54 protein-coding genes (2 of these 54 only partly in view) are annotated in these 56,681 nt (G+C 66.2%); 35 read left to right on the top strand and 19 right to left on the bottom strand.

The window, feature by feature from the left end:
* Nucleotides 1-1,044, top strand: partial view of an efflux transporter outer membrane subunit gene (locus BFF94_RS22175; protein ID WP_219139842.1) — the 3' portion only. It extends 492 nt beyond the left edge of the window; only the last 1,044 of its 1,536 coding nucleotides appear in the window; the start codon falls outside the window, past its left edge; it ends in the stop codon at nt 1,042-1,044.
* 641 nt (nt 1,045-1,685) lie between these two features.
* Here the strand turns inward: BFF94_RS22175 and BFF94_RS22170 are convergent.
* Genes BFF94_RS22170 through gspG form a run of 8 tightly spaced genes read right to left on the bottom strand, consistent with a single transcriptional unit; the run spans nt 1,686 to nt 7,759 of the window.
* On the bottom strand, nt 1,686-2,474 hold the full coding sequence (locus BFF94_RS22170; protein WP_219139841.1) for a type II secretion system protein N: 789 nt from the start codon (nt 2,472-2,474) through the stop codon (nt 1,686-1,688).
* 31 nt (nt 2,475-2,505) lie between these two features.
* Nucleotides 2,506-3,012, bottom strand: a complete 507-nt coding sequence (locus BFF94_RS22165) for a type II secretion system protein M (RefSeq protein WP_128843733.1) — start codon at nt 3,010-3,012, stop codon at nt 2,506-2,508.
* A complete protein-coding gene (gene gspL / locus BFF94_RS22160; RefSeq protein ID WP_219139840.1) occupies nt 3,009-4,379 on the bottom strand; it encodes a type II secretion system protein GspL in 1,371 nt (456 codons plus the stop codon). The genes BFF94_RS22165 and gspL overlap by 4 nt, the downstream gene beginning before the upstream one ends.
* A gap of 26 nt (nt 4,380-4,405) precedes the next feature.
* Nucleotides 4,406-5,542, bottom strand: coding sequence for a type II secretion system minor pseudopilin GspK (gene gspK, locus BFF94_RS22155; RefSeq protein WP_128846663.1), 1,137 nt, complete (start codon nt 5,540-5,542; stop codon nt 4,406-4,408).
* A 2-nt stretch (nt 5,543-5,544) separates the two neighbouring features.
* Entirely contained in the window at nt 5,545-6,234 is a 690-nt protein-coding gene (locus BFF94_RS22150) for a PulJ/GspJ family protein (protein WP_219139839.1), read from the bottom strand.
* Nucleotides 6,212-6,700: a type II secretion system minor pseudopilin GspI gene (gene gspI, locus BFF94_RS22145; RefSeq protein WP_372454266.1), complete on the bottom strand. Its 489-nt coding sequence runs from the start codon at nt 6,698-6,700 to the stop codon at nt 6,212-6,214. Before gspI ends, BFF94_RS22150 begins: the two co-directional genes overlap by 23 nt.
* A complete protein-coding gene (locus tag BFF94_RS22140) occupies nt 6,697-7,266 on the bottom strand; it encodes a GspH/FimT family pseudopilin (protein ID WP_128846672.1) in 570 nt (189 codons plus the stop codon). Before BFF94_RS22140 ends, gspI begins: the two co-directional genes overlap by 4 nt.
* 40 nt (nt 7,267-7,306) lie before the next feature.
* Complete coding sequence (gene gspG / locus BFF94_RS22135; RefSeq protein ID WP_128846675.1) at nt 7,307-7,759, bottom strand: type II secretion system major pseudopilin GspG; 453 nt, start codon at nt 7,757-7,759, stop codon at nt 7,307-7,309.
* A gap of 177 nt (nt 7,760-7,936) precedes the next feature.
* Between gspG and BFF94_RS22130 the strand changes: the two genes are divergently transcribed.
* Entirely contained in the window at nt 7,937-8,347 is a 411-nt protein-coding gene (locus BFF94_RS22130) for a general secretion pathway protein GspC (RefSeq protein WP_128846678.1), read from the top strand.
* A 30-nt stretch (nt 8,348-8,377) separates the two neighbouring features.
* Here the strand turns inward: BFF94_RS22130 and gspF are convergent, their stop codons facing one another.
* From gspF to gspD, 3 genes are read right to left on the bottom strand one after another with little or no spacing between them, the layout of a single operon-like run.
* Nucleotides 8,378-9,595, bottom strand: coding sequence for a type II secretion system inner membrane protein GspF (gene gspF, locus BFF94_RS22125; RefSeq protein ID WP_219139838.1), 1,218 nt, complete (start codon nt 9,593-9,595; stop codon nt 8,378-8,380).
* Between the two features lie 4 nt (nt 9,596-9,599).
* Nucleotides 9,600-11,099, bottom strand: coding sequence for a type II secretion system ATPase GspE (gene gspE / locus BFF94_RS22120; RefSeq protein WP_128850885.1), 1,500 nt, complete (start codon nt 11,097-11,099; stop codon nt 9,600-9,602).
* Complete coding sequence (gene gspD / locus BFF94_RS22115) at nt 11,096-13,399, bottom strand: type II secretion system secretin GspD (protein ID WP_128850883.1); 2,304 nt, start codon at nt 13,397-13,399, stop codon at nt 11,096-11,098. Before gspD ends, gspE begins: the two co-directional genes overlap by 4 nt.
* 383 nt (nt 13,400-13,782) lie before the next feature.
* Here gspD and BFF94_RS22110 point away from each other — a divergent pair, with 383 nt between their 5' ends.
* Complete coding sequence (locus BFF94_RS22110) at nt 13,783-14,232, top strand: lytic transglycosylase domain-containing protein (RefSeq protein ID WP_128850881.1); 450 nt, start codon at nt 13,783-13,785, stop codon at nt 14,230-14,232.
* Nucleotides 14,233-14,390: 158 nt separating this feature from the next.
* Nucleotides 14,391-15,704 (top strand): GTP-binding protein, encoded by a 1,314-nt coding sequence (locus BFF94_RS22105; RefSeq protein WP_128850878.1) that lies wholly within the window; start codon nt 14,391-14,393, stop codon nt 15,702-15,704.
* Between the two features lie 129 nt (nt 15,705-15,833).
* Here BFF94_RS22105 and BFF94_RS22100 read toward each other — a convergent pair whose 3' ends face one another.
* On the bottom strand, nt 15,834-16,112 hold the full coding sequence (locus BFF94_RS22100) for an HU family DNA-binding protein (protein ID WP_074262967.1): 279 nt from the start codon (nt 16,110-16,112) through the stop codon (nt 15,834-15,836).
* Between the two features lie 388 nt (nt 16,113-16,500).
* Between BFF94_RS22100 and mnmC the strand changes: the two genes are divergently transcribed.
* The 7 genes from mnmC (at nt 16,501) to BFF94_RS22065 (ending at nt 25,352) form a co-directional block, all read left to right on the top strand.
* Nucleotides 16,501-18,447, top strand: a complete 1,947-nt coding sequence (gene mnmC / locus BFF94_RS22095) for a bifunctional tRNA (5-methylaminomethyl-2-thiouridine)(34)-methyltransferase MnmC2/FAD-dependent 5-carboxymethylaminomethyl-2-thiouridine(34) oxidoreductase MnmC1 (RefSeq protein WP_219139837.1) — start codon at nt 16,501-16,503, stop codon at nt 18,445-18,447.
* Nucleotides 18,448-19,120: 673 nt separating this feature from the next.
* A complete protein-coding gene (locus tag BFF94_RS22090; protein WP_128850873.1) occupies nt 19,121-20,335 on the top strand; it encodes a cation:proton antiporter in 1,215 nt (404 codons plus the stop codon).
* 14 nt (nt 20,336-20,349) lie between these two features.
* Nucleotides 20,350-21,465, top strand: coding sequence for a YbdK family carboxylate-amine ligase (locus BFF94_RS22085; RefSeq protein WP_219139836.1), 1,116 nt, complete (start codon nt 20,350-20,352; stop codon nt 21,463-21,465).
* A gap of 507 nt (nt 21,466-21,972) precedes the next feature.
* Complete coding sequence (locus BFF94_RS22080; RefSeq protein WP_128850870.1) at nt 21,973-22,611, top strand: MarR family winged helix-turn-helix transcriptional regulator; 639 nt, start codon at nt 21,973-21,975, stop codon at nt 22,609-22,611.
* A gap of 28 nt (nt 22,612-22,639) precedes the next feature.
* Nucleotides 22,640-23,350 carry a glutamine amidotransferase gene (locus BFF94_RS22075; protein ID WP_219139835.1) on the top strand — a complete coding sequence of 237 codons (711 nt, stop codon included), beginning with the start codon at nt 22,640-22,642 and terminating at the stop codon, nt 23,348-23,350.
* Between the two features lie 213 nt (nt 23,351-23,563).
* Complete coding sequence (locus BFF94_RS22070) at nt 23,564-24,676, top strand: NADH:flavin oxidoreductase/NADH oxidase (protein WP_219139834.1); 1,113 nt, start codon at nt 23,564-23,566, stop codon at nt 24,674-24,676.
* A gap of 181 nt (nt 24,677-24,857) precedes the next feature.
* Nucleotides 24,858-25,352 carry an SET domain-containing protein gene (locus BFF94_RS22065; RefSeq protein ID WP_128850867.1) on the top strand — a complete coding sequence of 165 codons (495 nt, stop codon included), beginning with the start codon at nt 24,858-24,860 and terminating at the stop codon, nt 25,350-25,352.
* Between the two features lie 129 nt (nt 25,353-25,481).
* Here the strand turns inward: BFF94_RS22065 and BFF94_RS22060 are convergent, their stop codons facing one another.
* Both BFF94_RS22060 and BFF94_RS22055 read right to left on the bottom strand, forming a co-directional pair.
* Nucleotides 25,482-26,966, bottom strand: a complete 1,485-nt coding sequence (locus BFF94_RS22060) for a sensor histidine kinase (RefSeq protein WP_219139833.1) — start codon at nt 26,964-26,966, stop codon at nt 25,482-25,484.
* Nucleotides 26,967-27,084: 118 nt separating this feature from the next.
* The gene (locus BFF94_RS22055; protein WP_006401494.1) at nt 27,085-27,777 is read right to left on the bottom strand and encodes a response regulator; all 693 of its coding nucleotides are present in this window, start codon (nt 27,775-27,777) and stop codon (nt 27,085-27,087) included.
* A gap of 122 nt (nt 27,778-27,899) precedes the next feature.
* On the opposite strand from BFF94_RS22055, the gene BFF94_RS22050 reads away from it, so the two are divergent.
* On the top strand, nt 27,900-28,130 hold the full coding sequence (locus tag BFF94_RS22050; protein WP_128850864.1) for a DUF3717 domain-containing protein: 231 nt from the start codon (nt 27,900-27,902) through the stop codon (nt 28,128-28,130).
* A gap of 92 nt (nt 28,131-28,222) precedes the next feature.
* Here the strand turns inward: BFF94_RS22050 and BFF94_RS22045 are convergent, their stop codons facing one another.
* On the bottom strand, nt 28,223-28,531 hold the full coding sequence (locus tag BFF94_RS22045; RefSeq protein ID WP_072442639.1) for a 4a-hydroxytetrahydrobiopterin dehydratase: 309 nt from the start codon (nt 28,529-28,531) through the stop codon (nt 28,223-28,225).
* 132 nt (nt 28,532-28,663) lie between these two features.
* A complete protein-coding gene (gene phhA, locus BFF94_RS22040; RefSeq protein ID WP_201260494.1) occupies nt 28,664-29,590 on the bottom strand; it encodes a phenylalanine 4-monooxygenase in 927 nt (308 codons plus the stop codon).
* Between the two features lie 106 nt (nt 29,591-29,696).
* Between phhA and BFF94_RS22035 the strand changes: the two genes are divergently transcribed.
* Nucleotides 29,697-30,182 carry an Lrp/AsnC family transcriptional regulator gene (locus BFF94_RS22035; RefSeq protein WP_006408082.1) on the top strand — a complete coding sequence of 162 codons (486 nt, stop codon included), beginning with the start codon at nt 29,697-29,699 and terminating at the stop codon, nt 30,180-30,182.
* Between the two features lie 32 nt (nt 30,183-30,214).
* Here BFF94_RS22035 and BFF94_RS22030 read toward each other — a convergent pair whose 3' ends face one another.
* Both BFF94_RS22030 and BFF94_RS22025 read right to left on the bottom strand, forming a co-directional pair.
* Nucleotides 30,215-30,748: a class IV adenylate cyclase gene (locus tag BFF94_RS22030; protein ID WP_128850859.1), complete on the bottom strand. Its 534-nt coding sequence runs from the start codon at nt 30,746-30,748 to the stop codon at nt 30,215-30,217.
* A 137-nt stretch (nt 30,749-30,885) separates the two neighbouring features.
* Entirely contained in the window at nt 30,886-31,785 is a 900-nt protein-coding gene (locus BFF94_RS22025) for a LysR family transcriptional regulator (RefSeq protein ID WP_219139832.1), read from the bottom strand.
* 362 nt (nt 31,786-32,147) lie between these two features.
* Here BFF94_RS22025 and BFF94_RS22020 point away from each other — a divergent pair, with 362 nt between their 5' ends.
* From BFF94_RS22020 to BFF94_RS21995, 6 genes are all read left to right on the top strand, one after another.
* Complete coding sequence (locus BFF94_RS22020) at nt 32,148-33,833, top strand: GMC family oxidoreductase (protein ID WP_128846563.1); 1,686 nt, start codon at nt 32,148-32,150, stop codon at nt 33,831-33,833.
* A gap of 448 nt (nt 33,834-34,281) precedes the next feature.
* The gene (locus BFF94_RS22015; RefSeq protein ID WP_021160426.1) at nt 34,282-35,061 is read left to right on the top strand and encodes an ABC transporter ATP-binding protein; all 780 of its coding nucleotides are present in this window, start codon (nt 34,282-34,284) and stop codon (nt 35,059-35,061) included.
* Complete coding sequence (locus tag BFF94_RS22010; protein ID WP_128846561.1) at nt 35,058-35,813, top strand: ABC transporter ATP-binding protein; 756 nt, start codon at nt 35,058-35,060, stop codon at nt 35,811-35,813. The genes BFF94_RS22015 and BFF94_RS22010 overlap by 4 nt, the downstream gene beginning before the upstream one ends.
* Nucleotides 35,814-35,890: 77 nt before the next feature.
* A complete protein-coding gene (locus BFF94_RS22005; RefSeq protein WP_128846558.1) occupies nt 35,891-37,090 on the top strand; it encodes an ABC transporter substrate-binding protein in 1,200 nt (399 codons plus the stop codon).
* Nucleotides 37,091-37,229: 139 nt separating this feature from the next.
* Nucleotides 37,230-38,114 carry a branched-chain amino acid ABC transporter permease gene (locus tag BFF94_RS22000; RefSeq protein ID WP_031397096.1) on the top strand — a complete coding sequence of 295 codons (885 nt, stop codon included), beginning with the start codon at nt 37,230-37,232 and terminating at the stop codon, nt 38,112-38,114.
* A complete protein-coding gene (locus BFF94_RS21995) occupies nt 38,114-39,088 on the top strand; it encodes a branched-chain amino acid ABC transporter permease (protein WP_162285570.1) in 975 nt (324 codons plus the stop codon). The genes BFF94_RS22000 and BFF94_RS21995 overlap by 1 nt, the downstream gene beginning before the upstream one ends.
* A gap of 490 nt (nt 39,089-39,578) precedes the next feature.
* Here the strand turns inward: BFF94_RS21995 and BFF94_RS21990 are convergent, their stop codons facing one another.
* On the bottom strand, nt 39,579-39,965 hold the full coding sequence (locus BFF94_RS21990) for a hypothetical protein (protein ID WP_128846552.1): 387 nt from the start codon (nt 39,963-39,965) through the stop codon (nt 39,579-39,581).
* A gap of 229 nt (nt 39,966-40,194) precedes the next feature.
* Here BFF94_RS21990 and BFF94_RS21985 point away from each other — a divergent pair, with 229 nt between their 5' ends.
* The 16 genes from BFF94_RS21985 to atpG all read left to right on the top strand — a co-directional run.
* Nucleotides 40,195-41,352: an ABC transporter substrate-binding protein gene (locus BFF94_RS21985; protein ID WP_128846549.1), complete on the top strand. Its 1,158-nt coding sequence runs from the start codon at nt 40,195-40,197 to the stop codon at nt 41,350-41,352.
* Between the two features lie 195 nt (nt 41,353-41,547).
* Nucleotides 41,548-42,603, top strand: a complete 1,056-nt coding sequence (locus tag BFF94_RS21980; RefSeq protein WP_219139831.1) for a branched-chain amino acid ABC transporter permease — start codon at nt 41,548-41,550, stop codon at nt 42,601-42,603.
* Between the two features lie 4 nt (nt 42,604-42,607).
* A complete protein-coding gene (locus tag BFF94_RS21975) occupies nt 42,608-44,392 on the top strand; it encodes a branched-chain amino acid ABC transporter ATP-binding protein/permease (RefSeq protein WP_128846547.1) in 1,785 nt (594 codons plus the stop codon).
* Entirely contained in the window at nt 44,392-45,147 is a 756-nt protein-coding gene (locus BFF94_RS21970; RefSeq protein WP_128846544.1) for an ABC transporter ATP-binding protein, read from the top strand. The genes BFF94_RS21975 and BFF94_RS21970 overlap by 1 nt, the downstream gene beginning before the upstream one ends.
* Nucleotides 45,148-45,737: 590 nt before the next feature.
* Complete coding sequence (gene mnmG / locus BFF94_RS21965) at nt 45,738-47,708, top strand: tRNA uridine-5-carboxymethylaminomethyl(34) synthesis enzyme MnmG (RefSeq protein ID WP_128846541.1); 1,971 nt, start codon at nt 45,738-45,740, stop codon at nt 47,706-47,708.
* On the top strand, nt 47,705-48,391 hold the full coding sequence (rsmG, locus tag BFF94_RS21960; RefSeq protein WP_128846538.1) for a 16S rRNA (guanine(527)-N(7))-methyltransferase RsmG: 687 nt from the start codon (nt 47,705-47,707) through the stop codon (nt 48,389-48,391). The genes mnmG and rsmG overlap by 4 nt, the downstream gene beginning before the upstream one ends.
* 50 nt (nt 48,392-48,441) lie before the next feature.
* Entirely contained in the window at nt 48,442-49,221 is a 780-nt protein-coding gene (locus tag BFF94_RS21955; RefSeq protein ID WP_128846535.1) for a ParA family protein, read from the top strand.
* A gap of 31 nt (nt 49,222-49,252) precedes the next feature.
* A complete protein-coding gene (locus BFF94_RS21950; protein WP_128846532.1) occupies nt 49,253-50,146 on the top strand; it encodes a ParB/RepB/Spo0J family partition protein in 894 nt (297 codons plus the stop codon).
* Between the two features lie 13 nt (nt 50,147-50,159).
* Nucleotides 50,160-51,290: an SLC13 family permease gene (locus tag BFF94_RS21945; RefSeq protein ID WP_128846529.1), complete on the top strand. Its 1,131-nt coding sequence runs from the start codon at nt 50,160-50,162 to the stop codon at nt 51,288-51,290.
* 563 nt (nt 51,291-51,853) lie between these two features.
* Complete coding sequence (locus tag BFF94_RS21940; protein ID WP_128846527.1) at nt 51,854-52,390, top strand: ATP synthase subunit I; 537 nt, start codon at nt 51,854-51,856, stop codon at nt 52,388-52,390.
* 112 nt (nt 52,391-52,502) lie between these two features.
* A complete protein-coding gene (atpB, locus tag BFF94_RS21935) occupies nt 52,503-53,354 on the top strand; it encodes a F0F1 ATP synthase subunit A (protein ID WP_128846524.1) in 852 nt (283 codons plus the stop codon).
* 78 nt (nt 53,355-53,432) lie between these two features.
* Nucleotides 53,433-53,702 (top strand): F0F1 ATP synthase subunit C, encoded by a 270-nt coding sequence (gene atpE, locus BFF94_RS21930; RefSeq protein ID WP_025990054.1) that lies wholly within the window; start codon nt 53,433-53,435, stop codon nt 53,700-53,702.
* Between the two features lie 127 nt (nt 53,703-53,829).
* On the top strand, nt 53,830-54,300 hold the full coding sequence (locus BFF94_RS21925; protein ID WP_048247917.1) for a F0F1 ATP synthase subunit B: 471 nt from the start codon (nt 53,830-53,832) through the stop codon (nt 54,298-54,300).
* 2 nt (nt 54,301-54,302) lie between these two features.
* Nucleotides 54,303-54,842, top strand: coding sequence for a F0F1 ATP synthase subunit delta (locus BFF94_RS21920; RefSeq protein WP_128846522.1), 540 nt, complete (start codon nt 54,303-54,305; stop codon nt 54,840-54,842).
* 48 nt (nt 54,843-54,890) lie between these two features.
* Nucleotides 54,891-56,432, top strand: coding sequence for a F0F1 ATP synthase subunit alpha (gene atpA, locus BFF94_RS21915; RefSeq protein ID WP_128846520.1), 1,542 nt, complete (start codon nt 54,891-54,893; stop codon nt 56,430-56,432).
* Nucleotides 56,433-56,503: 71 nt separating this feature from the next.
* Nucleotides 56,504-56,681, top strand: the 5' portion of a protein-coding gene (atpG, locus tag BFF94_RS21910; RefSeq protein ID WP_128846517.1) for a F0F1 ATP synthase subunit gamma. Its footprint extends 698 nt past the window's final position; only the first 178 of its 876 coding nucleotides appear in the window; it begins with the start codon at nt 56,504-56,506; the stop codon falls past the right edge of the window.

Here is a 56,681-nt window from a genome sequence, read left to right as displayed (position 1 = left end):
CGCACCGTCAGCGCGCAGCGCGCCGGCGAAGCGGCGGCCGCGGCCGATCTCGCGAACGCGCGGCTGTCGCAGCAAGCGCTGCTCGCGCAAACCTATTTCCAGCTGCGCACGTCCGATGCGCTGCAAAAGCTGCTCGACGACACCGTGAAGTCGTACGAACGGTCGCTGACGCTCACGCAGAACCAGTACGCGCAGGGCGTCGCCGCGCGCGCGGACGTGATCCAGGCGCAGACGCAACTGCAAAGCGCGCAGGCGGCGTCGATCGACAACGGCGTCGCGCGCGCGCAGTACGAGCATGCGATCGCGACGCTGATCGGCGAACCGGCGTCGACCTTCTCGCTGCCGCCGAACCCGCTCACGGCCGAGCCGCCGATCACGCCGGTCGACGTACCGTCCGCGATACTCGAACGCCGGCCCGACATCGCGGCGGCCGAGCGCCGCGCGGCCGCCGCGAACGAGCAGATCGGCGTCGCGATCGCCGCGTTCTTCCCGACGCTCACGCTGTCGGCCACCGGCGGCGTCCAGAGCTCGGTGTGGTCGCAGCTGTTCACGCTGCCGGCGCGTTTCTGGACGGTCGGCCCGCAGCTCGCGGCCACGCTGTTCGACGCGGGGCTGCGCGCCGCGCAGACCGACGCCGCGCGCGCGACCTACGACCAGGACGTCGCCGCGTATCGCCTCGCGGTGCTCACCGCGTTCCAGGACGTCGAGGACAACCTCGCATCGCAACGCATCCTCGCGCAGGAAATCGACGTGCAGCGGCAGGCCGTGGACAGCGCCGAGCACGCGCTCGCGATCGTCACGAACCAGTACAAGGCCGGCACGGTCGCCTACCTGAACGTGCTGACCGCGCAGACCACCGCATTCACCGCGCAGCAGAAGCTCGCGACGATCGGCGGGCAGCGGATGGTGTCGTCGGTCGGGCTCGTGAAGGCGCTCGGCGGCGGCTGGGATGCGTCGGACATGGCGCGCGAGAACGGCGACATGGCTGCGCCGGCACCGATACCCGCGAGTAGTGCGGTAGCCGCGCCGATCGCGCAGAAGTGAAAATCGCGCGCCACGCGCATGACGCCTTGGTTATCAAATCGGCTGGTTTGCGCTTGAGTGGAATGGCGACGCGGACCGCGAATCCTTTTGCTGAACGACTGCATACCTATGTCGTTCAGCGAAATGGCGGACAGCGAGACATTTAGTTAACGTCCTAAATACGGACATGCGGATTTTGATAAATAACAATATTCAGGTTGATTTTCTATCTCGATTTATTATCTCAATAATAAATCATTGATATTATTAATGATGTGCCTTATAAATTCGCTGCGTCAGCACCATGATGCATATTCCGTCATTAATAAGGAGATACGAAAATGATCGCGCATATCGGAGAAAAATGCCCACAGGGCGGCACGTGGCATCCTGTCGGAAACCCGAATGACACTCGCTCCATCGGTATCGGCAATATCATGCCTCCTACCCCTAACGGCGAAACGCATTGGGTTCTGAAAACGCCAACGGGCGACAGGTAAGTTGCGTGGGGCCGGCTTTGCCGGCCTTTCATTCCATTACCTGACCTCCCGCTCTCAGCGGCGAGGAATTTTTTGGTGCATTGCCTCTCTCCCGGCAATATCAGTCGTCTATCGGAAGAAATTAATTCCACCCGACAGCACGTTTCTCCTGCGACGCGCGCGTCAGCGCTGCGCGTCGCCGAAGATCAGCGAAACCTCGTTGTTCCCGATCGGGTGGCCGAGCAGGTTCAGCAGCCCCGCGAGGTTCGCCTGCTGCTCGGGCGCCGCATGCGCGGTGCCGCGGAACGATCCCTGGCCGGCGCCGAAGTTGCCGTGCCCGTCGAGGAACAGCGGGCCCTGAGTCGTCGACAGGTCGAGATCGGCGCCGGCCCCCTTCGCCTGCAGCACCGCGCGGTAAGAACCGAGCGGCTTCACGCGCGACACGCGCGAACTCATCGAGTCGATCGTCACCGTCAACTGGCCGAACGCGTTGTTGCCGAACAGGCGCCAGTCGCTCCAGCCGAGCCGCACGTCACCCTGCAGGTCGAGCGTGTTGAACGGCGTGCCGAGCCCCGCGAGCAGCGACGCGGGCACGGCCATCGTGCCCGCCGACAGCACCGCGCCGCGCCACGTCGCATCGAGCGTGACGGCATCGGGCATCGCCTCGGTCTGCCGCATGCGCATCTGCACGCGCCCGGTCAAGAGCGGCCAGAAGCGCGTGGCCCATTCGACCCGGCCCGGCAGCAGCGTCGCCGCGCTCTGGTCGGCGCCCGGCGCGAGCATCAGCGTGCCCGAACCGTGCCACAGCGACCCTTCCGGATCGACGAGATTCAGGTGCCCGCCGGTCGCGCGCGCGAACTGCGGCGCGATCCACGCGGCCGGCGCGAGCGCGACGAGCGTCACCGCCGTCGCGAGCCCGCCCGCCAGGACCCACGGCAATACGGTGGCGAGCCGCATCGTCCACGGCCTCATCGGCCGACCGCCACTTGCATCATCCACTGCGTCATTTCTGCGTCGAAGGTTGCATCACGGCCGTCAGGTCGACCTGGCCGTCTTCCTTCAGCGCGGTCGCGTGCGCCTCGCCGACCTGCACCTTGAACTGCCGGCGCGCATCGTCGAGCCACTGCGTCCACGCCGGGAACGACACGTTCTTCATCTGGACCTGCACGCCGTTGCCGACGATCTGCACCTGCGCACCTTGCAGCCCGTGATCGGACAGCGACGCGGTCAGCGCATCCTTCAGCGCCAGGCCGGTCGGCGCGACGCCCTGCGCGGCGGCCGCCAGCGACTTCGCCTCGTTCGCCTGCGCGGTCATCTGCGCGAGCTCGCGACGCAACGTCGGCAGCTCGCGCTGGATCCGCGCACGGCCTTCCTGCGCGGGCGACCACAGCACCGAATACGCGATCACGATCGCCAGCAGGGCGCCCCCCCAGCCGAGCAGCGTCTTCTCGCGCGGCGAGCGCTCACCCCAGAACTGGGCCAGCGCCTGGTTCAGTTGTTCCGTTTTCATGAGCGGCTCCGGATGGTCCATTTGCCCGTGTTGCTGTCGACTTCGCCGGACAGTCCGTTGCGCGCGAGACGCTGCGTGAAATCGGGATCGACCTTGACCTCCGGCTTGAAGCCGACGTCGAGCCGCCGGTCGTGATAGTCGAGCGACGCGATGCCGTTCAGCGGCAGCGCGCCCATCGAACGCGACAGCCCGCTCGCCAGCGCGAGGAAATCGTTCGGCGACAGCTCGCCGGCCGCCAGGCGCAACTGGTCGAGCTGGCGCTGCATCTGCGCGGGCGGATCGAGCACCGTCGTCGTCTTCGGGAACGCGGACAGCAGCGTCTCGGTGACCTGCGCGGACAGCGCATCGCGCTCGCGCGACAGCTTCCACCAGTGCAGGTTCATCCCGATCACCGCGACGCCGAGCGTCACTGCGACGAGTGCGAGCGGCACGCGCAGGCGCTTCACCGTCGCGCGGTCGAAGCGCCACGGCTGCGACTCGAATTCGAACTGGCACAGATCGAACTTCTCGGCCAGCGCGCGCCGCGCGAACGCATCGAACGACAGCGGCGCGGCGCCCGGCAGCAGCGGGCCGTCGGTGCGGCCGACCGATGCGAGCCGCGGCTCCGCGCCCGGTTCGCCGAGTTCGTACAGTTCGACGGCGCCGCCGCCCGCGAGTGCGGCAAGCGTGCCGGCCGCGCGCGACGCGGGCGCCGCGAAGCCTTCGCCGAGCGCACCGCGCGCGACCGCGAGTTCGAGGCGCGGCGCACCGGCCGCGGCCAGCTGCGCGCCGGCTTCGACGAGCACCGGTTCGACCGACGTCGCGAGCCCGAGCACCGCGGCCACCGTCGCCGGGCGGGCGGCCGGCTCGATCGGGTCCGCGGCTAGCGCGGCGGCGTCGATGGTTTCACCGTCGGCAGGGACGGATGCCGCTTCGGCCGACGCGCGCGGCGCCGGCAGGCAGCGGGTCGCGGGCACCGCGCTCAGGTGCCGGTGGCCGGCCGCCGTGAACGCTTCGCAGATCGTGCGGAACCATGCGCGATCGACGACGGCCAGCACGCGGCGCCCGTCGGGCAGCGCGTCCGGATCGAGCGCAATGTGGCAGCCGAGCGGATCCTGGATCAGCTGATCCTCGACGATGTTGGGCAGTGCCTGGCGCAGCTTCGGTCCCTTCAGCGGCGGCACGGTCGCGGCCAGCAGCAGCACGTCGCGCGCGGCGACGATCAGCACCGTCGCATTCGCGCGCGGCAGCAGCGCGAGCGCGGCGCGGCCGGCGCGCTGCACATGGCCGGCCTTGTCGACGAGCGTGAACGGCAGCTCGGGCCACTGCCATTCCTGCAACGGCACGGCAGGCTCGCGCGGCGGCAAAGAAACAATCAACGTGCTCACAAGAGCTCCTCTCCCGAATGGCGTCGTTATAGCTGGTCGCGGATGCGCACGACCCGCGTCGAGTGCGTGGTCGGATCACGATACACGAGCGAGGTGCGGTCGACCTCCGCGCGTTCGTGCTGGATCCGGCCATGCACGATGAAATAGCTCGAATTGACGTCGACAAGGCTCGAGTCGATCGTCACGTTCGGCGGCGCGCCGGCGCCGCGCAGCGCAAGCTGCACGTCGCCGACGTTGCGGAAAAACACGGTCTCGCGGCGCGACACGAGCGCCTGCGCGGACGACACGCCCATCCCCGGCACGAGCGCCGCGATCACCTCGGCCGGCGCCGTGTTCATGTTCACGGGCGTCGTGGTCGGCAGCACGGTGACGAACGGGCGCAGGCGCGCGACCATCTCGGGCGTCACGCCGTCGACGTCGAGCAGGCTGTCGACACTCGTCATCATCAGCGGCGCGGGCCCGCGGTCGCCGTCCGTCATGCCCGAAGCGCCGGCCCCCGGATCGTCCGTGAAGCCGCCGCCGCCCTGCTGATCGGTCGTCACCGGCGCGGTGATCGGCGGCGCCGTGCCGCCGCCCGGCAGTGTCGGCATCTGGAAACGTGTCGCCGAATGCAGCAGGCCCGCGCGCACCTGCAGCGCGATGCGCTTCGCGAACGCGCCGTCGTAGCCGAGCGTCGTCAGCAGGCGCTGGAACGCCTGGAGCTGCGTGACGTTCAGCTGCAGCACGCCGGGCGCCGGCGACGCAACGAGGTTGCGCAGGTTGAACTTCGCCTGCGCGTCCTCGATCGAGCCGGAGATATAGGTGTCTTCGCTGCTCGTGTCGTTGGGCGCGCCGATCCGGCCGAGGAAGTCCGACAGCTTCGTCTTCGCGATCGGCACGCCCCAGATCCCGCCGAGATACGTGATGCCGGGCGCCGTGTCGCCCTCGGAGCGCAGGATCATTCGCGTCCAGTCGAGCGCGCCGCGCGCGACCCACTGCGCCTGCGCGATCACGCGCTGGTTCTCGATGCGGCGGATCTGCACCTGCTGGCGCCACAGCATCCCCGATACGAGGATCGCCGACAGCGCGACGACGAGCAGCGCGGTGATGATCGCGGCACCGCGCTGGCGGCCGCGTGCCTGCGCGCGGGCGGCCGACAATGAGCGGTGAGGGCGCGCGCGCATCGTCATTCCCCGACGAGGAAGATGCGCGTGACCGGCACGCGCAGCGACGTCGCGCCGATGCTGACCTGCAGCCCGGTCACCGCGCGGGCCGGCGGCGCGTTGCCGATCTGCGGCACCTTGAGCGCATCGTTGTTCAGCGCGAGTGCGTCGTTGGCCGTCTGCAGGTTGATGGTCCAGCCCACGCGCGGCACGTACAGCTTCGCGTCGATCGCGCCGACGCCGCCCATCAGCGCGACCCAGCTCCAGCCTTCGACGCTGCTGTCCTTCAGCACGTTGCGCAGCCGGTTCGCGTCGTCGAGCGGCGGCGACGCATAACGCACGACGCGCCCACCGGCGATCCGGTAGCGGACCACCTGCAGCCGCGGCGCGACGCCCGGCACGTCGAGTTCGCGAACGATCTGCAGCGTATTGCCGGCGACGCCGATCGCCGGCTGGCCGGCCTCGTCGTCGGTCGCGGCCAGTCGTGCGTCGATGCGCATCTGGTCGAACATCTGCGCGAAGACGCGCTCGTCTTCCATCGCGGATGCGACCTTGTCGCGGCCGCGCATGATCTGGTCGAGCCCGCGCCACGCGAGGATCGCGACCACCGCGAGGATCGCGATCGCGATCATCAGCTCGATCAGCGTGAAGCCGCGGGCGGGGCGGGCGGGCGGGCGTCGCATCGGCGCGTCAGAGCGGACGGCTGGTTTCATTCGCGACCACCGTCACCATTTGCGCGAGCACGCCGGAACGCCCGGGCATGCTCACCGAAATCCGGACGCGCCGGAACACGGGGTTGGGCGTCGTGCTTACGCGCTGCGTGCAGACGAGCTGCACGTTGCCTTGCGAGCAGTCGAAACTCTGCTCGCCGACCTCCGGCCATGCATGCGTGAGCCGCAACTGCGCGAGCGCGTTGTCGGCGCTCCAGCCGGCGAGCAGCCGGCGATGGAGCTCGGATGCATTGGTCGCCATCGTGCCGACCGCGCGGATCGACGCGGCGAGCGCGACCGCGATGATCGCGAGCGCGACGAGCACCTCGATCATCGTGAAGCCGCGCGCCGCACGAAGTCCCCTTGGGGGGCACGCCCCGACGAGGCCGGCCGCAGGCCGGGCTCCGGAGGAAGTGCTCCTGGAGGGCGATGAAAAAACGGGGAAGGGCAGGCGACGACGCATCGTCATTGCACCTCGTAGCGGCCGTTGCCGGTGCCGACGATCGTCGCGCTGCCGACGGCCGAATGCAGCGTCACGCGCACCGGCGTGTCGATGCTCTCGGTGCCGAACACGACACGGTTCGCATGCGTGTCGGAACCCGGGTAGTCGATGTCGGCGCTCGTGACGCCGCCGTCCCAGTCGCGCGGGCGCAGCAGGTCGTCGCGCAGCGTGCGCCAGCCGTCAGGCGAGCTCACGTCGAAACGGAAGCCGTGCGCGGTCGGTTGCCACGCGATCGGCCGGGCGCGCACCTGCGCTTCGTCGCCGGCGGTCTCGAACAGCAGCGCGACGCGCTGCGCTTCCTCGCGCAGGTCGGTGCGCGGATTGCGCGTCAGCGACAGAGACGCGAGCGACACGAGCAACCCCGCGATCACGAGCACGACCAGCATTTCGAGCAGCGTGAAGCCGCGCGCGCGATGACGCCGCGCACCGTGCTTCATCGGCTCGCCGCCGGCCCGCGCCGGTACGGACGGCGCCGTGCCGCGACGCACGCGGCAATCGCGGCCGCAGCGGGAGGTCGTGCGAATGGCGAGCATGAAGAACGGGGAACGAAGCGTCGGGCCGGTCAGCGACGGCTTACTGCCACGAGCCGATGTCGGAGTCGTTGTTCTCGCCGCCTTCCTTGCCGTCGGCGCCGTAGCTGAATACATCGATCTCGCCGTGCACGCCCGGGTTCAGGTACTTGTACCCGTTGCCCCACGGATCGTTCGGCAGGCGCTCGAGATAGCCGCCGTCCTTCCAGTTGTTCGGGATCGGATCGGTGGACGGCTTCTGGATCAATGCGTTCAGACCCTGCTCCTGGGTCGGATAGCGGCCGTTGTCGAGACGGTACAGCTTGAGGCCCTGCATGATCGTGCCGATATCCTGCTTCGCGGCGATGCGACGCGCCTCGTCCGGGCGGCTCATGATCTTCGGCACGATCAGCGCCGCGAGGATCCCGAGGATCGCGACCACCACCATGATCTCGATCAGCGTGAAACCGCGCTGGCGACGCACGGCCGCGTTGCGGCGAGTGATCCACGTTTGCATGACTGACTACCTCTTTCCAAAAAAATGTCGTTGGTTGAGTGACGCACCCGGCGCACCCGGACGATTGCCTGACGGCAACCTTCCGAACCCGCGGGCGCGGAGCACGCATTGTAAGGCGCGCATTGCCGAGGGCTTTCACCCAACGCAAATTTCATATACATCCGTACAATAGCGCGCATGAACCCGCTCTCGATCCGGATCCTTTCCCTAGCCCTCTTCGCGGGTTTGTGCGCGACGGCCACCTACTGGGTCGTCACGCTGTCGGCCCGCGAAGCGCCGCTGCCCGCCGCCGCCGCGCGGCTGCCGATCCGCACCGAAGACGCCGCGGCGCTCTTCGGCGGTCAGCTCGACAAGAATCCCGTGCAGGACATCCACCTGTTCGGCATCCTCGCGCTCGACCACGGCGCCGCCGCGATCGTCGGCATCGGCGGCGAACCGCCGCGCGCCGTGTCGCTCGGCGCGGACGTCACGCCCGGCGCGAAGCTCGCCGAAGTCCGCCCCCGCTCGATCATCGTCGACCGCAACGGCGCCCGCGCCGAAATCCAGCTCCCGGCGAACACGCCGTCCCCCGCGATCTACATGCGCTGAACGGTAACGGCCTCGCCGACGGTCAGGCCGTTACTGCACCATGTTGTTCAGCTCGATGATCGGCAGCATCACGGCCAGCACGATCACGAGCACGATGCCGCCCATCGCCAGGATCAACAGCGGCTCCAGCAGGCTCGTCAGGAACATCGTGCGACGCTCGAGCTCGCGCGCTTCGCCTTCGGCCGCGCGATCCAGCATCGTCGTCACGTCGCCCGTCGCTTCGCCGGAACGGATCAGGTGCACGAGCACCGGCGGAAACGTCTTCACGTTGTTCAGCGCACGCGACAGCGCGGAGCCTTCGCGCACGCGCACGATCGCGTCGTCGATGTTCGCGCGCATCGCGCGGTTCGACAGCGTCTCGCCGGCCGCCTGCAACGCACGCAGGATCGGCACGCCGGCCGCGGTCAGGATGCCGAGCGTGCTCGCGAAGCGCACCGTGTTGTAGCCGCGCACGAGCTTGCCCGCGAGCGGCGCGGTCAGCACCCAGCGGTCGAACGCGAGCCTGGGCCCGTCGCGCGACAGCGTCGCCTTCACGACCCACACGACGAGCACGACCGCGATCAGGATCGCCCACCACCAGTGCCGCACGAAATCCGACAGCGCCATCATCACGATCGTCAGCACGGGCAACTGTTGCTTCGTACTCGCGAACACGTTGACGACCTGCGGCACGACATAGCTCAGCAGGAACGTGACGATGCCGAACGCGATCAGCGTGACGATCCCCGGATACGTGAACGCCAGCAGGATCTTCTGCTTCAGCGCGTTGCTCTGCTCGATGTAGTCGGCCAGGCGCGACAGCACGAGGCCGAGCTTGCCGGTGTGCTCGCCCGCCGCGACGAGCGCGCGATAGATTTCCGGAAAATCGCGCGGATGCTGGCCCAGCGCATTCGCGAGCGAATGGCCGCCAAGCACCTCGGCGCGGATCGCGGCCATCAGCTCGCGGATGTAGTCGCGTTCGGCCTGCTCGGTCAGCACGCCGAGCGCCTCGTCGAGCGGCAGCCCCGCGATCAGCAGGCTCGCGAGCTGGCGCGTGAGGATCGCCTGCTCGCGCTGCGACAGCTTGCGGCCCAGCGAGAGCCGTTGCGAACGCGCGCCGCGCGTCGCGCTCGCGGCCGGCTCGACGACGAGCGGCGTGAGCCCCTGCGTGCGCAACTGGCCGCGTGCGGCGCGCGCGCTATCGGCGTCGATGACGCCTTTCTGCGCGCGTCCCGCCGAATCGATTGCTTCGAAACGGAATGCCGGCATCGCGCTATGCGCCTCCCGTCACGCGCAGCACTTCCTCGAGCGACGTCGCGCCGGACGCGAGCCAGCGCTCGGCGTCATCGCGCAGCGTGCGCATCCCTTCCGCGCGGCTGGCGGCCAGGATCTCCGCGTCGGCCGCATTGCGGTGGATCAGCGCGCGGATCGACTCGTCGACCAGCAGCAGTTCGTATACGCCGCGCCGGCCCGCGTAGCCCGAATGCCCGCACTTGTCGCAGCCGACCGGATGCCACACGGTGCGGCCGTCCTCGTGCCGCTCTTCCTTGCAGGCGGGGCAGAGCTGCCGCACGAGCCGCTGCGCGAGCACGCCGAGCAGCGACGACGCGAGCAGGTAGGGCTCGACGCCCATGTCGGTCAGACGCGTGACGGCCGATGCCGCGTCGTTGGTGTGCAGCGTCGCGAGCACGAGGTGGCCCGTCAGCGATGCCTGCACCGCGATCTGCGCGGTTTCGAGGTCGCGGATTTCGCCGATCATGATCACGTCCGGATCCTGGCGCAGGATCGAGCGCAGCGCACGGGCAAAGGTCATCCCGATCCGCTCGTTCACCTGCGTCTGGCCGATGCCGCCGAGGTCGTATTCGATCGGGTCCTCGACGGTCATGATGTTGGTCGTCGCGGTTTCGAGCCGCGACATCGACGCATACAGCGTCGTCGTCTTGCCCGACCCCGTCGGGCCCGTGACGAGCACGATGCCGTGCGGGCGCGCGATCAGCTTGTCGAACTGGACGAGCGTGTCGCGGCCCATCCCGAGCGCCTCGAGATTCAGCCGCTGCGCATCCTTTTCCAGCAGACGCAGCACCGCGCGCTCGCCGTGCCCGGTCGGCAGCGTCGACACGCGCACGTCGACCGGCCGGCCGCCGACGCGCAGCGTGATGCGGCCGTCTTGCGGCAGGCGTTTCTCGGCGATGTCGAGCTGCGCCATGATCTTGATCCGCGAGATCAGTGCGCCGTGCAGCGCCTTCTTCGGGCGCACGACGTCGCGCAGCGTGCCGTCGACGCGAAAGCGCACGACCGACGCATTCTCGAACGGCTCGATGTGAATGTCCGACGCCTGTTCGCGCGCCGCTTGCGTGAGCAGCGCGTTGATCATCCGGATGATCGGCGCGTCGTCTTCCGATTCGAGCAGATCCTCGACTTCAGGAATGTCCTGCATCAGCCGCGACAGGTCGACTTCGCCCTCGACCTCGCCGACCACCTGCGCGGCGCTGCCGTCATGACGCGAGTAGGCGTGGTTGATCGCCTGCGCGAGCTCGTCGGCCGGCACGCGGTGCACGGAAATCGAGCCGAAGTTGCGCGCGATTTCCGCGAGCGCGGCATCGCTCGTGCGTTCGCTGATCCACACCTCGAGCGTGTCGTCGAGCTGGTGCGCGATCAGCACCTGGCCGCTCTTCGCGAAACCGTACGGCAACAGGCGCGCGGCGAGCGGCGACGGCGGCTGCCGTTCGTCCGGCGCGCCGTCGTGGGCGGAAGACGCGAGCACGTCACTCACTGCGACGCTCCCGGCGTGGCGGTCAGCGGTTGTTGCGGCACCGTCTGCTGCGGCACGCTCTGCGGCTGCACCGGTGCCGGTTCGACCGGCGGCGCCACCTGACGCTGCATCTGCTGGCGTCGCATCTTGTCGAGGTCGAACAGGTTGCCGGCCGCCGTGCCGCCCTGGCTCGGGCCCAGCGGCATCGGCGGGACGATCGGATCGTCCTTGTCGCGGATCACGTTGTTGTCCGACTTGTACGCACCCGTCACGCCCTGGATGTAGTCGTAGCGGTTGGACGTGACTTCCTGCGCGGTGCCGCGATCGGCGATGATCACCGGGCGCAGGAACACCATCAGGTTGGTCTTCTTGCGCTGCTTGCTTTCGGAACGGAACAGCTGGCCGATCCACGGGATGTCGCCAAGCAGCGGCACCTTGCTGTTGGACACGTTGTACGCGTCCTGCATCAGGCCGCCGAGCACGATGACTTCGCCGTTGTCGGCCAGGATCGTCGACTGGATCGAGCGCTTCGTGAACGACGGGCCCGTCTGCGCATTCGACGTCGCGGTGTCGACCGCCGAATCCTCGGTATACAACTGCAGCTTCAGGATCCCGCCGTCGGTGATCTGCGGTTTCACGTGCAGCGTGAGGCCGACGTCGCGGCGATCGTAGGTGTTGAACGCGTTGCTCGTCGTGCCGCTCGTCAGGTTCGAATACGAACCGGTCGGGATCGGCACGTTCTCGCCGACGACGATCTTCGCCTCTTCGTTGTCGAGCGTGATCAGGTTCGGCGTCGACAGCACGTTCGCGTCGCTCACGCCCGCGAAGTACTGCAGCAGCGCACCGAGCCCCTGCACACCGAACATGTTGTGCAGCCAGCCGATGTTGAGGCCCTGGTTCAGATTCGCGAGGTTCCCCGGCAGCCCGGTCGCGGTGCTGCCCGCGGTGCCCGTCGTCAGGTTGATGATGCTGTTGCCGGCCACGGTGCCGGCGGTGGCCGCGAGGTTCGTGCCGGCGAGCAGCGCGCCGCTCGCGACCTGCCACTGGATCCCGAGCTGGCCGGCCGTCGTCGAGTTCAGCTCGACGATCAGCGCCTCGATGTAGACCTGCGCGCGGCGCCGGTCGAGCTGGTCGATCACCGAGCGCAGGTTCCGGTAGACCGGCTCGGATGCCGTGATGATCAGCGAGTTGGTCGCCGCGTCGGCCTGGATCATCCCGCCCGGCTGGTTGTCGTCGCCCTTGTCCTTGTCGCCGCCGAGCAGGCCGGCATTGCCGAGGCTGCCGCCGCCCGATGCGCCGCCGCCATACGACGACGAGGACGAGGACGAGCCGCCCAGGCCGCCGGACGGCAGCGGCGGGGTGCCGGACGTGCCGGTCGAGAAGTTGCCGCTCGACGACGAGCCGCCGCTCTGGTTGAAGCTGTTCGCATCGTTGGACGACGCCGACGAGCCGCTGTCGTTGCCGCCGCCCTTGCCGAGCATCCCGCGCAGCGTCTTCGCGAGCTTCACCGCGTCGGCGTTGCGCAGCGCCACGACGTGCATGTTGCCGGGCACCCCGCTCGGCGCGTCGAGCTGCTGCACGAGCCGCTTGGCGGCCGCGAGGCGCGACCCGTTCGACGCGCGCAGCATCAGCGAGTTGGTACGCGGGTCGGCCGTGACCGACACCTTCAAGGTCGCGTCGCTGTTGCCGATCGCGCCCGGGTCGAGCATTTTCTGCAACTGCGCGGCGAGGTCGATCGCGTTCGCGTTGCGCAGCGGGACGACCTGCACCTGCGCACCCGCGGCGCTGTCCACGCCGGAGATGATCTGCGCGATGCGGCGCACGTTGTCCGCATAGTCGGTCACGACGATCGTGTTGTTCGCCGGGTAGGCCGTCACCGTGTTGTTCGGCGAGATCAGCGGGCGCAGCACGGGCAGCAGGTTGTTCGCCGATTCGTTGTGCAGCTCGAACACCTGCGTGATCACCTGGTCGCCGCGCGCCTGCGGTGCATTGCCGACATAGGTCGGCACGCCCTGCAGCTTCGCGTCGGCCTCGGGCACGACCTTCAGCACGCCGTGATCCTGCACGAGCGCGAAGCCCTGCATACGCAGCGCCGACTGCAGCGTCTTCAGTGCCTGGTCTTCCGGCACCGGACGTTCGGCCACGAGGTTGAGCTGCCCCTTCACACGGGGGTCGACGATGATGGTCTTGCCGGTTGCGGCGCCGATCGCCTTGGCGACCTGGTCGATATCCGCATTCACGAAGTTGAGCGTGACCTGAGCGTAGGCGGCCTGCGAGACGATAATGCCGGCGACGATCAGGGTCGTGGCAATGCGCCGCATAACGAAGCGATTTCTTGTCATGGATGAATGGGTCGATGCCGGCTCAGGCCACTTCCGGCGGTAGTGCTGGGATCCAAGTCCGAAAGAGGCGACATTAGCAGTTTTTCATGTCCGAAATATCACATTGATCCGAGGACTGTCTCACATACGACATGTATCCGGCGAGCCGTATGCAATCTGTAATATTCCGAGCTGCCCCGGCATGCCGGCCATCGTCCCCGTTTTTACGATGAACCGACACGGAAATGCGGTATAACCGGGCTGCCGTATTCCAGCATGTCTCAACCTGACGGACTGCCGGTATGATACGGGCGGCGCGTTTCTCGTCGTACGAATAACAGGCACGGGTTTTCCCGACCCGCGCGCAATCTTTTTTTCCGCCCATGAACAGACGGTTCGCTTCGATCGCGTTGATCGCCGCCGGCGCGTGGTTCGCCAGCGCCGACGCACGCGCGGACTGTTTCGACGAGGCGGCCAGATACCAGCAGGTCAATCCGCTGATCCTGCGCGCGATCGCGTGGCAGGAGTCGCGCAACCGTCCCGGTGCGCTGAACAAGAACACGAACGGTTCGATCGACTACGGCCTGATGCAGATCAATTCGATCCATCTGCCGGCACTGTCGCGCTACGGGATTGGCCGCGACACGCTGATGGAACCGTGCAAGAACGTCTACATCGCCGCGTGGCATCTCAAGCAGAAGATGAACCGCTACGGCAACACGTGGCAGGCCGTCGGCGCCTATCATTCGGAAACACCGTCGCTGCGCGACAAGTACGCGCGGCAGATCGCCGGCATCCTGTCGCAGTGGAAGCTGCTGCCGCCCGTGCAATGACGCTGCGCCGCATCGCGGCCTGACGCCGTGCCGGCCAGCCGGCGCGGGTTTGATGCACAATGCGGGCTCACGCCGCAACTTCGCCCGTGCGCGGGCCGATCGCGCCCCGGAAGGGCGCCGCGGCCGCTTTTTCAATTTTTCCGTTGGTGCATATCGTTATGAATCCGGCAATGAACCAGCCGTTGCCCGTCACCGTGCTGTCCGGCTTCCTCGGCGCCGGCAAGACCACGCTGCTCAACCACATTCTCGCGAACCGCGCGGGCCTGAAAGTCGCCGTGATCGTCAACGATCTCGCGGCGGTCAACATCGACGCGTCGCTCGTGCGCGACGCGCAGGCGCTGTCGCATGTCGAGGAGCGTCTCGTCGAAATGTCGAACGGCTGCATCTGCTGCACGCTGCGCGACGATCTGCTCGTCGAGATCCGCAACCTCGCGTCCGAAGGCCGCTTCGACGCGATCGTGATCGAATCGACCGGTATCGCGGAACCGATGCCGATCGCCGAAACCTTCACGTTCGTCGACGACGACGGCACGTCGCTCGGCGAAACCGCGCGGCTCGACACGCTCGTCACCGTGGTCGATGCATACAACTTCCTGCGCGACTACGGGTCCGACGACGCGCTCGCGACGCGCGGCATCGCCGCGTCGGAAAGCGACGACCGCACGCTCGTCGAGCTGCTGATCGAGCAGATCGAATTCTGCGATGTGCTGGTGATCAACAAGGCCGATCTCGTCGGCGCCGACGAACTCGCGCGCCTGCAGCACATCCTCGCGCGGCTCAATCCGCGCGCGCACCAGGTCGTGTCGACGTTCGGCAACGTGCCGCTCGGCGAAGTGCTGAACACCGGCCGCTTCGATTTCGACGAGGCCGCGAACGCGCCGGGCTGGCTGGCGTCGCTCGATCGCGATCACACGCATTGCGACGACCCCGACTGCAACGATCCGCATCATGCGCACGTGCACGGCGAAGCCGACGAATTCGGGATCGGCAATTTTGTTTACCGCGCGCGGCGGCCGTTTCATCCGGCGCGACTCTGGGCGCTGCTGCACCAGGAGTGGCCGGGCGTGCTGCGCAGCAAGGGCTTCTTCTGGCTCGCGACGCGCAACGACATCGCGGGCTCGCTGTCGCAAGCGGGCGGCGTATGCCGGCATGGTCCGGCCGGTCTGTGGTGGGCGGCGCAGGATCGTGCGGAATGGCCGGACGACGACGAGTTGCTCGGTGAAATCCGCGCCGAATGGCTGGGCGACCTCGACGATCGCGCGGTCGGCGATCGCCGGCAGGAGCTCGTGCTGATCGGCATCGCGCTCGACGCCGATGCATGGCGCGCGAAACTCGACGCGTGCCTGCTGACCGATGCGGAGTTTACAATCGGCGCAGCGGGATGGACCGCGTTCGACGATCCGTTCCCGGCGTGGGATGTCGATTCGCACGACGACGACGATCATGGCGACACGCAGATCGTGCACGCGTAATGGCGTCGTAACGGCTTGTAAAAACAACCGTTAAATCTTGCAAGAGCGGCGCGGACTGTGGCGAAAATGCCGCGCGCGCCCAACAAAAAACCCGCCGAGAGGCGGGTTTTTCCTGGAACAGGCGCTGGTTTAACGCTTGTTGACGGCGTCCTTGAACGCCTTGCCAGCCGTGAACTTGACCGTCTTGGCTGCCGGGATCTTGATGGTTTCGCCGGTCTTCGGGTTGCGGCCCGTACGTGCTGCGCGCTTGCCCGAACCGAAGCTGCCGAAGCCGATCAGCTGAACCGCATCACCCTTCGACACGGCCTTCTTGATGACTTCGAGCAGCGTGTCCAGCGTTTCGCCGGTTTGAGCCTTGCTGGCGCCCGTTTGGCCGGCGACGGCGTCGATCAGTTCCTGTTTGTTCATTAAGGTTCCTTTATCAGGTTAGGTTGACACGAACAGCGCGAACGCGCCGATTATACGTGCGCGAACCGTGCCGTCGAGAGTCAGACTCCGACGGCACAGCGCCGAATCCTGGCCCGCGCGACGCGCCCTCCGGCTTGCCGGCGGCCACCCCGCGGTACGGCGTTGCTATGATAGCGCAGCGCAAACCCAATAACGACAAGGGTTTCAAAGATTTTCATCGGTATTTCGCCGAATGAATCGTCGATTGCCCATTTTTTGACCTGCGCCAACCGGGCAGGGTACACAGCGCGCTCCGCCCGTGCGCCGCCCCGTTGGATTTTTCCAACGACCGGTCGGACGGCCCCGCGTAATCCCTTGCCAGGCTTGGCTGCCACGTTTTTTGTTTCGCATGCCAGACCGACTTGTTCCCGCCACGCTCGCGCTTCGCGACGACGGCACGCTCGTCTCGCCCGAGTTCGGCGAGCTCCATCGCGGCGCGTCACGCGCGCATGCGCATCACGCGTTCGTCGCGGGCAACGGGCTGCCGACGCGCTGGCAGGGCCGCCGCACGTTCACGATCGTCGCGACGGGATTCGGCGCGGGCGGCAGCTTCCTCGCGACCCGGGCCGCGTGGCGCGACGATCCCGCGCGTTGCGAGCGGCTGCATTTCGTCGCGGTCGAACCGCACCCGTTCTCGCGCGACGACCTGCGCCGCGCGGCTTCTCACATCGTTGCCAACACAACCATATCGGCGAACGTCGACGCACTTGCCGATGCATGGCCGATGCTCGTGCCGGGCCTGCACCGGCTCGAATTCGACGAAGGGCGCGTGGTGCTCACGCTCGCGTTCGGCAACACGCTCGACATGTTGGCGAAGCTCGTCGCGCGCGCCGATGCGTTCTATCTCGATCGCTTCACGTCATCGAACGACACGGATCTTCACGAGACCCACGTGGTCCGCGCACTCGCGAAAATCGCCGGCGAACGCGCAACGTTTGCGACGCATGCCGATTCCGACGTCGTGAAACACGCACTCGGCGAAGCAGGTTTCACGTATCGCGAGATCGACGGTCTGCTCGTCGGCGACTATGCGCCGCGCTGGCGCACGCGCCGGCACGAGCCGCCGCGCGCACTGCCCGTTGCAACGCGCCGCGCAATCGTGATCGGCGCGGGCCTGGCTGGCTGTGCGGTCGTCGAGCGCCTGGCCGCGCGCGGCTGGGACGTCACGCTGATCGAACGACACGACCGGATCGCGAGCGAAGCGTCGGGCAATCCGGCCGGCGTATTCCATCCGCTGATGACGCGCGACGACAACGTCGCGAGCCGGCTCACGCGCAGCGGCTTCCTGCACGCGATCGCACGCTGGCGCGCACTCGAACGCGCGGGTCATGCGTTCGCGCGCAGCACGCACGGGATGATCCATCTCGCCGAATCGGCCGACGACTTCGCGCGGATGCGCGACGCCTTCGATACGTTCGGTGCGCCGTCCGACTATGCGTCGCTGCTCGATGCGGAGGCCGCGCGTGCCCATCTGAACCTGCCGGTCGCGCAGGGTGGCCTGCTGTTTCCGCAGGGCGGCGCCGTCTGGCCGGCCGGGCTTTGCGCGGCGCAATGCGCGGCGGCCGGCGAGCACGTGCGCTTGCTTGCGTCCACCGGCGTCGCCCGGCTCGAACGGCAAGGCGACACATGGCATGCGCTTGACGACGCGGGCGGCATGCTCGCCGAAGCCCCCGTCGTCGTGCTCGCGAACGCGGGTGACGCCGTGCGTCTCGCGGGCCTCCGGCACGTCGTGCTGCAACCGGTGCGCGGCCAGCTCACGCTGCTGCCGCCCGGCAGTGCGGCGCCGCTGCCGTGCCCGGCGATCGGCGATGGTTACGCGGTGCCGCTCGACGACGGCTCGCTGCTGATCGGCGCGACGTTCGAACCCGACGACGTCGATCCCGCGATGCGCGCAACCGGCCACGTCGAAAACCTCGACCGCGTGCGGCGCCTGCTGCCCGGTCTGATCGGCGACCTGCCGGACCTCGACACACTGCGCGGCCGCGTGGCGTTCCGCTGGGTCGTCGGCGACCGCCTGCCGCTGATCGGCCCGCTCGCGGACGAAACGCAGGCCGTCGCGAACGCACGCGCGCTGAGCGGCGCGAAGGCACGCGACCTGCCGCGCACGCCCGGCCTCTACGGCGCATTCGGCTTTGGCTCGCGCGGCCTCGTGTGGGCCGCGCTCGGCGCCGAACTGATCGCATCGCAACTCGAAGGGGAACCGTGGCCGCTCGAGCGCGAACTCGCCGAAGCCGTCGACCCCGCACGCTTCCTGATCCGCGCATTGCGCGCGCGCCGCGTTGGCCAGGCCGGCTGACCGGTCACGCGAATCGCGCACAGTTTCCCGATTTTCCTGTGGAAGGTTATCCACTCGATACTGTGGATAACCTTGCGAAATCCGCGCGCGCTTCGTGTGTAATCACAGTGGACGTAAACTGGGTAACTCGACACAGCTGTGAGACGGCCCCAAAGTTGCTCAACGCAAACTTCTGTGCGCGAACAGCCTGTGCAACAGGTTATGGATTCTTCAACCCCTTGATCCGTCAGCGTAAACCGAAGTTATCCACAGAACTGTGCGTCCTTTGTTAACTTCTACTATGTATATATACAGGTAAACCTTTGAAACCAAAGGCCTGCAGTGCCGCACAGCGCCGCGAGTCGATCCAATGGGTTCCAGACCGAAAAAGCTGTGGCACAATCGGTGTCCTTCGCGTTCGTCTGGCCAGGCGCCGGACATGCTTCAATGGAACGGTCGGCAAGATTTCGAATCTGAATCTTCGAAGCTGCGCTGTCCGTTCACACACCAGGCCGACAATCCAGATCGGCAACCTGAGCGACTTTCCGCCGAGTGGCGGAGAAGGCGGATCCCATGTCCCGCCGTCGTCGACCACAACAATCACATTCGGGGCGACACCCAGCCGGCGCGCATCCATTTTCTGACGCTTGACCCCGCGTCGCTGGCGGTTGCTTCCAAAGGAGAAGTCACCACGATGAAGTCGGCGTTCTCATTCCTGCCCAACTGGCCGCTCGCGCCGGATGCCGTGTTCTGGGCCGGGCTCGCGCTGTTTGCGGCCGGCCTGTGTGGCGAGCTGTGCTATCGCGCGTGGCGCCTGCCGCGCATCACCGGTTACGCGGTGATCGGTCTCGTCGCCGGTTCGTTCGGATTCGGCGTAATCGACGCGAGCACCGACGAAACCTCGCGGCTGCTGATCAACGTTGCGCTCGGCCTGCTGCTGTTCGAGCTCGGCAGCCGCCTCGACCTGCGCTGGATCCGGCGCAATCCGTGGCTCGTCGCGTCGAGCCTCGCGGAAGCCACGCTGACGTTCGTGCTCGTGCTGTTCGTGATGCTCGCGCTCGGCGTCTCGGGGATGGTCGCGCTCGTGCTGTCGGCGATCGCGATCGCGACGTCGCCGTCGATGGTGATCCAGCTCAAGACCGAACTGCGCGCGGAAGGGCAGGTGTCGCAACGCCTCATCACGCTCACCGCACTCAACAGCGTGTATGCGATCGTGCTGACCAAACTCGTGACGAGCTGGCTCCACCAGGAAGCGTACGGCAACGTTTTCGCGACGATCCTGCAGCCGCTCTACCTGCTCACCGGTTCGTTCATCGTCGCGTATCTCGTCGCGCGTTCGTGCAACTACCTGTTCCGTCACATGAACGCGACGATGCGCGACGAGCATTCGTTCGTCGCGCTGTTCGGGCTCGTGATGCTCGCGATTGCCGTCGCCCAGGCGCTGAAGCTGTCGACGCTGCTCACGCTGCTGCTCGCCGGCATCATCGTGAAGAACCTCGAGGCGCGCCCGCAGCTGTGGCCCGAGCACTTCGGCACGGCCGGCTGGCTGCTGACGGTGATCCTGTTCGTGCTGACGCTCACGTCGTTCACGTGGGGCGACATCGCGCTCGGCGGCCTGCTCGCAGTCGTGCTGATCGTCACGCGGCTCGTCGCGAAGCTGGCCGGCGTCGTCGCGTTCGCGAAGCCGAGCGGCATCGGGATGAAGCAGGGCGTCGCGCTCGGCATCGCGCTCACGCCGATGTCCGCGCTGTCGTACCTGCTCGTCGACGACACCTACCAGCTCTATCCGAATTTCGACCCGCACCTGCGCGCGATCGTGATGTGCTCGATCGTGATCCTGCAGCTCGTCAGCCCGTTCGTCGTCTACCGATGCCTGTCGGCGGTCGGTGAACGCAGCGACAGCAACTGATTCCGGAACCTGCCATGGCACTCGAAACCTTCGTCAATTCCGAGCCGTTCACGTTCGGCGTCGAACTGGAGATCCAGGTCGTCAACACGCACAACTACGACCTGACCAAAGCGGCATCCGACCTGATGCGCCTGATCCAGGGCGAGACCTTTCCGGGCAACATCACGCCGGAAATCACCGAGAGCATGATCGAGCTGTCGACCGGCATCTGCCATTCGCACGAGCAGGCGGTCAACGAGCTGCATGCGATCCGCGACGTGCTCGTGAAGGCGGCCGACCAGCTCAACGTCGGGCTGTGCGGCGGCGGCACGCACGCGTTCCAGCAATGGAGCGATCGGCAGATCTACGATGCGCCGCGCTTCCAGTACATCTCCGAGCTGTACGGCTATCTCGCCAAGCAGTTCACCGTGTTCGGCCAGCACGTGCACATCGGCTGCCCGGATCCCGACAGCGCGCTGTTCCTGCTGCACTCGATGTCGCGCTTCATTCCGCACTTCATCGCGCTGTCCGCGTCGTCGCCGTTCGTGCAGAACGTCGATACGGGCTTCCATTCGGCACGCCTGAATTCGGTGTTCGCGTTTCCGCTGTCGGGCCGCGCGCCGTTCGTGCTGACCTGGGACAGCTTCGAGGAGTACTTCATGAAGATGGTGAACACGGGCGTCGTCAACTCGATGAAGGACTTCTACTGGGACATCCGTCCGAAGCCCGGCTACGGGACGATCGAGGTGCGCGTGATGGACACGCCGCTGTCGGTCGACCGCGCGGCGGCGATTGCCTGCTACATCCAGACGCTCGCGCGCTACCTGCTGACCGACCGGCCGCTGAAGCTGTCGGAGGACGACTACCTCGTCTACACGTTCAACCGTTTCGAGGCGTGCCGCTTCGGGCTCGAGGGCACCTGCGTGAATCCTCAGACGGGTGAGCGCCGCACGATCGCGGAAGACATCCTCGACACGCTCGACCGGATCGCGCCGCACGCGGCCGCGCTCGGTTCGCGCGCGGCGCTCGACGAGATCGGCGCGCTGGCCAAGGCGCGCGTGAACGACGCATCGTGGTTGAGAACCGTTTTCAAACAGGAAAAATCGCTGAACGAGACGGTCCGCCAGCAGTGCTTACGTTGGCGCGAATGAAAAAATGTTTTGCGGATTACAGGCTCGACCGCGTTGCGATTCACTGAACGGCGGTCGGCGCCGTTTCGGGCCGAAATCGTTGCCAGTCGTCCTGAAAATCTGTGGATAACCCGATATTCCGCTGCAAAGTCAACGGTCTGCGGGCGGGATAACCCGGTGGATCATTGCCGTCGGCCCGGTGGCCGATCCGAACAGGAAAATGCCTGCCTGCCCCGTTCTGCGGGCACACGGCATTGCAGGCACAACGAAAAATTGTAGTTATCCAGCGATTTTCCACAGAATGCAGGGGATAACTTAGCTGTGCGATTTTCCGCTCTCGCTTAGAATATCGGCTTTGCGGACACCGGAACGACGCGTATCTCACCGGTCGCCGCGAACGCGACCGCCGCGTGTGCCTCGCGACGGCCGTGCTGACGCACTCGCAAGAGGGTGTCTGTTTTGAGATAGACATTCGATCTCCACACTACGGCCGCTCGGCAAACCGGGCGGCGGCAAAGCGAAAAGACTATGAGCGAAGGCGTTTACGGGAATCAGGCTTCGGGACGTGTGACCCACAGCCTGCTGCGGTTGAGTACGGCCATGCGAAGCCAGGCATGGGATTGGGCGGAAGGCGCCGGCCTCACGCCGACGCAGGGCGAGATTCTCGTGCTGCTGCTGCAGCGCAAGGGCCCGATGCGGCTCGGCGAGATCGCGCGCGAGACGCAGCTCACCGCGGCGACCACGAGCGATGCGGTGAGCACGCTCGAGACGAAGGGGCTCGTCGAGAAGCGCCGTGCGCTGGACGACGGCCGCGCGCTGGCGGTGCGCCTGTCGGCCCGTGGCCGCACGGCCGCGAAGAAGGCACTGCAATGGCCTGAATTCCTGACGAAAGCGGTCGGCAAGCTCGGCGCGGACGAGCAGGGCGCACTGTATCGCGCGCTGCTGAAGACGCTGCGCGAGCTGCAGGTGGCCGGTGCGACGCCACCGCAGCGCATGTGCGTGACGTGCGCCCACTTCCAGCCGGGCAAGCTGTCGAAGAAGACCGTGCATTACTGCGCGGCGCTCGACATCACGATGTCCGACAGCGATCTGCGTCTTGACTGCTCGGTGCAGGAAGAAGCCGACGCGGCGACGCAGAAGAAGACCTGGAAGATTTTCGCAGGCTGACGTCCGTCGATCGACCGGGAGGCCGATGATGAACGGTGAAGTCGTGGCGATCCGCCACGTGCATTTCGAGGATCTCGGGAGCTTCGAGCAGGTGCTCGGCGAACGGGGCCGGCGGGTGCGCTACGTCGATGTCGGATCGTCGCGGGTCGAGGTGCTCGACGTGCTCGAGCCGTCGCTGTTCGTCGTGCTCGGCGGGCCGCTCAGCGTGTACGACGATGCGCAGTATCCGACGATCGCGCCGCTCGCGGCGCTCGTGCGCGAGCGCATCGACGCGGGGCTGCCGATCCTCGGCATCTGCCTCGGCGCGCAGTTCATCGCCCGTGCGCTCGGCGCGCGCGTCTATCCGGCCGCGCAGCACGAACTCGGCTGGGCGCCGCTGACGCTCACCGACGCCGGCCGCGCGTCGCCGCTGCGCCATCTGGATGGCGCGGCGACGTCGATGCTGCACTGGCACGGCGATACGTTCGACCTGCCGGGCGGCGCGATTCATCTCGCGTCGACACCAGCCTGCCGCCACCAGGCATTCGCGTGGGGGCAGCACGTGCTGGCGCTGCAATGCCATCCGGAAATCCGCACCGACCGCTTCGAACCGTGGCTGATCGCGAACGCCGGCGAAATCGCGTCGACGCCGGGCGTCGATGCGCGCCAGTTGCGCGCCGATACCGCGCAGCACGGCCCCGCGCTCGAGACGGCCGCGCGGCACATGTTCACGGAGTGGCTCGACAGCGTCGGGCTGTGACGCCGCACGCGGCGCCGCTTGCCGTGAAGGTTGGGCCCGGCCTGCATCCGTTGCGGGCCGGCGCATCACCGCGTGCCACGCTTTTCCCGCATCGCCGGCAACCTGCTGCCGGCCGTACCTGACCATCCGCTTACTGCCGGCCGCGCCATCTGCACGCTTCCGGCCTGCGTGCTACGCTCGTCCGCTCTTTTCCTTTCCTGGCGAGCGGCCTCCATGACTGCGCTGTTTTCCCCGTTCACGCTGCGCGGCGTGACCCTTCCGAACCGGATCGTGATCTCCCCGATGTGCCAGTACTCGGCCGACCGCGGTGAAGCGACCGACTGGCACATGATTCACCTCGGCCATCTCGCGCTGTCGGGTGCGGGCCTGCTCTGCATCGAGGCGACCGCGGTGGAACCCGACGGACGCATCACGCACGGCGACCTCGGCCTCTGGGACGACGTGACCGAAGCCGCGCTGAAGCCCGTGCTGGCCGCGATCCGCAAGCATTCGCCGATCCGCGTCGCGATGCAGTTGTCGCATGCGGGGCGCAAGGCATCGAGCGCGGTGCCGTGGCAGGGCGGCCAGCTGGTGTCGGTCGCCGACGGCGGCTGGTTGCCGCATGCGCCGTCGGCCGTGCCGCACAAGGACGGCGAGACGCCGCCGCTCGAGCTCGATACGGCGGGCCTGAACCGGATCCGCGAAGCGTTCGCGGCCTCGGCAAAGCGCGCCGCGCGGCTCGGCATCGACGCAATCGAAGTGCACGCGGCGCACGGCTACCTGCTGCACCAGTTCCTGTCGCCGCTCGCGAACCGGCGCACCGACGAATACGGCGGCTCGCTCGAAAACCGGATGCGTTTTCCGCTCGAGATCTTCGAGATCGTGCGCGCGGCGTTTCCGGAGGATCGGCCGGTCGGCGTGCGCGTGTCCGCGACCGACTGGGTCGAAGGCGGCTGGGAGCTCGACGACACGATCGCATTCGCGCACGAACTGAAGCGCCGCGGCTGCGACTGGATCGACGTGTCGTCCGGCGGCGTATCGCCGCTGCAGAAGATTCCGCTGTCGCCCGGCTACCAGGTGCCGTTTGCGCAGGCGGTGAAGCGCGCGGTCGGCATGCCGACGATGGCGGTCGGCCTGATCGACGAGCCGGCGCATGCGAACCGGCTCATCGAGGCCGGTGATGCCGATTTCGTCGCGATGGCGCGCGCGATGCTGTACGACCCGCGCTGGCCGTGGCACGCGGCGGCCGAGCTCGGTGCGCAGGTGACGGCGCCGCCGCAGTACTGGCGCTCGCAGCCGCGCGAGCACAAGGCGTTGTTCGGCGACATCGCATTCGGCCAGCGTTGAACATCAAGCGCGCAATATTGAGCGCGATGTTGAACGAAGCAATCGTGAACGTGTAGGATGCGGGTGATTCGCCGCATGCCCCGACGCGGCACCGACCGGTGCCGCGTTTTTCGTTTTGCGCGGCGCCGGGCCGCGCTCGCGGCCGTCTTCCATTCAAGTCGTCTTCACAAGGATTGGTTCGATGAGTTCACGCAGGATCGCGGTGCGCCGCTCGGGAGTACACGGCAAGGGCGTGTTCGCCGTGGCGCCGATCAAGGCCGGCGAGCGCGTAGTGGAATACAAGGGCGAGCGAATTTCGTGGAAGGAAGCGTTGCGCCGCCATCCGCACGACCCGAGCGAGCCGAACCATACGTTCTACTTCGCACTGGACGAGGGCGGCGTGATCGACGGCAAGATCGACGGCAACAGCGCGCGCTGGATCAACCATTCGTGCGCGCCGAACTGCGAAGCCGAGGAGGTCAAAGGCCGCGTGTTCATCCACGCGTTGCGCGACATCGGGCCGGAAGAGGAACTGTTCTACGACTACGGCCTCGTGATCGACGCGAAGCTGACGAAGACGCTCAAGCGCGAATACGCGTGCCATTGCGGCGCGGCATCGTGCCGCGGCACGCTGCTCGCGACGTCGGACGACGGCGGGAAGAAGAAAAAGAAGAAGGACAAGAAAAACAAGAAGTGATGCAGGCGGCGGCGCATCGTGCGCTGCCGCTGCCGTTTCAGCGGACGGTTGCCGCGTCGTGCAGCCGTCCTTCGTGCTTCCTTGTCCGGCGGGCAGTCCTGCCGACGGCCGGCCCCCGCCGCGAATCGCTCAGTGCGCCGACGCGTCGGCCGGCGTTTCGCTGGCCGGCTTCTCCGTACGCGCGGCCAGCGGCACCCTCACCACGAAGCGCGAGCCGCCTTCCGCCGCATCCTCGTACGACACCGTGCCGCCGTGCATCGCGATGATGTCGTGCACGATCGCGAGACCGAGCCCGGCGCCGGTCTCGACGCCATTGCCGCTTTGCGCGTCGCCGCGGAAGAAGCGCTTGAACAGGTCGGCCTGCTGGTTCGCAGGGACGCCCGGGCCGTTGTCCTCGACGACGATCTCGGCGGCCGGCTCGCCGCCTTCGAGTGCGCTGCGCGCGACGTTCACCGTGATCCGCGCGCCGTTCGGCCGCGCGAGCGGCACGTATTTCAGCGCATTGTCGAGCAGGTTCGCGATCACCTCGCGCAGCAGCACGGGGTTGCCGCGCACGGTCAGCTTTGGGTCGTCGCCTGGGTCGTCGCTGCGCTGGAAGCCGAGGTCGACATGCGACGCGAGTGCGCGCGGCACCCATTCGGCGCCCGTCTCGAACGCCATCGCCGCGAGGTCGACGTCGACGAACCGCGCGGCCTGTTCGCCCGGCTCCGCGCGGGCGAGCGACAGCAGCTGGTTCGACAGCCGCACTGCGCGGTCGGCGGCCGCACGCAGCTCGCGCACCGCGGCGTAGGTCTGGTGCGGGTCGCGCGCGACGGCGGCCTGCTCCGCGTGCAGCTTCACGGCCGTGAGCGGCGTGCGCAACTGGTGCGCGGCATCGGCGATGAATTTGCGCTGCGCGTCGAGCGCGGTTTTCAGGCGGCCGAGCAGCGCGTTCATCGCGCTCGTCAGCGGCCGGATCTCCAGCGGCACTTCGGTTTCGTCGACCGGCTCCAGCGACGTGTGGGTCTGCCGGTTCAGCGAATCGGCGAGATGCGTGAGCGGGCCCAACTGCTGGTTGACGACGCGCCAGACGATGCCCCAGCCCGCGAGCAGCAGCAGCAGCAGCGGCATCATGATCGCGACGAGGAATTCGGCCGCGATCCGGTAGCGGTGCCGCACCGGCTGCGCGACCTCGACGACCATCGGCTTGCCGCCCTCGACGTTGTCGACGCGCACCTGCGCGACCCGTACCGCGCGGTTGTCGTACTCGGCCTCGAACACGTACGCGTGATGCATGCGGCGCACGTTGATGCCTTGCAGCGGCAGCTTCGGATCGCCGGCGAGTTCCTGTTCGCCGTCGCTGATCCGGTAGATCAGCGCTTCGGCGGGATCGGAGAACATCGCCTGTGCGAGCGGCGGCACCGTGAACGGCGCGTCGGGGCCGGCGATCTGGATCTGTTTCGAGATGGCGGTCGCGAGATCGGCGAGCGAGCGGTCGATCACGTGCTGCGTGTATTGCCACGCGAGCCAGTAGGCGATCAGGCCGCTCATCAGCGCGAGCATCGACAGCGGCGCGGCGAGGCGCCGGAGCAGCGAGCGGCGCAGGCTGGTGGTCACAGCCGAATCAGGAGACATTTCGACGGGCAAATGGATAAGCGCCGCTCACGGGGAGCGGCGCGGTCGTACGCCGGGCGGCGACGCGGAGCAGGGCACACACGCCGGCGGCACGCGGCCGGCCGGCGCGCGGCGCCGCTCAGACGCTCGCCGTCTGGCGGATTTCCTGCAGCAGGTAGCCGAAGCCGCGCACCGTGACGATTTCGACACGGCACTGCTCGAGTTTCTTGCGCACGCGGTGCACGTAGACTTCGATCGCGGTGTCGCCGAGATCGCCGCCGAAGTGCGTGAGGTGATCCTGCAACTGGGCCTTGCTGACGACACGGCCGTGACGCAGCAGCAGCATCTCGAGCACCGCGAATTCGCGCGGGGACAGTTCGAGCGGCTTGTCGTCGTTGAAGATGCGGCGATCGACGCCCGACAGGCGGACGCCGCCGAGCGACACTTCCGGACGCGGCATGTCGCTATGCGGGCCGCTGCGGCGCATCACCGCGCGGATGCGCGCTTCGAGCTCGGCCGGTTCGAACGGCTTGAGCATGTAGTCGTCGGCGCCCGAGTTCAGGCCCTGGATCCGGTCGTTCAGCTCGTCGCGTGCGGTCAGCACGATCACGGGCGTATGGCGGTTGGTCTGGCGGAAGCGCGTGAGCAGCGTCATCCCGTCGATGCCCGGCAGGCCGAGGTCGAGGATCACGAGTTCGTGGCGGTTTTGGGCCAGCGCCTGTTCGGCAAAAATGCCGTCATGCACCATGTCGACGGTGAAGCCAGCCTGCTCGAGGCTGCTCTGGATACCGCGTGCGATGGGGCGGTCGTCTTCGATCAGAAGGAGTCGCATGAAGTTCGCTCAAGTACAATGGGTTGGCGGTTCAGGCACGCGGACAGCACGACGCCGTTTCCACAGGGGCGCCGCCTCACCTGACATCAAGCATGGCGGCCAGCGAACGATTAAATCCAATCATGTCCGATATTTCGATCAACGACCTTGAAGCCGCGATCAATTTCTGGCGCGCCCGCTCGCCGTCGAGCGGCGACGAACTCAAACTCTGCGAAGAGGCCAGCGCGCTCTCCAAGCCGTATGCGCTGCTGATTGTACAGCGCGGAGGCGCGCTGCAACTGGAAGGTTTGGACCCCAAGGCGCGGAAAGCCTACGAGACTTACGTCCGCCTTAAGGATGGCTTGGAAAGCTGAAGGCTTTCGCTGACTACATCCTAGAAAACGTTCATCAAAATGAAAAGTTGACGCGCCGTGCATCGAAAGATGCACGGCGGTAGAGGCAGGCCTCAGGCGGCCGGTTGCGCGTGCGCGCCGGCGCGGTCGACGAACAGCGCCAGTTCGATGTCGCGTTCGGTCAGGCCGTCGGCGTCGTGGGTCGACAGCGTGACGTCGACGCGGTTGTACACGTTGAACCATTCCGGATGGTGGTTCATTTCCTGCGCCTTGATCGCGACGCGCGTCATGAAGCCGAAGGCTTCGTTGAAATCGGCGAAGCGCAGGCTGCGCTGGATCGCGTCGCGGCCCGGCACGGCCGTCCAGAGCGGCAGGCCTTCGAGCCGGGTCTTGCGTTCTTCTGATGTGAGCTTGTGGATCATGTTGCACCTCGTTCGGTAACGGCGCCCGCGCACGGCAGAGGCCGCGCGGCGAAGCCGGTGCCGTTTATTGTTTCATAGTTGCGGGACGGGCGACGGGCGGGCGGCATTGGTGCGCCGTCGTGCCGTCGTACGTTACGCGTCGGCGTCGTCGGGCCAGCCTTCGCCCGTGCCGCGATGCAGCACGCGATCGGTATCGAGCACCGCGCCGGCCGCGAATTCGGGCAGCGCTGCCAGCCGGTCGGCCAGCGCGCGGCCGTCGACGTCGGCGAGCGCGAACAGTTGCGCGAAATCGTCGATCACGAAGTAGGTCTTCTGGAATGTGTCGATCCGGTACTTCGTGCGCATCACGCGCTCGAGGTCGAAGCCGAGCCGGTTCGGCGCCGCGCTTTCGAGGCTGTACAGGCTTTCGCCCTTGCTCGACACGATCCCGGCGCCGTAGATCGACAGCCCGTTCGTGCCGCGCGGGTCGCGGATCAGCCCGAATTCGACCGTATACCAGTAGAGCCGCGCGAGCCGCGCAAGCGCGGCTTCGTCGTCTGCGACCGCGAGCGCGGTGCGGCCGTATGCCTGCATGTAGTCGGCGAACACCGGGTCGATCAGCAGCGGCACGTGGCCGAACAGGTCGTGGAAGCAGTCGGGTTCCTGCAGGTAGTCGAGCTGGTCGGGGCGGCGCATCCACCAGGTGACCGGAAAGCGCCGGTTCGCGAGGTGCCCGAAGAACACGCGGTCGGGCACGAGGCCCGGCACCGCGACGATCTCCCAGCCCGTCGCGGGCTTCAACTGGCGGTTTACGTCGGCGAACGACGGCACGCGGTCGGCCGGCAGGTCGATCTTCCCGAGTCCCGCGACGAATGCGTCGCAGGCGCGCCCGCGCAGCAGCGCCGACTGGCGCGCATAGAGCTGCTTCCACACCGCATGGTCGACCTGGCCGTAACGCTCCAGCGGCTGGTCGATGGTGAAATCCGCGCGGGTTTCGAGGCCCGCGTCGAACTGCTCCTGCAGTTTCGCGGTGTCGACGGTGGACATGATCAGGCTCTGCACGCTGTGGTTGGGAACCATGCAAGTGTAGAGCGGCCCACGCGCGGAATGGGCGCAATATTGGCGTTGATTCGCTTGATGATGCGATAATCGCGCATCAAACATTGAATCGATGCGGAGAATGCTCATGCTGGAACTCGATCACTTCGATCTCGCGCTGCTGGACGTGCTGCAGCGCTTCGGTCGCGCGACGCATCAGCAGCTCGGCGAGGAGGTGCCGCTGTCGCCGTCGCAGATCGGCCGGCGGCTGCAGCGGCTCGAGGCGGCGGGCGTGATCGAAGGCTATCGCGTGATGCTGCGCCCGGAAAAGCTCGGGCTCGGCGTCACCGCGTTCACGAGCCTGAAGCTCAAGCACCACGGCGATTCAATCATCGAGCAGTTCCAGCAGCAGATCGACGTGCTGCCGGAAGTGCTTGAATGCCATGCGGTGGTGGGCGATGCCGACTACCTGCTGCGGATCGTCGCGCCCGACCTGAACGCGCTGTCGCAGTTCGTGATGAAGAAGCTGATGCGCGTGCCGGGCGTCGACAGCGTGCGCTCGAACATCGTGCTGACCACCTTCAAGCGCAACGGCGCGCTGCCGCTCGCGCACCTGGCGCCCGGCGCCGCGTAACGAGGCGGCAGCGCCGGCGGGGCAGGGCCGGATCAGGCCGCTGCGGGCTGCGTGTCGGCGTTCAGCAGGTCGACGTACGCAACCGCGACGAGGTCGTCCTGCGACACGCCGAGCTTCGCGAACACGTCGTGCGCTTCGGCTTCGCCGCCCGCTTCGTCGTCGTCGGGGCCGAGCACGACTTCCAGCTCGATGAAATCGCCGAGGCCGTCGACGCGGTCGAGATGGATGCGCGTGCGGCCCACGAGGTAGACGTGCCGTTCCTTCGTCACGATCCCGCGCGTGGTCAGCGCGGTCGCGAGCAGCGAATGCATCGCGTCGGGGTTCGTCACCGGGCTGCGCGTGTAGTACGACGCCTTCGGGCCGTCGCGGTCGTCGCGCTGGTAGAAGATCAGTTCGGCCGGCGTGCCGTCCTCGAAGCGGCGCAGCTTCAGCCGGCCGCGCGGCACGTCATAGAAGAAATCCTGCTGGCGGTAGAACAGCGGCGCTTCGGTCGCGAGCGTCGCCGCCTGCTCGCGCAGCCGGTCGAATTCGCGGGCGCGGGCTTTGATCTCGATGTTGCGGGCCATGCGGGTCTCCTTCAATCGGGGTCTCGCGGTGTGCGAACGCACAATCTAGCAAAAAGCCTGCGATGGTGGCGTGACGACGGGCGGGGGGCGTGGCGAGATGACGCGTGCGGGCCCGGCCGCGCCGTCATCAGCGCCGCTCATATCGCCCACTGGGCTTCGATCAGCCGCAGCGCGGCCGCGATCGCCGGTTCGTCGCGCCGCTCGGCGAGGGTCACGAACGTCAGTTCGGTCGGCACCGTCACGCGCTCGACGATCGTCAGCGCATGCGCGTGCGCTTCGGCCAGCGCGGTCGAGTCGCGCGCGAGCGTCAACCCGATGCCCGATTTGACGAGATCGAGCATCGACTGCTCCTGGTCGACCTCGGCGACTTTCACGGGCTGCGCGCCGGCGTTCGCGAAGCGCCGCGACAGCAGCCGGTGATGCGCGGACGCCGGCGGCGTCCAGATCCACGGCAGCGCGGCGAGCGCGCGCCAGTCGTGCGCGCGCTGCACACGCTCCTTCCAGCCGGCCGGCGCGAGTACGCGGTACTGGAAATGCGTGAGCGTGACGGTGTGGAACAGCGCGCCGTCGAGCGGATCGTCCTCGCCCGGCCGGCCGATGTAGTAGCCGACGTCGAGCGCCTGCGTGCGCACCTGTTCGATCACCCAGCCCGACATCCCGTGCCGCAGCGCCGTCTCGATTTGCGGATGGGTTTCGACCAGCGCGCGCAGGAAGCCGCCGAGCCGCAGGAAGCCCGGATCGAGGATTGTGCCGATCCGCAGCCGGCCGCGCACCTCGTGCCGCAGCGCAGCAGCGGCGCGCTGCACGTCGGCAGCCGCGGCGAGCGCGCGCTCCGCATGCGGCAGCAGCGTCTGGCCGTCGCGCGTGAGCGCGAGCCCGCGCGACGTGCGCGTGAACAGCGTGACGCCGAGCGTTTCCTGCAGATGCTTGATCTGCAGGCTGACGGCCGGTTGCGTCAGGTGCAGCTGCGCGGCGGCGCGCGTCAGGTTGCCTTCGCGCGCGACCGTCGCGAACGCGCGGAGCAGGGTGAGATCCATCGTCGTGATATGAGCGCAGCTTATAACGCAGTTCAGCATAACTCATTGGATCGGCGGCCGGCGGCCGGAGTACGCTTCATCGGTCGTGGCGCGCGGGGCCGCAAGCGCGGGCCGCGACGCACTATGCTGGAAATGACGCGCGGCGTCGCGCCGTGCGGCGCAGAACAAACGAGCTTTACATGGGGCTGGCGTAAGTGCTGACTCCATCCAACACGCCATGGGACCCGAGTAAGCGCTGAAGCACTAACTCTGGTCGACCGCCGTGGGGATGGAGTAAGCGCTGAAGCGCTAACTCCATCCAGCCCCGCCATGGGACCAGAGTAAGTGCTGAAGCACTAACTCTGGTCGACAGGAGACACACAATGAGCACTCAACGCACGCTAGAAGGCGAATTCGATTACGTAATCGTCGGCGCGGGCACCGCGGGCTGCGTGCTCGCGAACCGCCTGACCGAGGATCCCGACATCCGCGTGCTGCTGCTCGAAGCGGGCGGGAAGGACGACTATCACTGGATCCATATCCCGGTCGGCTATCTGTATTGCATCGGCAACCCGCGCACCGACTGGCTGTACAAGACGCAGCCCGAAGCGGCGCTCAACGGCCGCGCGCTGTCGTATCCGCGCGGCCGCGTGCTCGGCGGCTGCTCGTCGATCAACGGCATGATCTACATGCGCGGCCAGCGCGAGGATTACGACAGCTGGGCGCAGGAAACCGGCGACGCCGGCTGGTCGTGGGACAGCGTGCTGCCGATCTTCAAGCGCAGCGAGGATCACCATGCGGGCGCGAGCGACGCGCATGGCGCGGGCGGCTACTGGCGCGTCGAGAAGCAGCGGCTGCGCTGGGAGATTCTCGAATCGTTCGCGCAGGCCGCGCAGCAGACGGGCATCCCGGCAACCGACGATTTCAACCGCGGCGACAATTCCGGGGTCGGCTATTTCGAGGTGAACCAGAAGCGCGGCGTGCGCTGGAATACGTCGAAGGCATTCCTGCGGCCCGCGATGGCGCGTCCGAACCTGACCGTGATCACCGGCGCGCAGGCGCAGCGCGTGATTTTCGACGGGCGGCGCGCGGCCGGCGTCGAGTATCACGGCGGCGGGACCGATTACGTCGCGCGGGCGCGCGCGGAAGTGCTGCTGACGTCCGGCGCCGTGAATTCGCCGCAGCTGCTCGAACTGTCGGGGGTCGGCTGCGGCGCACGGCTGCAGGCGCTCGGCATCGACGTCGTGCACGATCTGCCGGGCGTCGGCGAAAACCTGCAGGATCACCTGCAATTGCGGATGGCGTTTCGCGTCGAAGGCGTGCGCACGCTCAATACGCTGTCCGCGCACTGGTGGGGCAAGCTGATGATCGGCGCGGAATATGCATTGCTGCAGCGTGGGCCGATGTCGATGGCGCCGTCGCAGCTCGGCGCGTTCGCGAAATCCGATCCCGACGATCCCGCGCTCACGCGCCCCGATCTCGAATACCACGTGCAGCCGTTGTCGCTCGAACGCTTCGGCGAGCCGCTGCACGGCTTCAACGCGTTTACCGCATCCGTGTGCCATCTGCGGCCGACGTCGCGCGGCAGCGTGCATATCGCGAGCGCCGATCCGGGCGCGGCGCCCGCAATCGCGCCGAACTACCTGTCGACCGACCACGATCGCCATGTCGCCGCGAACGCACTGCGCCTCACGCGCCGGATCGCGTCCGCGCCGGCGCTCGCGCGCTATCGTCCCGAGGAAATCCTGCCGGGCACGCAGTACCGGAGCGAAGCCGAGCTGATCGAGGCGGCCGGCGCCGTCGGCACGACGATCTTCCATCCGGTCGGCACCTGCCGGATGGGGCGTGCCGACGATGAACGCGCGGTGGTCGACAGCCGGTTGCGCGTGCGCGGCGTCGCCGGGCTGCGGATCGTCGATGCGTCGGTGATGCCGTTCATCACGTCGGGCAACACCAATTCGCCGACGCTGATGATCGCCGAGCGCGCGAGCGACATGATCCGTGCCGATCGCCGCGCGGCGCGAGAAGCCGCGCCGGTGCGAACGGAGGCGACGGTGACGGCCGTGTGAAGGAACGCTGACACGCGCGACAGCGGGCCGTCATTAACGCGTCCGCTGATTCGCTATGCGAAACAAGCCGCCGTAGCATCGGCCGTGCCGCTTGCGTCGGTTCGAACGGCGGGATCCATGCGCAAGCCGCGCAGATTTTTTGCTGCGCGCGTGGCGGGCCGTGAGGGCGGTCAAGGGTCGATGATGCACGTGTCAAAAAAAGCGTGGCGAGAAAACCCGAGCAGCCGCAAGCGATAGATATGGCGGCCAGCCCTATAAGTGCAAATCCCGATGATTGCACTGCACCAACGGCGAGACAATGTGGCGCAATGTGCAGACGCGTCGGCGCGGGAGACCACCCTCGATGCGTACCATGGCACCCGGGGGCAGACCGCTGATCCGCTGACCTGTTCGCGGGCGCTTGCGCCAGGCTTCCCGGTGCTTCGCCTGACTTCGTACGGAAGGGAACATGATTCTCGGCGACACGATTCTGGAAACACGCGGACTGACGAAGGAATTCAGGGGTTTCACCGCCGTGAACGGCGTCAACCTGCGTGTGCGGCGCGGCGCGATCCATGCTTTGATCGGGCCGAACGGCGCGGGCAAGACCACCTGCTTCAACCTCCTCACCAAGTTCCTGACACCGACGGCCGGCCAGATCGTCTTCAACGGGATCGACATCACCGACGAGCGGCCCGCGCAGGTCGCGCGGCGCGGCATCATCCGCTCGTTCCAGATCTCGGCCGTGTTCCCGCACCTGACCGCGTTGCAGAACGTGCGCATCGGCCTGCAGCGCGCGCTCGGCACCGAATTCCATTTCTGGCGCAGCGAACGCACGCTGAAGCGGCTCGACGATCGCGCGATGGACCTGCTCACGCAGGTCGGCCTCACCGATTTCGCGCAGGTGCCGACCGTCGAGCTCGCCTACGGCCGCAAGCGCGCGCTCGAGATCGCGACGACGCTGGCGATGGAACCCGAACTGATGCTGCTCGACGAGCCCACGCAGGGGATGGGCCACGAGGACGTCGATCGCGTGACCGCGCTGATCAAGAAGGTCGCGAGCGGCCGCACGATCCTGATGGTCGAGCACAACATGAACGTGATCGCGGGCATCTCCGACACGATTACCGTCCTGCAACGCGGCGAGGTGCTGGCCGAAGGCTCGTATGCGGAGGTGTCGAAGAATCCGCTCGTCATCGAGGCCTACATGGGCAGCGCCGACGCAGCGCTCGCGGGGGCGCACGCATGAAGCACAGCGAACGGGAGGAACGCGAATTGAGCGGCGTCGAAAGCGGTACGCCCGCGCTGGAGATCACGGGCCTGGAGGCCTGGTACGGGGAATCCCACATATTGCACGGTGTCGACCTGACGGTGCATCGCGGCGAGGTCGTCACGCTGCTCGGCCGCAACGGCGCGGGCCGCACGACGACGCTGCGCGCGATCATGGGCCTCACGGGCCGCCGCAACGGGTCGATCAAGGTCGCGGGCAACGAGACGATCGGCCTCGCGACGCACCGCATCGCGCATTTCGGCGTCGGCTACTGCCCGGAGGAGCGCGGGATCTTCTCGAGCCTGTCGTGCGAGGAGAACCTGATGCTGCCGCCGCCGATCGGGCCGCGCGAGCACGCGATGTCGCTCGACGAGATCTACACGATGTTCCCGAACCTCGCGTCGCGCCGGCAGAGCCAGGGCACGCGGCTGTCCGGCGGCGAGCAGCAGATGCTCGCGGTCGCGCGGATCCTGCGCACCGGCGCGAACCTGCTGCTGCTCGACGAGATTTCCGAAGGCCTTGCGCCGGTGATCGTACAGACGCTTGCGCGAATGATCGTCGCGCTGAAGGCGCGCGGCTACACGATCGTGATGGTCGAACAGAATTTCCGCTTCGCCGCGCCGCTCGCCGACCGGTTCTACGTGATGGAGCACGGCAGCATCGTCGAGCATTTCCGTGCGTCCGAACTGGAAGGCAAGATGCCGACCCTGCACGACCTGCTGGGGGTATGACGCCGCCCCGTTTCCCTTGCCGCTAGCCGTGGCGGCCCTCGAACAACCACAACGCATCAGAACAACAGGAGACGTCAATGAAAATGAAGACCCTCGCACACGCCTGTCTCGCGCTCGCGACCGCCGCGTTCACCGCCGGCGCCGCGCATGCCGCGGATACCGTGAAGATCGGCTTCATCACCGACATGTCGGGGCTTTACGCGGACATCGACGGGCAGGGCGGCCTCGAGGCGATCCGCATGGCGGTTGCCGACTTCGGGGGCAAGGTGCTCGGCAAGCCGATCGAGGTCGTCTATGCCGATCACCAGAACAAGGCCGACATCGCCGCGTCGAAGGCGCGCGAATGGATGGACCGCGGCGGGCTCGACCTGCTGGTCGGCGGCACGAACTCGGCCACCGCGCTGTCGATGAACCAGGTCGCGGCCGAGAAGAAGAAGGTCTACATCAACATCGGTGCGGGCGCCGACACGCTGACCAACGAGCAGTGCACGCCGTACACCGTGCACTACGCGTACGACACGATGGCGCTCGCGAAGGGCACCGGTTCGGCGGTGGTGAAGCAGGGCGGCAAGACGTGGTTCTTCCTGACCGCCGACTATGCATTCGGCAAGGCGCTCGAGAAGAACACGTCGGATGTCGTGAAGGCGAACGGCGGCCAGGTGCTCGGCGCGGTGCGCCATCCGCTGTCCGCGTCGGATTTCTCGTCGTTCCTGCTGCAGGCGCAGGCGTCGAAGGCGCAGATCCTCGGCCTCGCGAACGCGGGCGGCGACACGATCAACGCGATCAAGGCTGCGAAGGAGTTCGGCATCACGAAGACGATGAAGCTCGCCGCGCTGCTGATGTTCATCGACGACGTGCACAGCCTGGGCCTCGAGACGACGCAGGGCCTCGTGCTGACCGACAGCTGGTACTGGAACCGCGACGCGGCGTCGCGTCAGTGGGCGCAGCGCTACTTCGGCAAGATGAAGAAGATGCCGTCGAGCCTGCAGGCGGCCGACTACTCGTCGGTGACGACCTACCTGAAGGCCGTCCAGGCCGCCGGCACGACCGACTCCGACAAGGTGATGGCCGAGCTGAAGAAGATCAAGATCAACGACTTCTACGCGAAGGGCACCATCCGCACGGACGGCAGCATGATCCACGACATGTACCTGATGGAGGTGAAGAAGCCATCGGAATCGAAGGAGCCGTGGGACTACTACAAGGTGCTCGCGACGATTCCGGGCGACCAGGCGTTCGGGACCAAGCAGGAATCGCGCTGCGCGCTGTGGAAGTAAGCGCGGCGTAGCGGCGCGCGCGAGGCGCGCCGCGCGGCGGCGGTTGCAGCGATGTGCCCGCTGCACCGCCCGCGTGCCCAACGCAGGAAGGTGCGGGAAGGTTGCGCACGCAACGAAACTCATTCTGACGGCTAAGTCGATGGAAATCTTTGGCATTCCGTTGCCGGCGATGCTGAGCCAGTTGCTGCTCGGGCTCGTCAACGGCTCGTTCTACGCGATCCTGAGCCTCGGGCTCGCGGTGATCTTCGGGCTGCTCAACGTGATCAATTTCGCGCACGGCGCGCTGTTCATGCTGGGCGCGATGCTCGCGTGGATGGGCCTGTCGTATTTCGGGCTGCCGTACTGGGCGATGCTCGTGCTGGCGCCGCTGGTCGTCGGTGCGTTCGGGATCGTGATCGAGCGCTCGATGCTGCGCTGGCTGTACAAGCTCGATCACCTGTACGGGCTGTTGCTCACGTTCGGCCTCACGCTGGTCGTCGAGGGCGTGTTCCGGTCGATCTACGGATCGTCCGGCCAGCCGTACGACGTGCCGTCGCAGCTTTCCGGCGCAACCAACCTCGGCTTCATGTTCCTGCCGAACTACCGCGCGTGGGTGGTCGTCGCATCGCTCGCGGTGTGTCTCGCGACGTGGTTCGTGATCGAGAAGACGCGTCTCGGCGCCTACCTGCGCGCGGGTACCGAGAACCCGAAGCTCGTCGAGGCGTTCGGCGTGAACGTGCCGATGATGATCACGCTCACCTACGGCTTCGGCGTCGCGCTCGCCGCGTTCGCGGGCGTGCTGGCCGCGCCGGTGATCCAGGTATCGCCGCTGATGGGCCAGCCGATGATCATCACCGTGTTCGCGGTGGTCGTGATCGGCGGGATGGGCTCGATCCTCGGCTCGATCGTCACGGGCCTGCTGCTCGGCGTGATCGAGGGCTTCACGCGCGTGTTCTATCCCGAAGCGTCGGCCACGGTCGTGTTCGTGATCATGGCGATCGTGCTGCTGTTCCGCCCGGCGGGCCTCTTCGGCAAGGAAAAATGATGCAGAGAAAAGTGCTCTACGGCGTGCTGCTCGCCGCACTGCTCGCCGCGCCGTTCATCGGCGCGTATCCGGTGTTCGTGATGAAGGTGCTCACGTTCGCGCTGTTCGCGGCCGCATTCAACCTGCTGATCGGCTATACGGGGCTGCTGTCGTTCGGCCATGCGATGTTCCTCGCGACGGCCGGCTACGCGACCGGCTATTCGATGCAGACGCTCGGCTTCACGCCGGAGCTCGGCGTGCTCGCGGGCACCGTCGCCGCGACGCTGCTCGGGCTCGTCGTCGGGTTGTTCGCGATCCGCCGGCAGGGCATCTACTTCGCGATGATCACGCTCGCGTTCGCGCAGATGGTCTACTTCATCTACCTGCAGGCGCCGTTCACGCACGGCGAGGACGGCTTGCAGGGCGTGCCGCGCGGCCACCTGTTCGGGCTGCTCGACCTGTCGAACGACGTCGCGCTGTACTACGTCGTGCTGGCGGTGGTCGTCGCCGCGTGCGCGTTCATCGTGCGGGTCGTCCATTCGCCGTTCGGCCAGGTGCTCGTCGCGATCAAGGAGAACGAAGCGCGCACGATCTCGCTCGGTTACGACACCGATCGCTTCAAGCTGCTCGCGTTCATCCTGTCGGCCGGGCTCGCGGGGCTGGCCGGCTCGCTGAAGGTGCTCGTGCTCGGCTTCGAGACGCTCTCCGATGCGTACTGGACGATGTCGGGCCTCGTCGTGCTGATGACGCTCGTCGGCGGGATGGGCACGCTGTTCGGGCCGCTGCTGGGGGCGGCGCTGATCGTTGCGCTGGAAGACCGGCTCGGCGACATCGGCGAATGGCTAGCGTCGACGACGGGTGTCGCGTGGTTCCATTCGCTCGGCGAATCGGCGACGATCGTCACGGGGCTGATCTTCATCGCGTGCGTGCTCGCATTCCGGCGCGGCATCGTCGGCGAGATGGTCGCGCGGATCAAGCCGCTCAGGGCATCCTGAGCGCGTGCCGCGCACGCCGCACATGTTGATGCGAAGCACCATCCGGCGCGCTCCGGAAGCGCGTCGCAGCAGGCTCCGGCAGGCACCGCACGGCAGGCTGGTGCCCCATTTTCGTGCGGCGATGCACCATAGGGGTAAATGCTAAGTTGTCGCAGGGTGAAAGGTCCTTTAATCTTCGTCTCAGTTCTGGTGCACCGCGAAACGAATTTGCAGGTGGAGAACGAGGAGACAATCGAGGCACAAAGTGCCCGAACCCAAAGCGCTGTTGGACGGAATCCAACAGCGCTTTTTCATTTGCGTGCACGGATCCCACCGATGGTGCATCGTCGTGCGCAAGTGCCGTATTGCGCGCTTGCGTTCGCACCGCGCCTCTTCCGTGCTTCGCCGCGTCCCTCCCGTTTTTCCATTTCCCGCAATCCGCTCGCCCACGGCGCGCAACCCCGCGCAGGCTGTCCGGGCTTACCCGGTTGGCGTGCGCGAAACGCGTCCGTTACACTCGGCTTTCGCCGACCGTGCGGTCGGGAAAATCGGTCGGCAGTTCTCCTACAAGCAGAATGCAGAAGAGGGAGTACGGTTGGATGAGCAGCGCGGGACGATGGATCGGGGCAGGAACGGCGGCTGGCGCCGTTCGTTCGTCGTGGGGTGCGCCGTGGGTCATCGCGGCTTTCTCGAGCCGTTCTGCGGCCTGTATGGGCGTTCCGGTGCCATCTCGGGTCGTTGCGTTCGCATCCGTATCTGCATTCGCATGAGCGGCCGGGTTTCCGACATTTCGCCGCTCGCGGGCCTGGCTGCATCGGGCCGGGTCGACGTGCCTTCCCATTATCGTTGCGCACGCATCGATCTCCCGCACGATCTCGCATTTCTCCGCTTGCTTCATCCTGACGACACTGCTGCCGCGCATCGTGGCGGCCGGCCGACCGTTTCGGCCGGCCGGCGGCGCGCGTGTGCGGGGAGCCGTCGGGGCGCTGTCGCGCGTGCGGCGTTTCACGGGAAAACGAGCGTAGGCGCGGCAGGGCGAGATAGTTAAATTATTAACTTGTTTTTGGGGACCGGGAGCCGCCCGAGCGACCCGTGGCTTTTTCGAGCAGCGTTTGGAGACAACGTAAATGAAGATGAATCGATGGATGGAGGCCGTGCTTGCCGCGGGCCTCGTGTGCGCGGCGGCAACGGCGTCGGCGCAGGTGAAGATCGGCGTGACGCTGTCGGCCACCGGGCCGGCCGCGTCGCTCGGGATTCCGGAAAAGAACACGATCGCGCTGCTGCCGAAGGAAATCGCGGGCAAGAGCGTGCAGTACATCGTGCTCGACGACGCGTCCGACACGAGCCGCGCGGTGCAGAACGTGCGCAAGCTGATCGACGAGGACCACGTCGATGCGATCATCGGCTCGTCCGTCACGCCGAATTCGCTCGCGATGCTCGACCCCGTGTCGCAAGGCAAGACGCCGACGATCTCGCTCGCCGCGAGCGCGCAGATCATCATGCCGATGGACGCGAAGCGCGCGTGGATGTTCAAGGTGCCGCAGAACGACCAGCTGATGGCCGACGCGATCGCCGGCTACATGGCGAAGCATGGCGTGAAGACGATCGGCTTCATCGGCTTCGCCGATGCGTACGGCGACAGCTGGTACAACACGTTCAACGCGGCGGCCGCGAAGAACGGCCTGAAGGTCGTGTCGAACGAGCGCTACAACCGGACCGACGCGTCGGTGATGGGGCAGGTGCTGAAGCTGATGGGCTCGAATCCCGATGCCGTGCTGATCGCCGGTTCCGGCACGCCGGCGGCGCTGCCGGCGAAGACGCTGAAGGAGCGTGGCTACAAGGGCAAGGTGTACCAGACGCACGGCGTCGCGAACAACGACTTCCTGCGCGTGTGCGGCAAGGATTGCGAAGGCGAGATCCTGCCGGCCGGCCCGGTGCTCGTGACCGACCAGCTGCCCGATTCGAACCCGGTGAAGAAGCCGGCGCTCGGATACAAGGCCGCGTATGAGAAGGCCTACGGCGCGGGCTCGCTGTCGACGTTCGGCGGCCATGCGTGGGATGCGGGGCTGCTGCTGCAGCGTGCGATTCCCGAAGCGCTGAAGAAGGGCCAGCCGGGTACCGAGGCGTTCCGCGAAGCGCTGCGCGCGTCGCTCGAAAGCGTGAAGGACCTGCCGGTGTCGCACGGCGTGATCAACATGACGACGACCGATCACAACGGCTTCGACACGCGTGCGCGCGTGATGGTGCAGATCGTCGACGGCAAGTGGAAGTTGCAGGCCGAGTAAGCATCACGTGAAACCGGCATGCGCGGCGCGAACGGCGCCGTGCCCGCCGTCGGCAGGGCGCCTGGCCTGACGGGTCGCGCCCGTGCCGCATGGAAACCGGGGCCTGCCGCGTGGCGCCTGACGCACCGATGCCATCCGTGCGCCCCGGCCGTTCCCGTCTCTGTTTCTCCGCAGCATTCTCGATACACGAAACGTATGGATCTCTCGATTGCGGCGATCCTCGCGCAAGACGGCATCACGACCGGCGCCATTTATGCATTGCTGTCGCTGGCGCTCGTGCTGGTGTTTTCCGTCACGCGGGTGATCTTCATTCCCCAGGGCGAATTCGTCGCCTACGGTGCGCTGACGCTTGCGGCGTTGCAGGCGCAGAAATTTCCCGCCACCTGCTGGCTGCTGTTCGTAATGGGCATCGCGTGCTTCCTGCTCGAAGTCGGCGGCCTGATCCGGCATCGCGAACGCCGCCATCAGCTCGGCCGCACGCTCGCGACGCTCGGCAGCCGCTACATCCTGCTGCCGCTCGCGGTGTTCGCGATCACGCGCAGCTTTGCCGCGCAGCCGTTGCCGATGCTCGCGCAGATCGCGCTGGCGCTCGCGATCGTCGTGCCGATGGGGCCATTCATCTACCGGCTCGTGTACCAGCCGATCGCCGAAGGCACGACGCTGCTGCTGCTGATCGTGTCGGTTGCCGTTCACTTCGCGATGGTCGGTCTCGGGCTCGTGATGTTCGGCGCGGAAGGCTCGCGCACCAACGGATTCTCGGACGCGTCGCTGTCGATCGGCAGCATGACGGTGTCGGTGCAGAGCGTCCTGGTCGTCGTCACGGCGCTCGTGCTGATCGGTGCGCTCTACGTGTACTTCGGCCGCACGATCGCCGGCAAGGCGCTGCGCGCGACGTCGGTGAACCGGCTCGGCGCGCAGCTCGTCGGCATCGGCACGACCGAGGCCGGGCGGCTCGCGTTCACGTTCGCCGCGGGGCTCGGCGTGCTGTCCGGGATCCTCGTCGGCCCGCTGACGACGATCTACTACGACTCGGGCTTCCTGATCGGCCTGAAGGGCTTCGTCGGCGCGATCATCGGCGGGCTCGTCAGCTATCCGCTCGCGGCCGCCGGCTCGCTGCTCGTCGGCGTGCTCGAATCGTATTCGTCGTTCTGGGCGAGCGCATACAAGGAGGTGATCGTGTTCACGCTGATCATTCCGGTGCTGCTGTGGCGGAGCTTCGCGACGCCGCATGCGGAAGAGGAAGGGGAGTGACGCGATGAAGACGATGGTACGCAACAAGACCTTCTGGGTGTTTCTCGTGGTGCTGTTCGCGCTGCCGGTGCTGCCCGGCGCGCTGCAGGTGCCCGAATACTGGATCACGCTGCTGAACTACGTCGGCCTCTATGCGATCGTCGCGATCGGGCTCGTGCTGCTGACGGGCGTGGGCGGGATGACGAGCTTCGGACAGGCCGCATTCGTCGGCATCGGCGCGTATGCGACCGCGTTCCTGACGACGCGGTACGGCGTGTCGCCGTGGCTCGCGCTGATCGTCGGCGTCGTGCTGACGGCGCTCGTCGCGCTCGTGCTGGGCGCGGTCACGATGCGGCTGTCCGGGCACTTCCTGCCGCTCGGCACGATCGCGTGGGGCCTCGCGCTGTTCTACCTGTTCGGCAACCTCGAATTGCTCGGCAAGTACGACGGGATCAACGGGATTCCGGCGCTGAACCTGTTCGGCATGGAGCTCGGAAGCGGCCGCAGCCTGTATTTCCTGATCTGGGCCGTCGTGCTGGCCGCGATCGTGTCGGTGCAGAACCTGCTGAACAGCCGCCCGGGCCGCGCGATCCGGGCGCTGCGCGGCGGCGGCGTGATGGCCGAAGCGATGGGCGTGAACACCGCGTGGATGCGCGTCGTGATCTTCGTCTATGCGGCCGTGCTCGCCGCGGTGTCGGGCTTCCTGTACGCGCACCTGCAGCGTGCGGTGAACCCGACCCCGTTCGGCCTGAATCACGGGATCGAATTCCTGTTCATGGCCGTGGTCGGCGGCGTGTCGCACGTGTGGGGCGCGGTGCTCGGCGCGGCAATCCTGACCGTGCTGCAGGATTACCTGCAGACGCTGCTGCCGAAGCTGCTCGGCTCGGAAGGCAACTTCGAGATCATCGTGTTCGGCGTGCTGATGGTGCTGCTGTTGCAGTACGCGCGCCAGGGCGTATGGCCGTTCGTCGCGAGGCTGTTCCCGCGCGGGCCGAGTGCGCATGTGCCCGAGCACGCCGATCCGTTGCCGCAGCGCGCGAAGCCCGCGGCCGGCGAGCCGCTGCTCGTCGTCGACAACGCCCGCAAGCAGTTCGGCGGGCTCGTGGCCGTCAACGACGTCAGCTTTGACGTGAAAGCGGGGCAGATCATCGGGTTGATCGGCCCGAACGGCGCCGGCAAGTCGACCACGTTCAATCTCGTGACCGGCGTGCTGAAGCCGACGGGCGGCACGATCACGTTCCGTGGCGAGCGCATCGACGGGCTCACGTCGCGCCAGATTGTCCGCCGCGGTATCGGCCGCACGTTCCAGCACGTGAAGCTGTTGCCGGCGATGACGGTGCTCGAGAACGTCGCGATCGGCGCGCATCTGCGCGGCCATACGGGCGTCTGGCGCAGTATCGCGCGGCTCAATGCACGCGAGGAAGCGCAATTGCTGGCCGAAGCCGCGCACCAGATCCGCCGCGTCGGGCTTGAAAAGCACATGTACGACGAAGCGGGCAGCCTCGCGCTCGGCCAACAGCGGATTCTCGAAATCGCGCGGGCGCTGTGCTGCGATCCGACGCTGCTGCTGCTCGACGAGCCGGCCGCCGGGCTGCGTTACCAGGAGAAGCAGCAACTCGCCGACCTGCTGCGGCGGCTGAAGGCGGAAGGCATGAGCGTGTTGCTCGTGGAACATGACATGGATTTCGTGATGAATCTCACCGACCGGCTGGTGGTGATGGAGTTCGGCACGCGGATCGCGGAAGGGCTGCCGCAGGACGTGCAGCAGGACCCGGCGGTGCTCGAAGCGTATCTGGGCGGGGTGGAGTAATGACGGACACGACGATGCCGATTCTCGAAGTACGCGGGCTGGCGGTCCGGTACGGGAAGGTGGAGGCGCTGCACGGCGCGGCGATCAAGGTCGGCGCGGGACAGATCGTCAGCGTGATCGGCCCGAACGGGGCCGGCAAATCGACGCTGTTGAACGCGATCATGGGCGCGCTGCCGGTGACCGGGCATGCGTCGGGCGCGGTCGTGTATCGCGGTAACGACGTCGGCTCGTTGCCGGTCGAGCAGCGCGTCGCGCGCGGGATGTGCCTCGTACCGGAAAAGCGTGAGCTGTTCAGCACGATGACGGTCGAGGACAACCTCGTGCTGGGTGCGTATCGGCGCAAGCGGGCCGGCGAATCGAATTTCCTCGACCAGCTCGATCACGTGTTCGCGCTGTTTCCACGGCTGAAGGAGCGGCGCAAGCAGGCTGCCGGCACGCTATCCGGCGGCGAGCGGCAGATGCTTGCGGTCGGCCGGGCGCTGATGGGCAAGCCGGACCTGCTGATGCTCGACGAGCCGAGCCTCGGGTTGGCGCCACTGATCGTGAAGGAGATCTTTCATATCATCAGCGCGTTGCGCGGGACGGGCGTGGCAACGCTGCTGATCGAACAGAACGCAAGGGCCGCGTTGCAGATCTCCGACTACGGCTATGTGCTGGAGACGGGCGAGTTTGCGCTGGAAGGGCCGGCGGCCGAGCTTGCGCAGAATCCGCGCGTGATCGAAACATACCTCGGCTTGGCGAAGAAGACGGCTTGATTGCTGGAGCGGTGGCGGGAAACGGGCGGCGTGTTTCACGTGAAACACGCCGTTTTTGTTTGGAGGCGAGGCGCTGCCTCGACGGCTCGCGGTCAGGGGATAAGTGTCGGAGGAATAGTCGGAAATCCTGTGCGTCGCCCGGACAAGGTGCCGATAGTGCGGTAGATGATCCTGCGAGTCGTTCGGGAATGGGTAGCGGCTCGTTCCACAGGCCGACGACGCGCAGCGTCTCTGGGGATAAGTCCCTGACCACCAGCCGGAAATTCTGTGAGGAAGAGGGTGGATGGCGGCACAGGGCGCCGCGTCCGGATGGTTGTGCCGACCACAGGCGTCGAATAAGTCACATGTCCACCGTGCTGTTTTCCCGACGGGCGGATCTTTGCACAGGCACAACGATGTGCGGCGAACCGGCCGGAAGCATTACCGGAGCAGGCCCGGCACCACAGGTTCGCCTGACCGTTGCCGAAAAAACGACGAAATGCACAGGCCCTACCATTCGGATGGCCTTCGGGCGAAAAGCGAACCCGCTATAATTCGGCCCATACATTTCTCAGATAGGTTCGTGCGCAGTCCTGCGTACGGAATCCACCATGCTTTTTCCCACAGAATTTGACGTCATCGTCGTCGGTGGCGGTCACGCCGGCACGGAAGCCGCGCTGGCGGCCGCCCGGATGGGCGCGAAGACACTGCTGCTGACCCACAACATCGAAACGCTTGGGCAGATGAGCTGCAATCCGTCGATCGGCGGTATTGGCAAGGGTCATCTGGTCAAGGAGGTCGATGCGCTGGGCGGTGCGATGGCGGCCGCGACGGACGAGAGCGGTATTCAGTTCCGGATCCTCAATTCGTCGAAGGGCCCGGCCGTGCGCGCGACGCGTGCGCAGGCCGATCGCATCCTGTACAAGGCCGCGATCCGCCACCGGCTCGAGAACCAGCCGAACCTGTGGCTGTTCCAGCAGGCCGTCGACGACCTGATGGTCGAAGGCGACCGCGTGGTGGGCGCCGTCACGCAGATCGGCATCCGCTTCCGCGCCCGTGCGGTCGTGCTGACCGCCGGTACGTTCCTCGACGGCAAGATCCACGTCGGCCTGAACAACTACACCGGCGGCCGCGCGGGCGATCCGGCGGCCGTGTCGCTGTCGTCGCGCCTGAAGGAGCTGAAGCTGCCGCAGGGCCGCCTGAAGACCGGTACGCCGCCGCGTATCGACGGCCGTACGATCGACTTCTCGAAGCTGGACGAGCAGCCGGGCGACCTCGATCCAGTCCCCGTCTTCTCGTTCCTGGGCCGTGCGGAGCAGCATCCGCAGCAGTTGCCGTGCTGGGTCACGCACACGAACGAGCGCACGCACGACATCATTCGCGGCGGCCTCGACCGTTCGCCTATGTATACAGGCGTGATCGAAGGCGTCGGGCCGCGCTATTGCCCGTCGATCGAGGACAAGATTCACCGGTTCGCATCGAAGGAATCGCACCAGATCTTCCTCGAGCCGGAAGGGCTGACGACCAACGAGTTCTACCCGAACGGGATCTCGACGAGCCTGCCGTTCGACGTCCAGCTCGAGCTCGTGCATTCGATGCGTGGCCTTGAGAACGCGCATATCCTGCGCCCCGGCTACGCGATCGAATACGACTACTTCGATCCGCGCGCGCTGAAGGCGTCGCTCGAGACGAAGGCAATCAACGGGCTGTTCTTTGCGGGCCAGATCAACGGGACAACCGGCTACGAAGAAGCGGCTGCGCAGGGCCTGTTGGCTGGCCTTAATGCGGGCCGCTACGTGCAGGAGAAGGACGCATGGTGCCCGCGTCGCGACCAGGCCTACCTTGGCGTGCTGGTTGACGATCTCGTGACGCGTGGCGTCGCCGAGCCGTACCGGATGTTCACGAGTCGCGCCGAGTATCGCCTGAGCCTGCGTGAAGACAATGCCGATATGCGCCTGACCGAAGTCGGTCGCGAATTGGGGCTCGTCGACGACGTGCGCTGGGACGCGTTCAGCCGGAAGCGCGACGCTGTTTCACGTGAAACCGAACGCCTGAAGTCGACGTGGGTCACGCCGAAGACGCTGCCGCCGGAAGAGGCGACCGCGTTGCTCGGCAAGGCGATCGATCACGAATACAGCCTCGCCGAGCTGCTGCGCCGTCCGGGTGTCGGCTACGACGGCGTATGCGGCCTGAAGGGCGGCGAATGCGGCCCCACAGAGCCGCTGACTGACGATCCGGTGTTGCTCGAGCAAATCAAGGAGCAGGTCGAGATCGGCATCAAATATCAGGGCTATATCGAGCGCCAGGCATCCGAGATCGAGCGCAACGATGCGAACGAGAACACGCGCCTTCCCGACGGTATCGATTACCGCGAAGTTCGCGGCCTGTCGTTCGAGGTGAGCCAGAAGCTCAATGAGTTCCGGCCGGAAACGATCGGGCAGGCGTCGCGCATCTCGGGCATCACGCCGGCGGCCATCTCGCTGCTGATGGTGCACCTGAAGCGCCGTGGCCTTGGGCGCCGTAACGGCACTGCCGCAGAGGCAACGGAGCAGGGGGACGGTACCGTCCCGACGCAACAATGACGGCGCGTCGCGCGCCGGCGGTTAATCGGGACGTACTGGAGGGGATGCTCGTCGAAGGCACGACGGCGCTCGACCTCGCGCTGACGGATGCACAACGCAACCAGCTGCTCGACTACGTCGCGCTGCTCGGCAAGTGGAACGCGGTCTACAACCTGACCGCGATCCGCGACCCGAAGCAGATGTTGATCCAGCACATCCTCGATTCGCTTTCCATCATCCCGCATCTGCATGGTCGTGAGTCGGCACGCGTGCTCGACGTTGGCTCGGGAGGCGGGCTGCCTGGTATCGTGCTGGCGATCGTCCAGCCGGACTGGCAGGTCACGCTGAACGATATCGTGCAGAAGAAGTCTGCATTCCAGACGCAGATGCGTGCGGAGCTGAAGCTCGCGAACCTGTCGGTTGTCACCGGGCGGGTCGAATCGCTGCAGCCGGGCGTCGAGGTGCCGAAAAAATTCGACATGATCGTATCCCGCGCTTTCGCGGATCTGTCCGACTTCGTTAAACTTGCTCGACATCTGGTTGCGCAGGGCGGATCGATCTGGGCAATGAAGGGCGTACACCCGGACGACGAGATTGCACGGTTGCCGGAAGGCAGCCGCGTAAAGCAGACGATGCGGCTGGCGGTGCCGATGCTCGATGCCGAACGGCATCTGATCGAAGTGGCCGTCGACGAAGCGAATTGAACGCGTGCGGTAGCGCGCCGATTGTTTGAAGTAAGAGGAACACACCAACGATGGCAAAGATCTTCTGCGTTGCGAACCAGAAGGGGGGCGTCGGCAAGACGACGACATCGGTCAATCTCGCCGCAAGCCTTGCAGCGCAGGAGCAACGTGTCCTGCTGATCGATCTCGACCCGCAGGGCAACGCGACGATGGGTAGCGGGATCGACAAGGCCTCCTGCGAAGCGACCGTGTACGAAGTGCTGGTCGACGGCGTGGCGGTGACCGATGCGCGCGTACGCCCGGACGGCGTCACCTACGACGTGCTGCCCGCGAACCGCGAGCTGTCCGGTGCCGAGATCGAACTGATCAGCATCGACAACCGCGAGCGCCGGCTGAAAGCCGCGCTCGAGCACGTTGCCGACGATTACGACTTCGTGCTGATCGATTGCCCGCCGACGCTGTCGCTGCTGACGCTGAACGGGCTATGCGCGGCGCATGGCGTCGTGATCCCGATGCAGTGCGAGTACTTCGCACTGGAGGGGTTGTCGGACCTCGTCAACACGATCAAGCAGGTTCACGCGAACATGAACCGCGACCTGAAGATCATCGGCTTGCTGCGCGTGATGTTCGATCCGCGCATCACGCTGCAGCAGCAGGTCTCCGATCAACTGAAAGCGCACTTCGGCGACAAGGTGTTCGACGTGGTGATTCCGCGTAACGTGCGCCTGGCGGAAGCGCCGAGCTACGGGCTGCCGGGTGTCGTATTCGACCGCAGCTCGCGCGGTGCGCAAGCGTATCTCCAGTTCGGTGCCGAGATGATCGAGCGCGTCCGCGCGTTCGAGGTGTCGTGAGCCGGACATGAGCGAAGCGAGGAAGAAAGACATGAACGCGGTACCGAAGAAGAAGGGCTTGGGACGTGGCCTCGAAGCGCTGCTCGGCGGCAGCGCGGATATCACCGAAGCGGTGAAGATCGAAGGGGCACCGAACACGCTCGCGCTTGGCAAGCTGCAGGCCGGCAAGTACCAGCCACGGACGCGGATGGACGAAGGCAGCCTGCAGGAGCTCGCCGCGAGCATCCGCGCACAGGGCGTGATGCAGCCGATCCTGGTACGGCCCATTTCATCGGATAAATACGAGATCATCGCGGGCGAGCGGCGTTTCCGCGCGGCGCGCCTGGCCGGCCTCGACGAAGTACCGGTGCTCGTGAAGGACGTATCCGATCAAGCCGCCGCGGCGATGGCGCTGATCGAGAACATCCAGCGCGAGGATCTGAACCCGCTTGAAGAGGCGCACGGCATCCAGCGCCTGCTCGACGAATTCGGTTTCACGCACGAACAGGCGGCCGAATCGGTCGGCCGTTCGCGCAGCGCGGTGTCGAACCTGCTGCGTCTGCTGAACCTTGCGTCGCCGGTGCAGACGATGCTGCTGGCCGGCGATCTCGACATGGGCCACGCGCGCGCGCTGCTGGCCGTCGACACGGCAACGCAGATCACGCTTGCCCATCAGGTCGTCAACAAGCGCATGTCGGTGCGCGAGACCGAGAAACTTGTCGCGCATACGACGAAGGAAGCGCCGGCCGTGAAGGCGCGCGCGAAGGACGACGGCGGACGCGACACGCGCCGTCTCGAAGAGGAACTGTCCGACCTGCTCGCGTCGACGGTGAAGATCAAGCTCGGCCGCCGCGGGCGAGGGCAGGTCACGATCGACTTCGGCAACCTCGACGCGCTGGAGGGCATTCTCGAGCGCCTGCGCGGCAACGTAGCGGCCGAAGAGTAACGCGGTGCGGCCGATGGATGAGACGAGCGCACTGGCGCCGCGCCGGTGGCTCGGATGGCTCGCGCACGAGCCGGTGCTGTCCGTGCTGGCGCTGGGCCTGGTTATTCTGCAATGGGTGCGTCCGCAACCATTTGCGGTGCTTGCCGATCGCGTCGACTGGCAGACGGTCGCGACGCTCGCGGGCCTGCTGATGCTGACCAAGGCGCTCGAGCTGTCCGGGTGCCTGATGTGGCTCGCACACCGCATCGTGCATCACGTGCATTCCGAGCGCGGGCTCGCGATGCTGCTCGTCGTGTTCGCCGCGGCGCTCTCGATGTGGCTGACCAACGACGTCGCGCTGTTCGTGGTCGTGCCGTTGATGGTGTCGCTGCGTGCGCTGACGCCGCTGCCGTTCAGGCGGCTCGTGATCGTCGTGGCGCTGGCCGTCAATGCGGGGTCCGTCGCGACGCCGCTCGGCAATCCCCAGAACCTGTTCCTGTGGCAACTGAGCGGCATGTCGTTCGCCCGCTTCGTGATCACGCTCGGGCCGCTCGCAATCGCGCTGATGGCGCTGCTGCTCGCACTGACGGCGTGCGCGTTTCGCGCGAAGCCGCTCGACCTGTCCGGCGACGTTACCGCGTTTCCCGTGCAGCGCATGCATGCGCTGATCGCCGCGGTGCTGTTCGCCGCATTCGTGCTGCTTGCCGATGCCCACCATCCGCTGCCGGGCCTGATTGGTGTCGCGATCGTGCTGCTCGCGGTAAAACGTGATGCAGTCCTTAGGATCGACTGGCTGCTGCTGCTGATTTTCGTGCTGATGTTCGTCGTGCTGCGCAGCGCGGCTGCACTGCCCGTCGTGCATGATGCGATTGCACGCGCGCAGCTCGATTCGCCGTTGCGTGTCTTTGCGGCCGGCGCCGTGCTGTCACAGGGGATCAGCAACGTGCCGGCCGCGATCCTGCTGTCGGAATTCACGCGCGACTGGCGCGCGCTTGCATTCGGCGTATCGGTCGGCGGCTTCGGTTTCGCGATCGGTTCGCTCGCGAACCTGATCGCGGTGCGTCTCGCGAAGGAGCCGCGCATGTGGCTGCCGTTCCATCTGGTCTCGATTCCGTTCGCGCTCGTGAGCGCGGCACTGGGTGCGTGGCTGCTCGTTCACGGTTGAGCGATGCGGGTGCGGGCGGCACAGGCGTGCCGTTCGGGTGGCGGGAAGGGGGCACAGCGTTCGCGGTGGTTGCGCGGCTGTTGATAAGTGCGGCGATCCACAGTCGATCGTCTGTGGTGGCGCGACAACTGATTGGATGAATCGATGCCTCGGCGTCCGATCGAATTTCGCGCATCGGGCGAAGCGGATCGGCCGCCGCGTCTTAGTTGTTCCGAGTCATCGCGCAGCGCTGTTCCGCCCGGCTGCTTCACAGTGAATTTCTTGCGGCGATCGTGCCGCACCGCCCATGCTCGCGCCGAGCGTCGTTTGGCGCCTTCCCATCGTCACCGCATTTTTGCCGGCAAGAAATACCGGCGCGAAAAGCCGACCTTACAACTGTCATCGTACGTCGTCGGTTCGCGCGTTTTTCACATGATGAGGCGACATTTTGCGCAGATTTTTGTCGTGTCTAAAGCCTTGAATCACCTGCAACTATCGCTTACAATCGCCCGGATTTGTTAGCTAGGCACCCCCGAAAGCTTTCGGAAAGTTTGGGGCGGATTGGGATTTTGCGGATGGTTGCGATGGCGGGTCAGGAGGAGCCGATCAATGGGCACGACAAGCACAGCGCACGCCGCAGTACCGCACCGGCTGTCGAGAAGCGGCATGCAGCCGCCGACGATTGGGATGCCGAGCAGCAAGACGACACAACAATCGTTCCGCTTACGCGGGCCGAAGCGGAAACGCTGTTCGGGCCGGATGTAAGCCGACCCTCGCGGGTCACGCCCTACCGGGTTGTGATCGCGCAAGTGGCTTTGTCCTTGGTTGCAACGCTGGCGTGGTGGCTGTTTTCTTCGAAGCCGCCGGGCGCCGCTGCGCAATCTGCATTTTTGGGCGGAGCGATTGGCTGGGCGCCAAGCGCATTGTTCGCGGCGCGTTTGAGGCGAGGCGGTGCCGACACCGTGATGGGTTGGGTGGTCGGCGAAGTACTCAAGATGGGTGCGACGATCGCGCTGTTCGTGGCGATCGCCGTGTGGTACCCGGGTGTGCACTGGGTGCCGTTGCTCATTACGTACTTGCTCGTGCTGAAAACGTACTGGATTGCGTTGGCCTGGCGATAGGCTGTGAGACCTTGCGCAGTTCGACACGAACCTGCGCAGGCGCGTTCCCGCAATAAATTGTTGCGGCGAAGCGGATAGACCGATTTTCGACAATTTGGGTGGCACTAACGATATGGCAACCAGCGAAGGCTCGCGTGCTCTGGATCCGTCCGAGTACATTGCGCACCACTTGCAGAATTTCTCCACCGCGCATCAGACGTCGATTTTCGATATTCACGTCTGGAATCTCGACACGTTGTTCTGGTCGATCGTCTGCGGTCTCGCCACGATTCTCATCCTGTACATGGCTGCCCGCAAGGCAACGCCGGGCGTGCCGGGTCGCTTCCAGTGCATGATCGAAATGATCGTCGAGATGGTGGAAGACCAGTCGAAGGCGGTCGTGCACGGCAATCGTACCTTCATTGCTCCGCTCGCGCTGACCGTGTTCATCTGGGTCGCGCTGATGAACTCCCTCGACTTTCTCCCCGTCGACCTGCCGGGCCGCGTGATCGGCTGGCTGGGCCTGTCGGAAGTCATCCCGCATCATCGCATCGTCCCGACGGCCGACCTCAACGGCACGCTCGGCATCGCACTTGGCGTCTTCGTGCTGATGATCTTCTACAGCATCAAGATCAAGGGCGCGGGCGGCTTCGTGCATGAACTCGTGTCGGCTCCGTTCGGTGCGCATCCGCTGCTGTGGATCCCGAACCTGGGCTTGAACATCGTTGAATATGTCGCCAAGACCGTGTCGCTCGGCATGCGGCTGTTCGGCAACATGTACGCAGGCGAACTGCTGTTCCTGCTGATCGCGTTGCTTGGCAGCATGTGGGGTTTCGGCGCGGACGCGTCGGTGCTCGGCTTCATCGGCCACATCCTCGCAGGCAGTATCTGGGCGGTCTTCCACATCCTGATTGTTTTGCTGCAAGCGTTCATTTTCATGATGCTGACGCTGGTGTATCTCGGCCAGGCTCACGAATCGCACTAAGCAGCCGGACAATCAAGCAGGTTTGTTTTTAGTTTTTCTTTTAATTCCAGTTCCAAGTCTTTTCACAAAGGAGTGATCATGCAAGCTTTCATCGCCAACATCCAGGGTCTGACCGCTATCGGTATCGGTATCATCATCGGCCTGGGTGCGATCGGTGCCTGTATCGGTATTGGTCTGATGGGTGGCAAGTACATCGAAGCATGCGCGCGTCAGCCCGAGCTGATCAACCCGCTGCAAACGAAGATGTTCCTGCTGGCCGGTCTGATCGATGCAGCGTTCCTGATCGGCGTCGGCGTGGCAATGCTGTTTGCATTCGCGAACCCGCTCCTGTCGAAGCTCGCAGGCTAAGGTTCCTCGGAAGATTTGCGCCAGCGATTGCCGGCGCAGGGTGGAACGGATGACGAGCGCCAATCGAATTCCCATTCGACGCGCTCCTCCTCGTTTCAATTTCCGGAATAGCAGATAAGGAAACACCGTGAATCTTAACGCAACCCTGTTTGCGCAAATGGTCGTGTTCCTGATCCTCGCGTGGTTCACGATGAAATTCGTGTGGCCGCCGTTGATCAACGCCCTCGACGAGCGCTCGAAGAAAATTGCCGATGGCCTCTCGGCCGCGGAAAAGGGTCAGGCGGAACTCGCAGCGGCGCACAAGCGCGTCGACCAGGAACTCGCGCAGGCCCGTAACGACGGTCAACAACGCATTGCCGACGCTGAAAAGCGCGCGCAGGCCGTTGCCGAAGAAATCAAGGCTCAAGCCCATGCCGAAGCCGCCCGCATCATCGCTCAGGCGAAGGCGGACGCGGATCAGCAAATCGTGAAGGCGCGTGAAACGCTGCGCGGCGAAGTCGCCACGCTGGCGGTCAAGGGCGCCGAGCAGATCCTGAAGCGCGAAGTCGATCAAACGGCCCACGCCGAACTGCTGAATCAACTGAAAGCCGAGCTCTGATCATGGCCGAACTTGCAACCATCGCCCGCCCTTACGCAGAAGCGCTGTTCCGCGTGGCCGAGGGTGGTGATATCGCCGCCTGGTCCACGCTCGTGCAAGAGCTGGCTCAGGTTGCGCACCTGCCCGAAGTGCTGTCTGTCGCGTCGAGCCCGAAAGTGAGCCGTGCGCAGGTCAACGAGCTGCTGCTCGCCGCGGTGAAATCGCCGCTCGCGACCAGCGCGGAAGCGAAGAACTTCGTGCAGATGCTGGTCGAAAATCACCGTATCGCGCTGCTGCCGGAAATCTCCACGCAGTTCGACGAACTGAAGAATGCGCGCGAAGGCGCGGCAGACGTGCAGATCGTCAGCGCGTTTCCGCTCGAAGGCGCACAGCTCACCGAACTCATCGCCAGCCTTGAACGCAAGTTCAAGCGTAAGCTGAAGCCCACGGTCGAGACCGATGCGTCGCTGATCGGCGGCGTGCGCGTGACGGTCGGCGACGAAGTGCTCGATACCTCGGTCCGCGCGCGGCTCGTCAGCATGCAGACAGCCTTGAGCGCTTGAGCGCCCAGGCAGTCGGCACGCAACAGAATTGACTATCAGGAGCGAATAATGCAACTCAATCCCTCTGAGATCAGCGAGCTGATCAAGAGCCGGATCCAGGGCCTTGAAGCGAACGCAGACGTTCGCAACCAGGGCACCGTGATCTCCGTGACCGACGGTATCGTGCGCATCCACGGCCTGTCGGACGTGATGCAGGGCGAAATGCTCGAGTTTCCGGGCAACACGTTCGGCCTCGCGCTGAACCTCGAGCGCGACTCGGTCGGCGCGGTGATTCTCGGCGAATACGAACACATCTCGGAAGGCGACATCGTCAAGACGACGGGCCGCATTCTGGAAGTCCCGGTTGGTCCGGAACTCATCGGCCGCGTGGTCGATGCGCTCGGCAACCCGATCGACGGCAAGGGCCCGGTCAACGCGAAGCTGACCGACGCGATCGAAAAGATCGCTCCGGGCGTGATCTGGCGTAAGTCGGTGTCGCAGCCGGTGCAGACGGGCATCAAGTCGATCGATGCGATGGTGCCGATCGGCCGTGGCCAGCGTGAGCTGATCATCGGCGACCGTCAGTGCGGCAAGACCGCGGTGGCGATCGACGCGATCATCAACCAGAAGGGCAAGGACCTGGTCTGTATCTACGTCGCGATCGGCCAGAAGGCTTCGTCGATCATGAACGTGGTGCGCAAGCTCGAAGAAACGGGCGCGATGGAATACACGATCGTCGTCGCCGCTTCGGCATCGGATTCCGCCGCCATGCAGTACCTGGCACCGTACGCTGGCTGCACGATGGGCGAATACTTCCGCGACCGCGGCCAAGACGCGCTGATCATCTATGACGACTTGACCAAGCAGGCTTGGGCATACCGTCAGATCTCGCTGCTGCTGCGCCGCCCGCCGGGCCGTGAAGCGTACCCGGGCGACGTGTTCTATCTGCACTCGCGTCTGCTCGAGCGTGCGGCTCGCGTGTCGGAAGATTACGTCGAGAAGTTCACGAACGGCGAAGTGAAGGGCAAGAGCGGTTCGCTGACGGCACTGCCGGTCATCGAAACGCAGGCAGGCGACGTGACCGCGTTCGTTCCGACGAACGTGATCTCGATTACCGACGGCCAGATCTTCCTGGAAACCGACCTGTTCAACGCAGGCATCCGCCCGGCAATCAACGCCGGCGTGTCGGTGTCGCGAGTCGGTGGCGCCGCGCAGACGAAGGTCGTGAAGAAGCTGTCGGGCGGTATCCGTACCGACCTCGCGCAGTACCGTGAACTCGCCGCATTCGCGCAGTTCGCATCGGACCTCGACGAAGCGACCCGCAAGCAGCTCGAGCGCGGCCGCCGCGTGACGGAACTGCTGAAGCAGCCGCAGTACCAGCCGCTGCAGGTGTGGGAGCTGGCCGTGTCGCTGTACGCCGCGAACAACGGCTACCTCGACGACCTCGACGTCAAGCAAGTGCTGGCGTTCGAGAAGGGCCTGCGCGACAACCTGAAGACCAGCCACGCTGACCTCATCAAGCGCATCGAAGACACCAAGGATCTCTCGAAGGACGACGAAGGCGCGCTGCGCGCGGCGATCGAATCCTTCAAGAAGTCCGGTGCCTATTGATCCGCGAGTGACACACTGAGGCCGCGCGGGTTGCGTGATGCGCCCGCGCCGCTTCGGTCAAGGAGCAAGCTATGGCTGGAATGAAGGAAATTCGCGGCAAGATCAAGAGCGTGCAGAACACGCGCAAGATCACGAAGGCGATGGAGATGGTGGCCGCATCGAAGATGCGCCGCGCGCAGGAACGCATGCGCGCAGCGCGTCCGTACGCGGACAAGGTCCGTGCCATCGCCGCGCACATGAGCCGCGCGA

Source organism: Burkholderia catarinensis (assembly GCF_001883705.2).
Classification (GTDB): Bacteria; Pseudomonadota; Gammaproteobacteria; order Burkholderiales; family Burkholderiaceae; genus Burkholderia; species Burkholderia catarinensis.
The sequence above is the reverse complement of the archived record's forward strand: the minus strand, read 5'-3'. Positions and strand labels throughout refer to the sequence as shown.

Coding starts and splice junctions, on each gene's coding strand:
- BFF94_RS21950 (WP_128846532.1), top strand. CDS start 49,253: ATGAACGCGGTACCGAAGAAGAAGGGCTTGGGACGTGGCCTCGAAGCG.
- BFF94_RS22060 (WP_219139833.1), bottom strand. CDS start 26,966: ATGTCTCCTGATTCGGCTGTGACCACCAGCCTGCGCCGCTCGCTGCTC.
- BFF94_RS22080 (WP_128850870.1), top strand. CDS start 21,973: ATGAGCGAAGGCGTTTACGGGAATCAGGCTTCGGGACGTGTGACCCAC.
- gspK (WP_128846663.1), bottom strand. CDS start 5,542: ATGCGCGCGCGCCCTCACCGCTCATTGTCGGCCGCCCGCGCGCAGGCA.
- gspF (WP_219139838.1), bottom strand. CDS start 9,595: ATGCCGGCATTCCGTTTCGAAGCAATCGATTCGGCGGGACGCGCGCAG.
- BFF94_RS22170 (WP_219139841.1), bottom strand. CDS start 2,474: ATGAGGCCGTGGACGATGCGGCTCGCCACCGTATTGCCGTGGGTCCTG.
- BFF94_RS22085 (WP_219139836.1), top strand. CDS start 20,350: ATGGCACTCGAAACCTTCGTCAATTCCGAGCCGTTCACGTTCGGCGTC.
- BFF94_RS22000 (WP_031397096.1), top strand. CDS start 37,230: ATGGAAATCTTTGGCATTCCGTTGCCGGCGATGCTGAGCCAGTTGCTG.
- BFF94_RS22100 (WP_074262967.1), bottom strand. CDS start 16,112: ATGAACAAACAGGAACTGATCGACGCCGTCGCCGGCCAAACGGGCGCC.
- mnmC (WP_219139837.1), top strand. CDS start 16,501: ATGCCAGACCGACTTGTTCCCGCCACGCTCGCGCTTCGCGACGACGGC.
- BFF94_RS22025 (WP_219139832.1), bottom strand. CDS start 31,785: ATGGATCTCACCCTGCTCCGCGCGTTCGCGACGGTCGCGCGCGAAGGC.
- BFF94_RS22070 (WP_219139834.1), top strand. CDS start 23,564: ATGACTGCGCTGTTTTCCCCGTTCACGCTGCGCGGCGTGACCCTTCCG.
- atpB (WP_128846524.1), top strand. CDS start 52,503: ATGGCAACCAGCGAAGGCTCGCGTGCTCTGGATCCGTCCGAGTACATT.
- BFF94_RS22005 (WP_128846558.1), top strand. CDS start 35,891: ATGAAAATGAAGACCCTCGCACACGCCTGTCTCGCGCTCGCGACCGCC.
- BFF94_RS22035 (WP_006408082.1), top strand. CDS start 29,697: ATGCTGGAACTCGATCACTTCGATCTCGCGCTGCTGGACGTGCTGCAG.
- BFF94_RS22055 (WP_006401494.1), bottom strand. CDS start 27,777: ATGCGACTCCTTCTGATCGAAGACGACCGCCCCATCGCACGCGGTATC.
- BFF94_RS21995 (WP_162285570.1), top strand. CDS start 38,114: ATGCAGAGAAAAGTGCTCTACGGCGTGCTGCTCGCCGCACTGCTCGCC.
- mnmG (WP_128846541.1), top strand. CDS start 45,738: ATGCTTTTTCCCACAGAATTTGACGTCATCGTCGTCGGTGGCGGTCAC.
- BFF94_RS21970 (WP_128846544.1), top strand. CDS start 44,392: ATGACGGACACGACGATGCCGATTCTCGAAGTACGCGGGCTGGCGGTC.
- rsmG (WP_128846538.1), top strand. CDS start 47,705: ATGACGGCGCGTCGCGCGCCGGCGGTTAATCGGGACGTACTGGAGGGG.
- gspD (WP_128850883.1), bottom strand. CDS start 13,399: ATGCGGCGCATTGCCACGACCCTGATCGTCGCCGGCATTATCGTCTCG.
- BFF94_RS22030 (WP_128850859.1), bottom strand. CDS start 30,748: ATGGCCCGCAACATCGAGATCAAAGCCCGCGCCCGCGAATTCGACCGG.
- BFF94_RS22150 (WP_219139839.1), bottom strand. CDS start 6,234: ATGAAACCAGCCGTCCGCTCTGACGCGCCGATGCGACGCCCGCCCGCC.
- BFF94_RS21920 (WP_128846522.1), top strand. CDS start 54,303: ATGGCCGAACTTGCAACCATCGCCCGCCCTTACGCAGAAGCGCTGTTC.
- BFF94_RS22140 (WP_128846672.1), bottom strand. CDS start 7,266: ATGCTCGCCATTCGCACGACCTCCCGCTGCGGCCGCGATTGCCGCGTG.
- BFF94_RS21940 (WP_128846527.1), top strand. CDS start 51,854: ATGGCGGGTCAGGAGGAGCCGATCAATGGGCACGACAAGCACAGCGCA.
- BFF94_RS22020 (WP_128846563.1), top strand. CDS start 32,148: ATGAGCACTCAACGCACGCTAGAAGGCGAATTCGATTACGTAATCGTC.
- BFF94_RS22015 (WP_021160426.1), top strand. CDS start 34,282: ATGATTCTCGGCGACACGATTCTGGAAACACGCGGACTGACGAAGGAA.
- BFF94_RS22045 (WP_072442639.1), bottom strand. CDS start 28,531: ATGATCCACAAGCTCACATCAGAAGAACGCAAGACCCGGCTCGAAGGC.
- BFF94_RS22075 (WP_219139835.1), top strand. CDS start 22,640: ATGAACGGTGAAGTCGTGGCGATCCGCCACGTGCATTTCGAGGATCTC.
- BFF94_RS22090 (WP_128850873.1), top strand. CDS start 19,121: ATGAAGTCGGCGTTCTCATTCCTGCCCAACTGGCCGCTCGCGCCGGAT.
- BFF94_RS21945 (WP_128846529.1), top strand. CDS start 50,160: ATGGATGAGACGAGCGCACTGGCGCCGCGCCGGTGGCTCGGATGGCTC.
- BFF94_RS21990 (WP_128846552.1), bottom strand. CDS start 39,965: ATGAAGCAAGCGGAGAAATGCGAGATCGTGCGGGAGATCGATGCGTGC.
- gspI (WP_372454266.1), bottom strand. CDS start 6,700: ATGACGATGCGTCGTCGCCTGCCCTTCCCCGTTTTTTCATCGCCCTCC.
- atpA (WP_128846520.1), top strand. CDS start 54,891: ATGCAACTCAATCCCTCTGAGATCAGCGAGCTGATCAAGAGCCGGATC.
- BFF94_RS21975 (WP_128846547.1), top strand. CDS start 42,608: ATGAAGACGATGGTACGCAACAAGACCTTCTGGGTGTTTCTCGTGGTG.
- BFF94_RS22065 (WP_128850867.1), top strand. CDS start 24,858: ATGAGTTCACGCAGGATCGCGGTGCGCCGCTCGGGAGTACACGGCAAG.
- BFF94_RS21980 (WP_219139831.1), top strand. CDS start 41,548: ATGGATCTCTCGATTGCGGCGATCCTCGCGCAAGACGGCATCACGACC.
- BFF94_RS21985 (WP_128846549.1), top strand. CDS start 40,195: ATGAAGATGAATCGATGGATGGAGGCCGTGCTTGCCGCGGGCCTCGTG.
- BFF94_RS22130 (WP_128846678.1), top strand. CDS start 7,937: ATGAACCCGCTCTCGATCCGGATCCTTTCCCTAGCCCTCTTCGCGGGT.
- phhA (WP_201260494.1), bottom strand. CDS start 29,590: ATGGTTCCCAACCACAGCGTGCAGAGCCTGATCATGTCCACCGTCGAC.
- gspG (WP_128846675.1), bottom strand. CDS start 7,759: ATGCAAACGTGGATCACTCGCCGCAACGCGGCCGTGCGTCGCCAGCGC.
- BFF94_RS22110 (WP_128850881.1), top strand. CDS start 13,783: ATGAACAGACGGTTCGCTTCGATCGCGTTGATCGCCGCCGGCGCGTGG.
- BFF94_RS22010 (WP_128846561.1), top strand. CDS start 35,058: ATGAAGCACAGCGAACGGGAGGAACGCGAATTGAGCGGCGTCGAAAGC.
- BFF94_RS22165 (WP_128843733.1), bottom strand. CDS start 3,012: ATGAAAACGGAACAACTGAACCAGGCGCTGGCCCAGTTCTGGGGTGAG.
- atpE (WP_025990054.1), top strand. CDS start 53,433: ATGCAAGCTTTCATCGCCAACATCCAGGGTCTGACCGCTATCGGTATC.
- BFF94_RS22105 (WP_128850878.1), top strand. CDS start 14,391: ATGAATCCGGCAATGAACCAGCCGTTGCCCGTCACCGTGCTGTCCGGC.
- BFF94_RS21955 (WP_128846535.1), top strand. CDS start 48,442: ATGGCAAAGATCTTCTGCGTTGCGAACCAGAAGGGGGGCGTCGGCAAG.
- BFF94_RS22050 (WP_128850864.1), top strand. CDS start 27,900: ATGTCCGATATTTCGATCAACGACCTTGAAGCCGCGATCAATTTCTGG.